Here is a 57,293-nt window from a genome sequence, read left to right as displayed (position 1 = left end):
TGGGCGGCAAGTGCCGCAGAGAGGGGAGCAATAAAGATAGGCATCCCGATTCCCATCCCCGGTATGGGCCGACTAAAAAGGTAACTCACCGTGCTGACCGCGGCAATTCCTAGAAGCGCCTGACTTAACTCTAGGCCACTGTTTTGAAATAAATAGAGAGAGAAGGTCAAGGGGATGAGGCAGCCTCCCGCATTAACCGCAATTATTGTTTTCCCATGGAAGGGTCTTTGTGGTGGACGCAGTAGACTCAACCGGGATTTGCCCTGGAATGATTCGGGAGGACGTTGCGCGGTGATGGAAAATAATGGCAGGTTAATAAGACTGCCAAACAAAGATCCAAACAAGAGTATTGCTGCAGACTCAGGGGAAAGGCCTAATTTTTCCACGGCCAGGGTCAAGGCCCCAACTTGGATGAAGACTATCAGAAAGCTGATGAGGAGAAAAACAAGCAAAAGGTGAAGAGGTGAGAAAGGCATAGCTATTGTGCCAAAGCAACTGAGTCTACAAAACTCATATCAAAAACAGGAATTGTAACACCCCCCTATTAATCCGCAAAGGCGTTAAGGGCATTGAAATAGGATATATTGTCCCCATATTGAGCAGGTGGCTTAACAGGGTGCTGAAAAACCTCCCTCTATTATAACCTTGTTAGCCTCAAAGATCACGATTAATGTGACATTAATTTTTTGATTTTTGGCGTATTTTTGGTCTCCCTACCGAGATGTTGAAATGGAGAGAGGAATTGCACTATGCCGATTTATGAATATCGTTGCCAGGCCTGTGGTCACGAAATGGAGTTGTTGCAAAAGATAGCCGATGAGCCATTACGGGACTGTCCCTCTTGTGGCGAAGGGCAATTACGTAAACTAGTGTCTGCCGTTGGCTTCCGACTCAAAGGTGGAGGGTGGTACGAAACCGATTTTAAAAGCGGTGACAAGCGAAACGTGGTCAGTTCTGGCGATGATTCTAATTCTAAGGGCAAGGAAAGTTCTGGAAAAGCCAAGGACAACCAGGAGGGAGCCCCTGCGGCTAAACCTAAACCGACTATAGGTAATTCCCCTGCTGCTACCACAGATTAGGGAATGGGCGCTCCTTGCAATTGCCTTTATCATATTCAATGCTGAGCGGGACTGGACCCACGCAGTGGATCCTAGCCGCGCAGGCGGGAATCTAAATCACTGCCCGAAAAAACGGGATATCCGCCTTCGCGGCTAGGATGAGGCCGGACCTTTTAGGTCAATCCCTGTAGGATTTAGGTGGCGGCAAAATTCTAGTCTTGTTGCATAGGCTGACCATGAAGCCGTAATATTCGTCACTTTATTTCAATGTTTCCTAATACGCTAAGGATTTCTCCATGCGCAGCCACTATTGCGGCGACCTTTCTGAAGCCCATATTGATCAAGAAGTTACTCTTTGCGGTTGGGTAAACCGACGCCGAGATCATGGAGGCGTGATTTTTATTGACCTCCGTGATCGGGAGGGTTTAATCCAATTGGTCTTTGACCCGGAGGATTCTCTCGATAACTTTAGACGTGCTGAGCAGGTACGGAGTGAATATGTCCTCCAGGTCAAAGGCCGGGTGCGGCCGCGACCGGAGGGAACCGAAAATCCGGATCTAGCGACGGGTCAAGTTGAGGTATTGGCCCAGGAACTTGTTTTACTGAACGCTGCGGAAACGCCACCGTTTCCCGTTGATGAGAAGTTAGAGGTGAGCGAGGAAATCCGGCTGCGTTATCGTTATATTGACCTCCGGCGGCCGGAAAGTCTGCAACGTCTGCGATTCCGCTCTGAAATTATCCGGCAACTGCGCAAATTCTTGGATGAGCGTGGGTTTCTCGATATCGATACCCCCGTTCTGACCAAGTCGACTCCCGAGGGTGCCCGTGATTTTCTGGTTCCGAGCCGAACTCATCCCGGGCAATTTTTTGCTTTACCTCAGTCCCCCCAACTATTCAAACAGCTCCTCATGATTGCCGGGGTAGACCGTTACTATCAGATGGTGCGTTGTTTTCGCGATGAGGATCTACGAGCTGACCGTCAACCCGAGTTTACCCAACTGGACATAGAGACCTCATTCCTTCATGAGGATGAGTTTATGGGATTGATGGAAGAGATGATCAAGGAGCTGTTTGCCACGGTATTGGGAGTTCCTCTCCACACGCCATTTATCCGGATGCCTTACGCCGAGGCTTTGGCTTGCTTTGGTTTGGACAAGCCCGATTTGCGCATTCCCCTAAGGTTGGTGGAAGTGGGGGACTTGATGAAGACGGTGGAGTTTAAGGTCTTTGCGGAACCGGCCCAAGATCGGGAGGGGCGAGTCGCCGCGCTGCGATTGCCTGGCGGTGGCAAGCTCAGCCGTAAAGAAATCGATGACTACACTAAATTTGTAGCTATCTACGGTGCCAAGGGTTTGGCCTATATTAAGGTGGTTGAACGTAGCCGGGGGCGGGAGGGGTTGCAGTCCCCTATCCTTAAGTTCTTGCCTGACGAGGTGGTTGGCGCCATTATGGACCGCACTGGTGCCGAGGATGGAGATGTCATCTTCTTTGGCGCTGACAAAGCCTCTATCGTCAATGAAGCTCTCGGCGCTTTACGAGTGAAGCTTGGCCATGACCACGGCCTAGTGGAACATGGCTGGCGCCCTCTCTGGGTGATAGATTTTCCCATGTTCGAGTGGGATGAGAGCAGCAACCGCTGGAACGCTTTGCACCATCCTTTTACTTCCCCTAAAGAAGAAGATCTTCCCCTGCTAGAGCAAAATCCGGGTGCCTGCCGGTCCCGTGCCTATGATTTGGTGCTCAATGGTACTGAGGTGGGTGGTGGCTCCATGCGTATCTTTCGGTCCCCGGTCCAGAGTCAAGTTTTTCGTCTGCTAGGGATTGGGGATGAGGAGGCCAAGGAAAAATTCGGGTTTCTGTTGGATGCGCTAAAATATGGCTGCCCGCCCCATGGGGGGATTGCATTTGGGTTGGATCGTCTGGTGATGTTGATGACTGGCAGCGCTTCGATCCGAGAAGTTATCGCTTTTCCCAAGACCCAGACGGCGGCTTGTCCCCTTACAGGGGCCCCTGGCCTGGTTGCAGAAGCGCAATTGCGTGAACTTGGGATTCGAGTGCGCAAATCAATTCCAGAGAATGGGTAAATTATTGAATATCAATGGGGTTTTTCTGAAAACAAGTCCCTTGTTTTCAGAAAAACCAGGTACCCAGCCGCTAACTCCCTACGCTCAAGATTCCCTATAGGATAGACCCAGTGGGGTCTGTACTTGCGCTATTGTTGAAATTCAACCGCTTCTTTTTTTACCCATTAAGGGCTACCCATTTGCTATAATTCTTTAGTAAAATAGTAAAGAATTTATTTTTTTACCGTTCCTAGTGAAGATAATTAAAGATGGCTGAAGCGGCAGTAATTCAAAGCTACATTGACCTTAGTGATAATGAGTGTGAGGCCCGGATTGCCAGAGCCAAGGCGGCTTTAGGCTCCCAGGTCGTTATCCTTGGGCACCACTATCAACGGGAAGAAGTTTTCCGGTTTGCTGATTATTCCGGGGACTCTCTCAAATTGTCGCGCCGGGCCGCTGCCTCAGATGCCCGCTATATTGTTTTTTGCGGGGTCCATTTTATGGCCGAAGTGGCGGATATTCTGTCTCGCCCTGAACAAAGGGCTATTCTCCCTGATATGGCCGCAGGCTGTGCCATGGCTGATATGGCGGATCTAGCCAAGGTGGAGCGGGCCTGGCGGGAATTAGGCGAGATTTTGGAGCCTGAACAAGAGGTAACCCCGGTCACTTATATCAACTCCGCCGCCAACCTCAAGGCCTTTTGTGGCCGCCACGGGGGTATCGTCTGTACCTCAAGCAATGCCCAGGCGGTCCTTAAATGGGCCTTTGACCGCCGTGAAAAGGTGTTGTTTTTCCCCGATCAGCACTTGGGACGGAATACTGGCTATGGTATGGGGATTCCACTAGAAGAGATGGTGGTTTGGGATTTTAATCAGCCCTACGGAGGATTGACTCGGGAACAGATTCAGGCGGCACGGATGATCCTATGGCAGGGCCACTGTTCGGTGCATCAAATGTTCCAGCCGGTCCATATCGATCGTTTTCTGGAGCGCTATCCTGATGCAAAAGTCATCTCTCACCCTGAAAACAGTTTCGAGGTCTGCCAGAAATCCCATTATGTCGGCTCAACCGAATATATCATCAAGGCTATCCGGGAGGCAGAGCCCGGTACCCGTTGGTTGGTGGGGACCGAGCTTAATTTGGTAAATCGCTTGCGTGAGCATTACAAAACGGAAGGTAAATCTATCCACTTTATGTCACCCACGGTATGTATGTGCTCAACCATGTTTCGGATTGATCCTCAGCATTTGGCCTGGAGCTTGGAAAACTTAATTTCTGGGCAGGTGGTGAATCAAATTAAGGTACCCGAAGAAGAGGCTGAGCTTGCCCGCTTGGCTTTAACTCGTATGCTGGAGGTCTCCCCCTAAAGCAGGTAATATTCTTTTTACCTGAAACCCCATGAGTAACTGCAAACCAATATAGGGTGAATATATGGCCGTGAGCGAAACAACAGCCCCGGATAATAATACTTCTCCATCCCATGGAACCCAGGCTAATGAAGCCCGCCGCTATGAGGTTACGCGCGCGGATCTACCCTTATCTTGTCCGATGCCCTCTATGGAATTATGGAACTCCCACCCCCGGGTTTATCTCCCAATCGAAGAGACGGGGCGGGAACGTTGCCCCTACTGTGGGGCGATATATGTGCTCAAGGACTAATAAGATCAGGCTAGCAAAGCTTGAAGTTTAGGATAACTGTTTAATTCTCCTTATTATGGAGTAGGTTCACTCCTCAGCGGCAGAACAGCCAAAAGAGTAAGGAGAGAATTAAACTAATCAAGATGGATGTGGTAATCGGGAAATAGAAGCGGAAATTTTCCCGCTCAATGACAATGTCGCCGGGCAGCCGGCCGAGACCCAACTTGGTCAGCCATGGCCAAAGGACCCCTATCGCAACTAAAATGAGTCCCAGGGTGATTAGCAGTCGCGGCATCGACATTACACCTGGCCTTCTTTAAGCCCAGTTCCACAAAATAATCCCTTCCATGATACTACAGGTAGCTGCAGGTGCAATCTTTAATGGGCAGGGCCAGGTATTGTTATCCAAACGCCCTCCCCATGTCCATCAGGGCAATTTGTGGGAATTTCCGGGAGGCAAGCTCAATCCAGGCGAGAGTGTAGCCCAGGCCCTTTCCAGGGAGTTATGGGAGGAACTCGGGATCCGGGTTCTCCAAGCCCGCCCCTTACTGCAGGTGCATCATGATTATCCGGATCGGTCCGTGCGACTCCATACTTGGCGGGTCGATCGCTTTTCTGGCGAGGCTAGGGGCCAAGAAGGCCAACCTGTGGAATGGGTTTGGCCTGCGGATTTAAGCAGCTATCCTTTTCCGGCGGCCAACCAACCCATCGTTGCGGCGGTGCGTCTGCCACCCACTTATCTTATTACGGGGGAGCCGATTGGGGACCCGGCGGTATTCTTAGACCGTTTACTCCAGTCATTGCGAGCCGGGGTGCGGTTGGTCCAGCTGCGGGCTAAGAATCTTAGTCCTTTGCATTACCAAACTTTGGCACGGGCAGCCCGGCGTTTGTGCCTGGAGCATGGGGCAATCTTATTGCTGAATACCTCGCCAGCTCAAGCTGTGGAGTTGGGGGCCGATGGGGTGCATCTGACCAGTGATCGTTTGATGTGCCTCTCCCGACGGCCCTTGGCGGCGGATCGATGGGTAGCGGCTTCCTGCCATAACCCTGACCAGTTGGCCCACGCTGCCAGAATTGGCGTTGATTTTGCCGTACTAGGACCCGTCCTTGAAACGCTGTCTCATCCACAGGCATCGCCCCTGGGTTGGGAGCGATTCCAAACCCTAGTGGCGCAAGTTCCTTTTCCCGTTTACGCCTTAGGAGGCATGGGACTGGAGCATTTGGAGGAAGCGTGGTATTGCGGAGCCCAAGGTATTGCCGCTATTCGAGGGTTGTGGAGCCCACCTCTTAGAGTTTCATCGTGACTGATTTCGATTTTCCCCATTGAAAAGCTCATCAGCCCGACAGGCGCTTTCGGCGAGCCGGTTTACTTCGCCACCTCAGTAAGGGGGCGTCGTGGCTCCTGTACTCCTTCAAAGGCGGTCACTCTTCTGAAGAAGGACCAAATTTTGTTTCCTCTCCTGGGATCCGATGGGTTTCTGTGGCCCAGGCACTGAGATCAATCAGTCGACAGCGTTCGCTACAGAAAGGACGCCAGGGGTTTTCCTGGGACCAGAGGGTTTCACGGCCGCAGGTGGGGCAATGGATATGCCGTTTCCTATTCTCACTCATATAGCACAGCAGCATAGCTCGAAGGAGATGTCCTCTTCAACGGGTTGGGTTTGTTTATCAAGAGAAAAAACCATGAAACGTATACTAAAACGATGTTTTCCCCCGCTGATTTCCGGAAAGCAATCGCTATCGGGAGGCAGCAGTACCCTGACCATTTGGTAAGGGGTGTGGGTGTCTAGGTTTTGTTGATAAAGCCCTCCTTTAGCTACGTGCGGCGTAGGGGGAGCGCTGCTTCGAATGAGTTGAAGAATGAGTTCCGTGGCGTTGCGGATAGGATCAAAGTCTTGAAACCAATTTTCGAGATCCGAAACACGTTGCTCAACCGGTAATCTTCGCCAGTAGTGATAGCTAGGCAGATCAAAGTCGCAGGTACCGCCGGGAATAGTAGATCGTTGCCGGATGCTATGGAGAAACTCACTATCTTTAAGCTGTTGGCCAAGTTGCATATTATTGGCCCGCAGGGTGTCCGCAAGACTTTCAATCTGTTGCAAGAGTTCGTCTAGGCGCTCTTGGTCCACATGGGGGGACTTTTGGAGACGCGATAGATTGGTTTGTAGGCGTTCTAACTCTTTGATAGCCTCGGTTTTTAGATCACTTCGACCAAAGATAGTCAGCAATTCGAATAGGCCAGTGAGTGCTACTTGGCTATCCCATTCTGACTCACCCGGCAGGTAGTGTTGGACCTGACGGAATAGGAACTCGAGCCTAAGCAGGGTCCGGATCCTTTCGTTAAGTGGTTGTTCGTAAAAATTTTTATTTAGCACAATAATTGCTTATCCAGCGGGACAAATTAGCCATACCTCGTCCTCTTTCTCTATAAACTAAACATTTTCGATCAGGTTGAGGTGAGTAGCAAATGCTAGGAAGCCAAGGAGAGATATTTTTGGTGGCAACGCTCAATTTGGCGATGCAGGGTGGCCAAATCGGTATCATTGACAATAACGTCATCAGCGGCGGCAAGTCGGACCGCACGGGGGCATTGGGTCCGAAGAATAGCATCAATTTCCTCATCTGAAAGCTGGTCCCGGGCTTTAACCCGATGGCGTTGGATGGTCTCAGGGACATCAATGACCAGGGTTCGGTCAATAGCGCCTTCTTGAGCAGTTTCCACCAGCAAGGGAATGACGAGAATGCAGTAAGGTGCTGCCAGTCGAGCAGCCCGGTGATGCATCTCCTGAAGTATTCGGGGATGTAGTATTGCTTCTAGGCGAGCTTTTAACGCTTCGTTGGCAAATACTAGGCGGCGTAAGCGAGCCCGATCGAGCATTCCTTGAGCATTTAATATTTCTTCGCCAAAAGCGGCAATAATCTCAGCAAGGGCCGGTTGGCCGGGTTCGACTAATTCCCGGGCGATGATATCGGTATCGATAACGGGGACGCCTAATTCGGCAAAAATACGGGCTGCTGTAGACTTGCCGCTACCAATACCGCCGGTGAGTCCAACCTTGTAAATAGTCATTTTTCAGCAGCTTATGGGTGTGTCTCCTTGGTGTGAGGAAAGCCCCAGTTTAACCGAGCCCTGTGAAGGAGAGATAAAACTGGTTGATATCCTGTCCCCACATCAAGGCTAACCAACCGGCAGCGGCAAGATAAGGGCCAAAGGGGAGGGGGGTTTCTCGGTGTTGGCTGGAAAGAGCGAGCCATACAGTGCCCAGTATGGCGCCGACCAATGAGGAAAGTAGAATGATGGCAGGAAGCATCGTCCAGCCTAACCAGGCACCCAGGAGTGCTAAAAGTTTGAAGTCGCCATATCCCATCCCCTCTTTTTTGGTAAGCAGCCGAAACAGGTGGTAAACCAACCATAGGGAAAGATAACCCGCCATGGCGCCAATTAGGCTGGTTCGGACGTCCGTGAATACCTCAAATAAACTTAGTCCTAGCCCAAACCAAAGAAAAGGAAGGGTAATGCTATCGGGCAGCAGCTGATGGTCAAAATCGATAAAGGTGAGCGCAATGAGGGCATAGCTTAAAAGCAAAGCGGCAATGGTTTCCCAACTGACGCCAAAGTGCCAAGCTACGGCAGCAGAAATCACGCCGGTTAAAAGTTCTACCAGGGGATAGCGGGGAGAGATAGGGGCGCCACAGTGATTGCAGCGCCCTAGGAGCAGAAGATAACTGAATAAGGGAACGTTCTCCCAAGCTCGGATTTTGTGGCGACACGCTGGACAGTGAGAGCGGGGGACGAACAGGTTGAATGGTTCCTGCTCCAGTAGGGGGTGGTCATGCAGTTCTGCGCATTGACCCTCCCATTGTCTTTCCATCATGAGAGGAAGACGGTAAATCACCACATTGAGGAAACTGCCTACGGCCAAGCCTAGGAGAAAGACTGAAGCCACAAAGGCAGCAAGATGGTTCTCAAAAAAGGCAATAACTTCCATGAATTCTAATCAAATCCAGTTAAACGACCGACCCCATCTTGAAGATGGGTAAGTACATGGCGATAACAAGGCCACCCACCAAAACCCCTAGTATCGCCATGATAAGCGGCTCTAGCAAGCTACTGAGGGCATCAACGGCATTATCGACTTCCTCCTCATAGAAATCTGCCACTTTGGCCAGCATCTGATCGATTGAGCCTGCTTCTTCACCAATGGCCACCATCTGCACCACCATATTAGGAAATAATTGGCTGTTGCGCATAGCTGCCTGTAACTGGGTCCCGGTGGAGACCTCATCGCGTATGCGGAGGATGCCCTGAGCATAAACGGAGTTGCCAGCAGCGCCAGCCACAGAGGCCATGGCTTCAACTAAGGGAACGCCGGCAGCAAACATGGTCGAGAGGGTACGGGCATAGCGGGCGATAGTGGCCTTATTTAGGATTTCGCCAATTACCGGCAGCTTGAGTAGTAATTTATCGAAGAGATGGTTGATTTTGCGTGAGCGCCGCCTGGCTTCGATAAGGCTATAAATGGCGACTCCCATGCCCCCAAAAATGGCCCACCACCACTCTTGAAAGAGGGCGGAAAGCTGGAGCACTAATAAGGTGAGGGCGGGGAGATCGGCACCGAAATTCTGGAACAAGGTTTGAAATTGGGGGATAACGAAGATAAGCAAAATTGCGGTAATGATAAAAGCCACCACCACCACGGCGGTAGGATAGAAGAGTGCTTTTTTAATCTTTCCCTTGATGGCCTCTGTCTTTTCTTTGTAAGTGGCGATTTTATCCAGCAAAGTCTCGAGGGTACCGGACTGCTCCCCGGCATTGACCAGGTTACAAAAAAGGTCGTCAAATTGCCTGGGGTGTTTTTTGAGGGCTTCAGCCAGCGTGCCGCCACCCTCCACTTCCCCCTTGATATTCAGGACCAGCGCTTGCATGGAGGCATTTTCATGGCCGCGGCCTATAATTTCAAAGGCCTGAACCAACGGTACGCCCGCGGACATCATCGTCGCCAGTTGGCGGCTAAAGATGGCAATCTCCTTAGGGGTGATTTTTTTCTTGCGCCGGCCAAACAAAGGCGTGGGTTTTTTGCGGACCTTTAAGGGTACAATGCCTTGTCGCCGGAGATCGGCTTTCACCATGCTGGTGTTTTTGCCGTTGACCTCGCCCTTAACCCGCTGCCCCTGCCGGTTGGCGCCTTCCCAGACAAAAATCTGTTGTTTTGTTGCCGCTTGCGCCATCAGATTACTCCTTCGTCACTCGGTTAATTTCCTCTAAACTGGTAATGCCATCAATAACCTTTTTGAGCCCAGACTGGCGTAGATCGGCCACGCCTTCTTTTTTGGCCTGTTCTGAAAGTTCCATGGAGTTGCCCCCTGCCATAATGATGCGTCCCATCTCCTCGGATACGGGCATCACTTGATAGATGCCCACTCGGCCCTTATAGCCTCCTGAGCAGCGTTCGCAGCCTACCGCCTTATAAATAGTGGGGGAGGTGTCGAGCTGGGCTTGGGTAAAGCCTTCTTCTAGTAAGGCTTCCTGGGGGATCTTCTCGGGCGCTTTACATTGGGAACAAAGGCGCCGTGCCAAGCGCTGGGCAATGATCAGGGAGACCGCCGAGGCAATGTTATAGGAAGCCACCCCCATATTTAATAGCCGGGTCAGGGTCTGGGGGGCGTCGTTGGTATGGAGGGTGGAGAGCACCATATGACCGGTTTGGGCTGCTTTAATCGCAATTTCAGCCGTTTCCAGATCCCGAATCTCACCGACCATGATGATATCGGGATCTTGGCGTAAAAAGGCTCTTAGGGCTCCAGCAAAAGTCAGGCCTACCTTCGGGTATACGTTGACCTGATTAATGCCGGGCAAGTTGATTTCGGCCGGGTCTTCGGCGGTGGAGATATTGCGGTCCGCAGTATTCAGAATATTCAGCGCGGTATAAAGGGAGACGGTCTTACCGCTGCCCGTGGGGCCGGTAACCAGCACCATCCCGTAAGGCCGGTGGATAGTTTCTAGAAAGAGCTGTTTTTGTTTTTCCTCATAACCGAGGGCGTCGATTCCCAACTGGGCGCTGGAGGGGTCCAGAATACGAAGGACGATTTTTTCACCAAATAAAGTGGGACAGGTATTGACACGAAAGTCAATTGCTCGGTTTTTGGAGATACTCATTTTCATGCGCCCATCTTGGGGCACGCGCCGTTCGGAAATATCCAAGCGGGCCATGACCTTAAGGCGAGCCGCTAGCCGGTTTGCTAGGCTTACGGGAGGGCAAACGACTTCCCGCAGCACCCCATCTTGTCGGTATCTAATCCGATAGATTTTCTCATAGGGCTCGAAGTGAATATCCGAGGCCCCCTGATGAATGGCATCCAACAGGGCCTTATTAATAAAGCGTACAACAGGTGTATCATCGACATCAGATTCGATAGAATTTTCCGGGGCCTCCTCTTCGCCCCCGGAAATATCGAGATCATCCAACGCGGTATCATTTAGATCGGCAAGGGACGTGTCCTGGGCCTCCATGGCCCGGTCAATGGTTCGGGTTAGTTTGTCTTCTTCAACGAGGATGGCTTCGGTGTTAATCCCCGCGTGGAATTTAATTTCGTCTAATGCCTGGAGGTTGGTAGGATCGGCCACGGCAACGAACAGACGATTCCCGCGCTTGAAGATGGGTAATGCTTGGTGCTGGCGGATCAGTTTCTCTTCCACTAGGCCTTTGGGAAGGCAGTCCAAATCCAACGCATCAAGATCGAATAGGGGGACGCCAAATTCTTGTGAGGCCGCTTGGCTGATATCCAGGCTTTTGAGTAGTTTTTGCTGGACTAAGTAAGTGACAAAGGGAATGCTGGCCTTGCGGGACTGCTCATGAGCCTGCAGGGCATCCGCTTCGTTAAGTAGCCCATCTTCCACTAAACGGCGGGCCAGACCGTTCATTATGATCTGTGCTCCAGGGGTTGCCATATACTCTAATGTACCTCCAGTAGGGGGGGATATTCCGTGGCGACAATCTCAATAATGGAAGGTCTCTGGGAGCGGACTCCCCATGCGACACTTAAAGATATCGCGAGTTTTGGCTAATTCTTGAGGCCATGGGTAGAGATCGAATAGTAAGAAGTGGCGAAAACCATGATTAAAAAACCGCTACAATGGGCACTTTAAACTTTTTAAGGAGGTAAGCATGGTGCTGCGACGCTGGAAGGGGGCGCTAGGTCTTACTGTGCTATTGTTTTTAGGAGTGTTAGTGACAGGCTGTGGCCAAAAGGGGCCGCTTTACCTACCAAAAGAGAAAGGGATGATGCAAAAGGCAATCTGAGCTATGGACCATTTTCACTACCACGATAATACTTTATGGGCGGAAGAGGTTCCTTTGCCGGAGATTGCAAGCCGCTTTGGTACGCCTTGTTACGTTTATTCTCGAGCCATGATTGAGCATCAGTGGCGGGCATTCGACCAAGCTTTCCAGGATTATCCCCACCGGCTATGCTACGCGGTGAAGGCTAACTCTAATCTAGCCGTTTTGAATATCCTAGCCCGTTTGGGATCGGGGTTTGATATTGTTTCGGTGGGGGAGCTCGAACGGGTGCTCGCCGCAGGTGGCGATCCTGGGCAAGTGGTCTTCTCCGGTGTGGGCAAACGGGCTGACGAGATGCACCGGGCACTTACCGCCGGTATTGCTTGTTTTAACGTGGAATCTGAAGCCGAATTAGCGCATTTAAACGACATTGCCGGAAAATTGGGGCGGCAAGCGCCGGTGTCCCTGCGGGTGAACCCCGATGTGGATGCGCGTACCCATCCTTACATTGCAACGGGGTTGCGTGAGAATAAATTTGGCATAGAGATTGATCAGGCTCTAGAAGTTTATGCCCATGCCGTTACCTTGCCTTATATCGATATCCTTGGTGTGGATTGTCATATTGGCTCTCAGCTCACTTCTTTATCACCCTTCCTGGCTGCCTCAGAACGAGTCTTAGCATTAGTTGACCAGTTAGCTGAGCGGGGGATTGAGGTCCGCCATATTGATCTTGGGGGCGGGTTGGGAATTACCTATCGAGATGAAGCACCGCCTAGTCCGCAGCAATATGCCACTGCTTTGCGAGAGAAATTGGTGGGGAGAAATTTGGAAGTTTGGATCGAGCCTGGTCGAGCCATTGTCGGCAATGGAGGGGTGCTGTTAACCCGAGTCGAGTATCTCAAACATACTCCCCATAAGGATTTTGCCATTGTGGACGCGGCAATGAATGATCTGCTCCGCCCGGCGCTCTACGATGCTTGGCAAGAGATTATCCCGGTGACGATTAGCACCGATGGCAAGTCGCACCTCTTTGACGTGGTGGGGCCGGTATGCGAGACCGGCGACTTTCTCGGCAAACAGCGTCATCTTGCCATTGGGGTTGGGGAATTGCTGGTGGCACGGGCCGCCGGGGCCTACGGCTTTACTATGAGTTCCAATTATAATTCTCGGCCACGGGCCGCTGAGGTGATGGTGGACGGTAGTAAGGCCTATTTGGTGCGGGAGCGGGAAACCGTGGAATCCCTCTATGCCGGCGAATCGATCTTACCTGAATAGTGTGTTATTTATCATTTCCCTATTAAAGATCATAAAACAAGTAGTCGCGACGCCCTAACCGTGAAACGTATTCCAGAGCCTGAATTAATGGAAGATGAGGCCCAAGCTCGGGCCTATGCCGAGGCCGATTTTTCCGAACCCCACAGCCATTTTATAGCACTGCTCCAGGCCGCTTTCCCCCCTGGCACCATCAAAGGCCATGTGCTCGATTTGGGATGCGGTCCAGGAGATATTACCTTGCGGGTCGCGCAGGCCTGGCCTTCCTGTACCGTCCATGGCGTAGACGGCGCTGCCGCCATGTTGCAGCATGGACAACAGGCGCTTAGCCAGGCCGGGTTGGGGGAGCGGGTCCAGTTCCTGCATGGTCGACTGCCGGAGGTCCGCTTGCCCCGGGAAAAATATGATGTACTCATCAGTAACAGTCTGCTCCATCACCTTCTTGAACCGGCCGTTTTATGGGATTGCCTCAAGCGCTACGGGGTCAGGGGCGCGCCGGTTTTTATTATGGATCTCCGCCGTCCGGCCACCCGCCATGAGGCCAAGGCTTTGGTGGAACACTACGGGGCCGGCGAGCCGGAAATCCTGCAGCGAGATTTTTTCAATTCATTGCTGGCGGCCTTTGAGCCGGAGGAAGTCCAAGGACAACTGGTTCGAGCGGGGCTTGATTCATTGCAAGTGGAAGTGGTGAGTGATAGGCACTTGACTATTTCAGGCTTTTTGGCTCCTTCTTCACGGGGCTCAAGTTAATTAGTTTTTAATAAATGTAAATAGGCATAGAATGCGAGTTGCCTTTACCAAGATGCAGGGTCTGGGCAATGATTTTGTGGTGATTGACACCATTTCCCAGTCATTATCCTTAACTGCTTCCCAAGTACGTCGGATTGCCGATCGCCGCCTAGGCATAGGCTGTGACCAAGTGCTGTTGGTCGCGCCGCCTCCCTCTCCGGAGGTTGATTTTGGTTATCGGATTTTTAACGCTGATGGGGGAGAAGTGGAACAGTGTGGTAACGGTGCCCGCTGTTTTGCCCGCTTTGTTCGGGAACAAGGCCTTACCGGTAAAGAAAGGTTGCAGGTCCAGACCGCTGGTGGTGTGATTCGTCTGCACCTAGAGACTGATAAGCAGGTCACCGTGGATATGGGGGTGCCCCGTTTTGCCCCCGATGAGATCCCGTTTAAAGCAGACCATGAGGCAGACTCTTATCTGTTGGAGTTCGATAAACAGCGCGTAGAAATTGGCGCCGTCTCCATGGGTAATCCCCATTGCGTGCTGCGGGTGGCAGCGATTGATGCTGCCCCCATTGCCTGCTGGGGGCCTATCCTGGAAAGGCATCCCCGCTTTCCTCAACGGGTTAATGTGGGTTTTGTAGAAGTGATTTCCCCTGGCCATATTCGTCTGCGGGTCTATGAACGAGGTGCAGGAGAAACCCCCGCTTGTGGAACTGGGGCCTGTGCGGCAATGGTGATAGGTCGACGGCGAGGCTGGCTGAGCGAACAAGTTAATGTGGATCTGCCCGGTGGACGCTTAGGGATTCATTGGGCGGGTGAGGGTCGATCTGTTTGGATGACAGGGCCGGCAGAGACCGTATTCGAGGGGGCCATCGAGCTATGAAAAAAAGAGCTAGAGCAAAAGAAGCGCCAAAAACCCAGCCAGAGGAAGAGCAAGGGCGGGAACAAGCGGTAGTGGAATACCTACGCACCCATAAGGATTTTTTTGTTTGCCATTCAGATCTTCTGAGTGAACTGACTATTCCCCATCCCAGCGGTGATGCCATTAGCCTGGTGGAGCGACAATTAGCGCTGTTGCGAGAGCAGAATCGGGAGTTAAAGTGGCAATTACGGGATTTGATTGAAAACGCCACGGCGAATGATAATTTAAGCAAGAAAGTTCACCGCTTTGCTCTGGCAGTGCTGTCGGCGGCGACTCCCCAGGCCATGCTGGAAGCCTTGTTTTCCTCTTTGCGGACTGATTTCGAAGTTGATGTCATCGCATTGCGGTTGTTTTTTGATGACCCATCCTTGCCGCCTCCCTTTGCGGATCATCCCGAAGTAGTGTTAGTTTCTCGAAACGCACCTGAACTCGAAGCATTTAGCAGTGTTTTGAAAAGTTCTCGACCCATTTGTGGCCGGCTCACGGCGGAACAGGGCGCGTACCTGTTTGGAGAAGCTGTGGAGCAGGCGGTCTCTTGTGTTTTGATTCCCCTTGGTGAGGAGCGGCGTAGAGGCATGCTCGCTATAGGCAGTCAGGAGCCGGACCGGTTCCGTGCCGATCTAGGAACGATGTTCCTGGATTATTTGGGGGCCATTGTGGAGCGGGCTTTGCATCGTCACTGGACATAGCAGATCATGGAAGAGGAACAGCAGGCTTGGATTCAGCGCTTTCTCACCCATCTCCAGTATGAGCGGGGTCTTTCAGGGCAAACTATCGTCAGTTATCGCCGTGATCTTGCAAAAGTGGCTACCTTTTGTGATCGCCATGGAATCCAGGGATGGGGAGAGTTGGATGCCCAAAAAGTTCGGGCACTGGTGGCTGCCCATCACCAAAAGGGGCTTTCTGGGCGTAGTATTCAGCGCCTATTGTCGGCTCTTCGCAGTTTTTCCACCTACCTGCAGCGTGAAGGCGTTGTGGAGAATCATCCGGCCCAGGGAGTTTCTGCACCGAAGGGGAAGCGCCAATTACCCCATGCCCTCGATGTGGATCAAGTCGCCCAATTATTGAAGGGGGAACCTAGCGACCAGTTGCTGCTTCGCGATCAGGCCATGCTGGAGTTGTTCTACTCTTCCGGGCTGCGATTGGCTGAATTGGTGGGTTTGAACTTGAGAGAATTGGATCTAGAAGCCGCCTTGGTGCGGGTTGTGGGTAAGGGCGCCAAAACCCGGGAAGTTCCCCTTGGCCGGCAGGCTAAAGCAGCCCTCTTGGCTTGGCTTCCAGTGCGGGAAGCATGGACCCCTCGAAACCAAGATGCCGTCTTTGTGTCTCGGCAAGGCCGCCGTCTGTCCCCCCGTGGGGTACAAAAACGGCTGCGTATTTGGGGGTTGCGGCAGGGACTCGATGTGGCTATCCATCCCCACCGTCTGCGCCATGCTTTTGCTTCCCATTTACTGGAATCCAGTGGTGATTTGCGGGCGGTACAGGAATTGTTGGGCCATGCCGATATCAGTACGACACAAATTTATACGCATTTGGATTTTCAGCATCTTGCTAAAGTTTATGATCAAACCCACCCTCGAGCTAGGAAAAAGCATTAACTGATCACAGTTTGGCCCCAGGATCTGAAAAAAAAGAAGTTGCAACCGATATAAGTTCCACAAAGATGATTTAAAGAGACGGGTGGGCTTTGGTAGGCAATCGAAGCAGATAGCTACCCGTTGCGCTTGCTCAGCTATTAGGATCCGCGGGATGACGGTTGCCACTCGATTTGATGAACTCAAAGCTATGGGGGATCTGCCCTCTCCTTCTGGGGTTGCCCTAGAGATTATGCGCCTTACCCAGCGCGAGGATACCTCCATACAAGATCTGGCGAAGGCTATTCAGACCGATCCGGCCCTTTCGGGAAGGTTGCTTAAGCTAGCCAACTCTGCCTATCTGGGGGTCCGCCGCCCTGTGGTGGCCATTGAAGATGCAATAAGACTGCTAGGGATGCAAGCTATTCGGCATTTTGCCCTCGGGATCTCCGTGCTTTCCAATTGCAGTCATGGTCGCTGTGAGGGGTTTGATTATCGAAGTTTTTGGTCCCACTCTTTGGCCACAGCGCTTGCTGCCCAGGCGCTTGCCCATTTGGACCGTGCTGTGGCCCCGGAAGAGTCCTTTACCTGCGGTTTACTGGCCCGTGTGGGCCAATTGGCTTTGGCAAGCATCTATCCCGATGCCTATGCGGCTGTCCTATTGTCCGTTCCTGGCGAGGATGAGTCGGCTCTGATAGCTTGTGAGCGAGGGAAGTTTGCCACCGACCATAGGGAATTGACCGGGGCACTCTTGGAAGATTGGGGCTTGCCTGTTATCCATGTGGACGGGGTCACCGCCAGTTATCAGCCGGGGCTAGAGGACTTGGAGGACACCTCGCGGGTACAGCGGCTCGCTAGGCAACTCCATCTTGCCGGCCGGATGGCTTGGCTTTGTGTTGCCCAAACCGCTGATCAGCCCCATTGCTTGGCCCATTTGGAGGAGCTTGCCCCCAGCTTAGAATTAGACGAGGCCCTTTTAGGCCAATTGCTCGAAAAGGTGATCCAAGACTGGACTGAGTGGGGGCGGTTATTGGATGTCCCCACCCAAGAAGTTCCCTCTTTAGCTGAGCTCAAAGAGGGACTTCAAGCAAAGATGAAGCTACAAACTTCCCTTCCGGAGGCTGAGTTCCTCCCTCTTAAGATCTTGTTGGTCAGCGATGATGAATTGAACCTTAAGCGGCTTACTGGCTGGCTGGAGGACATGGGGCATTCAGTGATGAGCGCCGGTGAGGGCAATGAAGGACTTTCCCTGGTTTTGAGCAAGCAACCCCAGGTGGTCATTTGTGAACGGCGGATACCGGGAATGGATTGCCTGGAGTTTTGCCAGAGCTTGCGGGAAACCAAATTCGGCCAACAGGTTTATATTATTGTTTTAACCTGTTCGGAGAACGGAGATGAAGTCGTCCAGGCCTTCGAGGCAGGGGCTGATGACCATCTTGCAAAGCCTTTCAGTGCCAGGCTCTTACAAGCCCGCCTTTGGGGGGCGCAGCGCCTTATCCGACTTCGGCAAGAAGTGGAGCGGGAGCGGGAAGCCACCCGTCGTTATTTGGCTGAATTAGCTGTCGCTAACCGGCGCCTGGAACAGATGGCGATGACCGATTCGTTGACTGCGCTTCCTAATCGCCGTTATGCAATGGAGCGGATGGAGCAGGCATGGGCTGAATATCAGCGTAACGGTACCCCTTTGTCCTGCTTGGTGGTAGATTTGGATCTTTTTAAACAGATCAATGACCATTATGGTCATGATATCGGCGATGGCGTATTGCGAGAGATTGCCAATGTGTTCCGCAGTTCAGCCCGCAGCAGTGATGTGGTTTGCCGCTTAGGTGGCGAAGAGTTTTTCGTCATCTGCACCAATACCACGGCTGCCGAAGCGTTGCAGGTGGCCGAGCGATTGCGCCATGCGGTAAAAAGCCATCACTGGACCGTGCCGGGTTTTGGTGGGAACTTAAGTATCAGTGTAGGTCTGGCGGCAAGTTTAGAAGGGATGAAAGAATGGGATGATCTTTACCGCTTGGCTGACCAAGCCCTTTATGATGCCAAACGCAAGGGCCGAGACCAGATTTGCATGGCGCGAGCATCAGATGGCGGAGGTTGATTTTTTCTAAAGCCCAGAAATTCATCGTTTCTATTCTATTATCCTATCCTATTTTTAATGAGTTAGCCTGTTTGCGCAGGTAATCAAACTCACCCCTCGCCGATTATTTTATCTCCTCATTTCTTCTTTTTAATCTTTTCTGTAATCCATAATTCACAATTTTTTAACACTCCTTAAATTTAGGCATTTTCCTAACCTTATTGTCATCCTAAAGCAGAAAATTTATTTTTGCTTACTTCCCCCTAGCAAAGTCTTTGTAAGCAAAATGCAAACAAAATGTCATCAATAGTTCACGGTTTCGTCATATTTGTTTTTTACCATGCCTTCCTCTTTCAATTCAGGTGTCAACAACGCTGGATATTTAATGATTCCTTTTGCTTATATTGCTGCGGCATTGCCTAGAGTCGGATTTTTAGTTGCGGGCCTGTTGATATGGAGTGGTGCTCAGGCGGATAGCCTAGACAATCTAGCGGAGGAGCTTATTCGCATGCGCAGCGAGGTTGAAGAGCTACAAAGTCAACTTGATCTAGAAAAGGAAAAATATAAAAACCGCATGGAAGTCTTGTCCTCCCAGTTGGCTGAGTTGAGCGTTGAAAACCGGCGTTTGTCTCTATCGGTGGAGCAATTGCATCAGACTTTTGAAGAGCACAAGCAGCAGCTAAGCCAGAGGCAAGCGGGGGAGACGGAGCTTTTACCGGTCATGCTCAAGGCGGTTGATTATCTGCAAGATTATGTGCGGACTGGCCTCCCGTTTAAAGTCGAGGGTCGTCTGACGGAACTAGAGCAATTGCATACCCAATTGGAGACTGGTGTTTTAGATCCTAAAAAATCCGCTAATCGTATCTGGGCATTTATTGAAGATGAGGTCCGGCTGAGTAAAGAAAATGGAATCTACCGCCAAACCATTCAACTGGACGGTGAAAACAAGCTGGCTGAAGTGGCTAAAATCGGCATGATGCTGCTCTTTTTCCAGACCGAAGATAGTCGGGTGGGGATGGCGCGACAGGAACAAGATCATTGGCGCTTCGTGGTCGTGGATACAGAACAGGACCGCAAGAATATTGTTCAGCTTTTCGATTCCCTCAAGAAACAAATCCGGCAAGGATATTTTGAATTGCCCAACCCCCTAGATTCATGATGAATATTCGGTCTTTTTTTACCTGCCTGATGATGCTATGGGTCGTCGCTAACAGTGCTATGGCCCAGCCTGAGGACAGTTCTGCTACTGTCGGACAGGCGGAGGAAAACTCCCCTGAGCAACCATCATCACCTGCTCAAAAACCTACTGAATTAGAAACCTTGGAAGCAGCCTATAAGCGGGAATTTGCTTTCCTCCAGTCTCAAAAGCGGGAGCTCGAACAGCGCATCGATAGTTTTCGCCAAAAGAGTCAATCTAGCGAGCGGCAATTGGAAGGGAAGATCCGCTCCCTGGAGCGGAAGAATGTTTCTTTAACGGCTGAATCCGACCGCCTGAATAGAAGTATCGAGCAGGTAGAACGGCGTAGCGAGGCCGCCCGGGAGCGCAACGAATTATTGCAAATGACCTTCAAGCAGGCGGACGCCACCTTGGAAAGTTATGGTCTCAAGCTTCAATCTCAGGCCCGGTTTGAACAGGCTACTCCAGAGGAAAAACTGGCGTTCTTGTTCGGGCAAGGGCTGAGATTATTGCGCCAGGTGGGGCAGGTACAGCGGACTCAGGATAAATTTTTTCTTGGCGATGGCACCGAAGCTGAAGGAACAGTGATTCGCTTCGGTAACATTGCGGCTTACGGAGTGAGCTCCCAAGATGCCGGTATTCTCGTGCCTGCGGGTGGCGAGCGGTTCAAGATGTGGTCGCAGCCAGCCCCGGAAGTGGCCAAGGCGTTGGCGGAAGGGCAACAGCCGTCGACTCTCAAAATTTTCTTGTTCGAATCCCAGGACCACGCCGTTGAGGAGAAGGCGGAAAAAACTCTCTTGGTGATTATTAACGAAGGGGGGCCGGTTGCCTGGGTGATCGTCGGACTGGGGGGAGTGGCGTTATTGTTGATACTCCTGCGGGTGCTGTTCTTAAGCCGGGCAAGCGCCAATACCCGCCGCTTGACTCAACAAGTCAATGATCTTATCCAACAGGGAAAGCGTCAGCAGGCCCAGGAACTTTGCCAACAGACTCGGGGGGCTATCGCCCGGGTGATGGCGGCCACTATCCGTAATTTGGAGCGGGATCGGCCTCATTTGGAGGACATCATCTCCGAGGCTATTTTGCATGAATCAGCTCACCTTAATCGCTTCGGATCGATGATTTTGATCATTGCCGCCATCTCGCCGCTCCTAGGGTTATTGGGAACGGTGACCGGCATGATTTCCACCTTCGATATCATCACCGAATTTGGTACCGGCGATCCTAAGCTTCTGTCTAGTGGCATTTCCATTGCCTTGATCACCACTGAAGTCGGCTTGGCGGTGGCTATTCCTACCCTATTCGTGGGTACGCTCCTGTCGAGCTGGGCGGAACGGATCAAGGATGACATGGAAAAGGCCGCTTTGCGCGTCACCAATATTTCCCAAATAGATAAAAAAGTGGAGCCGGCATCGGCGGCAAACGTCGAACCGGAAGGTCCCCTCGCCTACTCCGCCGTATGAACCATGGACCTGGCTAAGCAATGAATTTTTCCGAGATTTGGGAAGTCGGGAGTCATTTCTATCAAGCCGGTGGCTATGTGATGCCTCCCTTGATGGTGGCGACCCTACTGTTGTGGTTTGCCATCGGCTATCGCTTTTGGATCTTGCGCCGAGGGACCCTCTTGAGTGTGAGGGAATGTCTCTACCGATTACAGGAGGAGCCCCACCCTCAAGCCAAGGGAATGATTGAGCACATGATTGTCCAGGGGTTAGTTATTGTCAGAACCCGTCCACCTTATTTGCGGCGTCACTTAGACGAGGCATTTGCCACTCAGGAAAAAGAGTTGAAGAAATTTTCCACCCTCATCCGGAGTATCGTGGTGATTGCGCCTTTGCTCGGGCTTTTGGGGACCGTGGTGGGCATGATTGAAACTTTTGAATCCTTGGCGGATATGGCCTTGTTCACCCAGTCGGGGGGGATCGCGGGAGGAATTTCTCAAGCCCTGTTCACAACCCAGATGGGATTGGTGGTGGCGATTCCAGGATTACTGATCAAAGGGCTGCTGGACAGGAAGCAGAAACAGTTAGAAATGGAACTTGCCCAAATTAAAGACCTACTTTGCAGTGACACCTTTTCATCAGCCACTCAGGCCGCACCTAATTTCTAGTTAAATATGCGATACCGGGAACGCAAAGAAGATTCCAGCACCATCGATATCTCGCCGCTCATTGATATCGTGTTTATTTTGCTGATTTTTTTCATGGTCAGTACGACCTTCATCAAAGACATGCAGCTGGAGCTGAATCGACCCAACGCTTCCAGCGCCTCCTTGGCTTCCACCAAGGCGATTCGCCTTTACATCGATCAAAGTGGCGAAACCTACCTCGATGGCGAGCCCATCCGGTTATGGCTAATCCAAAGCAAGCTCAGGGATATGCTAAAAACCACGACCTCCAAGACCGTGCTCGTGGTGACGGACGATGGGGTGCCTGCCGGTAAGTTGGTGGAGGTTGTGGATCAAGCCCGCCTGGCTGGTGCCCAGGATGTAGGGGTGGCCACCGAGCGAGAAGCGGGTTGACGGGATGGACAACGATGAACAGTGGGGCAGGGAAATACCTGGCGGCGGTGGTTTCCATGGTGGTGGGGTCCACCCTGGTTTTTGGGTTAGTGATTTTGATGAATCACCTCGCCCCCCAAGTGGAAAAGCCGCCATCCCCGGAAGCGAGAAATTTAGCGGTAGTCAAGCAGCCTAAACCCAAGCCCAAGAAAGAGATCAAGCGGCAAAAGCCTAAACCCAAACCGAGGCGCGTCACTCCGCCTGCGCCTTTGGCAGGACTCGATTCCGTCCTGTCCGGTATTGACTTGGGGCTGCCTGGTTTAGCCACCGATGATTTGAGCGATCTCAACGATCAACTCCTGGGCAACACCCAAGTGGGGGCGATGACCGAGGATTCAGTGGATGTCCCGCCCCGTCCTCTATCTCGAGGATCGTTTAAATATCCTCGCGGCGCTAAAAAGCGAGGCGTCACCGGGTATGTGGTGCTTTCCCTGTTGATTGACGAGGATGGAGAAGTGGTCCAAGTGAAAGTGTTGGAGGCCTCTCCGAGCGGGATTTTTGAGGCTTCGGCGGTGACGGGGATTAAGCAATGGCAATTTGAGCCAGCGAAATACCAAGGCAAGAAGGTAAAAACCTGGGCCAAGCAGAAAATTAAATTTGATTTGGGCTAGTGCGAGTAGCGCTTTGACCATGTGCCGGAATGCAAATTGAGCATGAGCAGAAAGATTTCTCCCCCCATTACATTGATCCTGCTAGTGGCGGTGCTGTGGCTTGGGGTGGCTTTTAGCCTTGCCGCCAAGGAAAAGGAACAGCCCGATCCTGCGGAGACGGATTTGCTCCCCTTAGCGGCGATGCTGCTCAAGGATGGCCATTCCCTTCGAGCCCTAACCACCTTAAATCAAGTGGACCTGGAAGCGGAGGCGTTGGACCGGGGACGGTTTTATACCCTTAAGGGATTGGCCCAACTCAACCTTCAACAGGAAGTCGAGGCCAAGGAGAGCTTCCAACAGGCGTTGGCCCACGGTCAGAGCGATCCGATTATTCATGTTTACCTGGCTCAGGCCCACTATACCCTCAAAGAGTACCGTGAAACCGTTGCCGCCATTGAGCAGGCGGGGACCGTGGTCCACCAATATCCGGCCTTCTACGAAATGAAAGCCCAGAGTTATTGGCTGCTGGGAGAGCAGGATTCAGCCTGGCGTACCTTGAGCGCTGCCCACAAGGCCTTTCCTGAAGATCACCGTTTCCTGCGCCGGCAAGTATTTTACCTCTTGGATCTGAAACTCTACCGGCAAGCTGCGGAGTTGGGGCGGCGTTATCTGGTTCAATCCCAAGCCGAGGTGACCGATTACACGGCGATTGGCAATGCCCTTCGACTCAGCAGGCAATATCAGGAAGCCTTGACCATTTTGGAACGGGGGCGGTTGCTATACCCCCATCACGAAGGTCTAGCGAAGGTCCTCGCCCATACCTATTTGGATTTAGAACAGCCCTTTTCGGCGGCCTACCTGCTAGAACAAGCCGCTCGCAGTAATTCTGAATTGCTTGCCGAAGCCGCTGAACTCTATCGTCGTGCTGGCCGACTCTACCGAGCCTTGGGCCTCAATGCAGAGATTCGTGATCAAAAAGTTAAATTCAAACAGCGGCTTTCCATTCTGCTGGCCCTGAAACGCTATGCCCAGGCCAGTGGTATGGAAGCCGACCTTTATCGAGTTGGCCTGCTAAGCGATGAGAATATTCGTTATGCCATCGCCTATGCCAATTTTGCTATTGGGGATTATAAGCAAGCCGACCGGCATTTGAAGCATATTCGTACACCTGACTTATTCAAAAAATCAGTGGCCCTCAGGCGGGCGATGGATGAATGTCGAGCAGAGCCGGAGCGATGCCTATAAGAGAGCACTGAGCCATTCCCCCATTTTCCTGAAGGCAGCCGTGGGTCGTGGGGCGCGGGCAGGAAGGTACTTCTTTCCCTAGGTCTTTAACGATCCCAAATAACAACAATAAGCTGGCATAGCCCACTGGTGATCATGCGATATTCTTTTGTTTTCCTTGCCCTGCTGATAGGGATTCCCGGTGCTGGATTCGCTGCGGACCCTGCTGAATTATCCATCTATCTTTTTCAAGAAGGCCGACCCCAGTCGGGGGTGAAGCTGGTTGTGGATGGTCAGCAATCCTTGAGCAGCGACCGGGATGGCGCCATTCGCCTTGCGATTGAATCGGGTTCCCACCGCTTAAGTTTTAGCCGCTCTGGGAGGGGTCTGCTCATATATGATCTTACGGTGGTCGCGGGGGAAAATATCCGGCTGTTTATTACTTTATTTGCGGACTCTAGGGAGCCGGCGGTGGAAGTAGAAAGCTCCGCGGTAGGTGGCGAGAAGGCTGAGTCCAAACAGGAGGTAGTCAAAGGCGAACCGGGCCTGCTCCAGGGCCGGGTGCTTTCAGCCGAAGATGGCAAGCCTTTGGCGGGAGTGAAATTGTATGTGAGCGGTTTGAATCTGGAGATGACCAGTGATCAAGAGGGGACTTATCGAGCAGAATTGCCTGTGGGGGAGTACAGTGTTTCGGTGGTGACCGCCGGCTTTAATACCCAGATTCGCGATCAGGTGGAAATTCGCTCCGAGGAAGCCACGGAAGTGGTCTTTGAGCTGACTCCGGTGGGTCTGGAATTGCCTGAGTTCGTGGTGCTGGAGCCTTATGTGGCCGGTAGCATTGCCTCCATCATCGATGAACAGCGCAATGCCGCCACGGTCAGTAGCGTTCTGGGGGCTGAGCAGATCAGCCGGGCAGGGGATACGGATGTGGCGTCGGCATTGAAGCGGGCCAGCGGATTAACCTTGGTGGGGGGGAAATTTATTTTTATCCGGGGATTGGGGGAGCGATTCTCTTCTACCTTGCTGAACGGGGCCAGTATTCCCAGTCCGGATCCTACGCGACGGGTAGTCCCCCTCGATTTGTTTCCTACCAGCGTCCTAGACAACGTTCTCATTCAAAAAGGCTATTCTGTCGATCGTCCGGGGGAATTCGCCGGTGGCACCGTCTCCCTCAGAACCCGTAGCGTGCCGGAGGAATTCTTTATTCGAGCTAACGTTTCCATAGGCTATAACGAAGGTACTACTTTTTCCGAAGGTCTGACCTACGAGGGGGGGGATACCGATATTTTAGGATTTGATGACGGTACCCGTGATTTGCCGGATTCCCTGGCTCAAGCTACCGCTGGCGGGACCGTGGTGCGGCCCGAGACCCCTTTCAATCCGGACGGCTTTACCGCCGGGGAAATTGAGCAGTTTGGCGAAAATCTTTCCGGGGTTTGGGATATCGATGAGGAAACCATTGGTCCGGATGCCACCTTCGGATTATCCCTGGGGGATTATGTTGAATGGGGAGATTTCGGCTTGGGCTATGTGGGCGCGGGCCGTTGGGACCAGAGCTGGAATACCAACGATGAGGTCCGCCGGGCATTCAGTGTCTCCAGCGGAGAGGAGCTGGAGTTGATCAAGGATTTTGATCTGGTCACCACCAACCGGGAGATTCGGACCAGCGGCTATGCCCGAGTAGAAGCGAACTACCAGGAGAGCCAAAAACTTTATGGCAATCTGCTGTTGGTACGGCTAAGCGAGGATGAGGCCCGGATCCAAGAGGGTTTTACCGACGCCGAGCCCAATGATATCCGCCGCTCCAGACTGCAATGGATTGAAAATTCCCTATTTACCCAGCAGGTGGGGGGCGAGCATCGCTTTGAGCGGTTAGGGGGCTTGGGCTTTGACTGGCAGTACACCACCTCCGAGGCACGACGTCAGGCCCCCTATGAACGGCGCTATCGGTATGATTCCGATAACAGTGGGCAATTTTCCTTTTCCCGCCGGGCAGACAGCAATCAGACCATTTTCGCTGATTTAACCGACAATGACGATACCATTCGCTTTTCCGTCAATCTGCCCCTGAATCTATTCAACCACCTCGATCTCAATTTATCCAGTGGTTACCTTTCCCGGCAGCGCGAACGGGAGTCGGAAATCCGCCGTTTTGACTTTGCCCAGTTCGGTCCCAAATCCCGGGACCCGGAGATTCTTGCGCTTTCTTCATTGGAAGATATTTTGGCCCCGGAAAATATCGGGGTTGATGGATTTCAACTCCGTGAAGCGACCCGCCCAACGGACAACTATGAAGCCACCCAGGAGCTTACGGCCTACTTCGGCCAGATGGACGCCACTTTTTTTGAGCGGCTGCGTTTAGCGGGGGGCATGCGGGTGGAAGACAACCGCCAGATCGTCAAAACCTTCGCCTTGTTCAATCCCGATCAGGAACCTATTGAATCAGTGCTCAGTAGCGTTGATTTACTGCCCGCCATGGCGGCCACTTATTTCCTGAGTGAGCAACAGCAGATCCGGGCAAGCTATAGTGAAACCCTCTCCCGTCCCGACTTTAGAGAACTCTCCCCGGCACCGTTTACCGATCCGGAGTCCGATACGGAAACCGTGGGTAACCCAGATCTCGAGCAGATTTTCATCAAGAGCTACGATTTGCGCTGGGAGTATTACTTCTCCCCCAGTGAACACCTGTCGGCTGCCTTTTTCTGGAAGGATATTCAAAACCCTATTGAAAAGATTCTTCTGCCGGGTCCTGCTGGACTGCTGACTTTGGAGAATGCCGAGTCGGCCACCGACTGGGGGATTGAACTGGAACTTATGAAACATTTGGATTTTATTCATCCTCGCCTGGCGAATTTTTACTTCGGCGGCAATGTTACCTATACCCAGTCGGAGATCAAACTCAAGCCGGAAGATTTGGATGTGCAAACCACCGGCCAACGGCCGCTTCAGGGTCACTCCCCTTATATCGTCAATGCCCAGATCGGTTATGACAATCCCGATCGGGGCATTGTGGCCACCCTGCTCTACAATACTTCCGGCGAGCGCATTACGGAAGTGGGGACCTTAGGGGCGCCGGATAAATACGAACAGCCCTTCCATCAACTGGATTTTGTCTATTGCCACCAGTTTGGTGATCATTGGCGGTTGAATTTTAAAATGAGGAACCTCCTGGATGATGAGGTGGAGGTATTACAGGGAGACAAGGTGACTCGCGCCTTCCGTCCGGGGCGGGAGTTTAGCATTGGTTTTACTTGGGATTTTTAAGGCCAGTGACCGCGCCCTGTGTTGGCAAAATTTGCCCTTCTCAATCAGTAGTTGTCACTTTTCTGTAACCTAAATTAAAAAATCCTGTCATTCCTGCCCTTTAGACTGTGATGAGGTACTCAATAATCATAAAGGGCTCCACTCCATGATGCGAAAAAATATCCTCCGCAAAGTAATCATAGTGACCGCCTTAATAGGCGGACTGAATATGGGCTTAGCCCATGCCTTCAACATTAACGGCACCTTCACGGGCAACTGGTGGGAAGGGCCGGACAAATCCGGACGGGGCTTTCTCTTGGAAGTGACCGAGACGGATGCGGGTAACGTGTTGATTGTCAACTGGTTCACTTTCAATGACAGTGGCCAACAAATTTGGCTGAACGGTAACGCCGTTGTGGATAGCGGCTCTAACTCCGTTACCGTGCCCCTCCTCCGCAAGGAAGGCGGTCAATTTGGTCCCGGCTTCCAAGCTGGCCAGGCCAGTGACATCAATTGGGGGGAAGCCACCTTCACTTTCCAATCCTGCGACCAGGGTCAAGTTTCCTATAACGGCCAAGATGGAAGCGGTACCTTGGAAATCCAAAACTTAACTCGTCCTCAAGGCACCCAATGTGTTGTTGAGGAACCCTTTACCGCTTGCCCCGCCTTTGCTAGCGCAGGCCCGGTGGAAGGCTCCTGTGTTCTGTCTGGCACGATTACTTCTGATGTCACCCTGACCAATAACATTACCTGGGTTTTAGGTGGGGGCGTTTTTATTGGTGGTGATAATACCAATAGCGCCACCCTCCACGTCGAGCCCGGCACTACTATTCTCGGTCAAGGGGTTTCCGACTTCCTGTATATTCGTCGTGGTTCCAAGATTATTGCCCAAGGCACCCCCCAAAACCCCATTATCTTTACCGGTCCCTTGGAACAAAGCCCCGGGGAATGGGGCGGCTTGGTTATAGCAGGCAATGCCCCTGTCAATGGTTGTAACGAAGGGGTAGAATTCTGTGAACAGGTGGATGAAGCCCTCACTACGCCCTATGGGGGCAATAATCCGGGGGAAAGCAGCGGCGCATTGAAATATGTTCAGATTCGTTATGCTGGCTTTGAGGTGCGTCCCGATCAGGAACTCAACGGCTTAACCCTACTAGGGGTAGGGTCCGGTACCAGCATTGACTATGTTCAGGTCCACGCCGGGCTGGATGATGGTGTGGAAATGTTTGGTGGCACCGTTAATCTCAAGCATATTGTACTGACGGACATCGGCGATGACAGCATGGACTGGGGCCAGGGTTGGCAAGGAAAGGCCCAATTCGTGCTGATTCGCCAAGCGGCAGACGACGGCGACCGTGGTATCGAAGCGGACAACAACGAAGACGACTTCAACAGCACGCCGCGCTCCAAACCCATGATCTCCAATATTACCGCCCTGGGATCTGCTGTCAGCAGTAATGGTGCCCTGCTCCGTCGTGGTACCGGCGCCAATATCTTCAACTCGGTGTTCACGGGTTTTGGTGAAGAATGCCTTAACATCGACAGTGACGCCACATTTACCAATGCGGGTACCCCGGCTAGCCTGACTGGTGAGCTCACTATTCAGAACTCTTACGTGAATTGTGGAGTCAATTTCGCCGATAGTGGGGAAGACCCCTTCCTGGTCAGTGACTGGTTCAACGCCCAAGCGGGCAACGTGGCGGGTAATCCCCAGCTAGATGGCTATTTGCCGGCTGAAGGTTCGCCCCTCAGCACCGGGGGAGCACCAGTGGCCGATGGCTTCTTTGATTATACCGATTTCGTCGGTGCCTTCCGCAACCGCTACGATGATTGGACCCAGGGCTGGACGATTGCCCTCGACTAATTATCCTTGCCTCCAAGGTAAAAAAAACCCCTGCGGGCCATGGTCATGGTGCTCGCGGGGGTTTTTATTTCCTTCTCTAATGGGGTCATCTAATGGGGTCGTCATCTAATGGGGTCAGGTCTTGTCTAATGCTTTTCGGCAAATCCGATACAGCCTTTCCCGTTTAAATTAGGTCTGAGAAGTTTGCCGCCGAGGGTCTAGTTATGCTGCTTCAAGCCCAATGGAATTCCCTTTAAATGGGAACTGCTATATTTGGCCTGTGGTGTTGCTCAGGTGCCGCTTTTCTGATAGGAATTCCTATCAGAAGACACCGGTATCAATGGGGGTGTATAAATAACTGTGTAACGGGTGATCTGTAATTAACAAAAAGGAGAAAGCACTGATGACCCGTATTGAAAAAAAGACCGATGAGTTGCGCGTGCGAGCGTTAGCCTTGTTGTGGAACTTCTGTCCTTCATCGCCACGGACGGTGAAAAAACATCAGGGACAACGTTGTCCCGCCGAGCGGATTAACCATAAGCGCTACGCTGAAAACTGGCTGGAGAATTTGCTCATCTCAGGCTCTATGAATGGCCTGAGGCACCATCAACAGAATCCGTTATAAACAGTATTTTCTAATAGCTTCTAAGTTAAAATTGGTTTAACTCTTCTAAAGTGCACTATGAAAGACCTGACCCTAATTTTCCATTTTGTCCTTCGAATCGCGGCCTATCGGGGGAACTACAGGGTCCGAGTTGAGCGACTTGTTAGCCGTGATATTGTATAAGCTCCCCGATACATACTTGTGAAGAATGCTTGATACAAGTGTTTGATAAGGGATGCCTTCCTCCAGCGCCCGCCTTTGTATAGCCTCTAGATCACGTGATGATATGCGAATATTTATGCGTTTATCTTTTTTAAATGTCTCTTCAGCAGCTTTCGCAAGTTGCTTCCTTCGCTGCGGAGTTAAGACAGACTTAAACTCTCCTGCTTCGAAATCACGCAGAATTTCTTTCTCTTCCTCATCAAGTTTAACTTTGCTCATGACTTGCCTCCAAGGTATTGCTTCGTAGCCTTTCTGCTTGGAATGACAGTTTTTAAGAAGATTTCCTCAGAAGCTGTTGGAAAACCCTGACTGTATAGTGCTAGGGGGATAAAGAAGAGGAGTGCTCACCAGTATCATTCACCCCAAGAGTAAACCAAAGAAGGTGAAGAAAGCTGATGAGCACAGATCGATATTATCCAACGGATTTAACCGAGGAACAATGGCAAGTGATCGCCCCTTTGTTACCCCAGCCCAAGAAACGGGAGGGAGGCCCTGGGCGTCCCCCTTGCCATCCGCGGTGGATAGTCAATGGGATTTTGTACGTGAACAAAACGGGTTGCCAATGGCGCATGGTGCCCAAGGAATACGGGTGCTGGAATACGATCTTTGACTATTTTAATCGTTGGCAGAAACAAGGGGTGTGGTCAGAGGTAATGGAGCAACTGCGCCAACAAGAGCGGCAACGCCAAGGGCGGTTGGCCGAACCTTCAGCCGGGTGTGCCGATAGCCAGAGTGTGAAAGCCGCCACTCAAGGAAACTCAATCGGGTACGATGGGGGTAAGCAAGTTAAAGGGCGAAAACGCCATGTGCTCGTCGATACCCTCGGTCTTATTCTGGCGGTGGTGGTCACCGCCGCCAATGGGGATGACCGCCAAGGACTCAAAGCACTGCTGTCTTGTTATTTTGCTAAGGGAGTAAAGCGGTTGCGCAAAATCTGGGTCGATGGCAATTATTCGGGCAGTCCCCTTCAAAACTGGGTCGCTCGGTTAAAGAAAACCCACAAACTTAAGCTCGAGCGGGTAGAGAAAACCGGCCCGGGTTTTAACCTCGTCAAACGCCGATGGGTGGTGGAACGTACTTTTTCTTGGCTGTTTAACTACCGACGCCATTCGAAAGATTACGAACGGCTCACCCAAAATAGTGAGGCCATGATCCAGATCTCTATGATCCATCTCTTGCTCAAACGTTTGGCTTAATTTTAGGGTTTTCCAACAGCTTCTCAGGTAGGGTCGAGGGTGCCAGCAGGATCGACGCGCAGCGGTCTTATTATAAAATCTAATTTTTCGCCTAAAATGCAATATAAGAGACCTGATTCAGATCTACCTACTATTGACAGCGTGGAATCTCATATTTATTAGCTGATATCATACTGCTCCCGCATTTCCCAGGCGAGTGCATCCAAATCGTGAAACAAAGATGTTCGCGTAATACCAAGGTGAGCAAGCGCTTCTAAGAGCCCACGCTTGAGTGTCGACGGGATCACAATCGAGCGCAATACATTACTTGCCACGATGTTGCAAAGATCGTCAGTGATGCCATGCACAGTAAAGGTACCACGCTGGCGCGCCAATCTATCATTTGAGGCGTATGTGGAAATTGCAACTATTTTGGGAGGCATCTTGCTACCTTTGAATGAAGCCCACATTATCTCGCTGCATGGGCTGCTCGTGGGTGCAAGCAATACCCGTTGCTTTACTTTCTGTTCATTGAGGGCCATCGGTACAAGGATGTAAAGGCATCCGTCCGTGTCTGGTTTATCAGCAACGGCGAAAAACACCGCTGCGAGTGCCGATTCGCTCCAATCCAGGAGCCGGGTGGGTAACCCGTGGTGCTGCATGAGAAACAGCCAGCGAGCAGGGTCATTGTCTGCTGGAGGGTATTCAAGCATACCCATTGCGCGATAGCGAAACCGCGTAAGCATGTTTTTTTCCTGTTCGCGTGATATTCCTGATCGCAACAAACGAGGTACTAGAGCCCACGAAGCGTCGGCTTGTCCGCGAAACCAAACTTCGCCGGAAGGTTGCCGCGTAGCAGCAATCTCATTCACAAGATCGTCAAAAAAGGCCACAGTTTATAGGATCAGGTCTTGTCACGTGTCTTTGAAGTATATAAAAAAATAGCAATATGCTCTGCCATGTTCTTTAAAAGCTTTTTTAGATAGAAATAAGCTTTCCTTTTAAACCGAAGTTTTGAATTTTGTTGGCAAAGTCGCGATTGGAGGTAGGAGGAGGTAAGGGTTTACCCTCGCGCCGATAGAGTTCGATAGCCTCCTCCACAATCTCACAAAGTTCATGGAAAACTTCTTTCTCATCTCGCCGCCGGTGATTTTCCTTACCTCTGTGATTCCCGAATCCAGATTTCTCAAGTTTCCCTATGGAATGCTTGACTTCGATCAAAATTATTTATGGTAGCCGTCAGAACGGTATGTCATCCTCAAAATCATCATCGCTTGAGGACGGGGGAGGTGAAGGCCGGGAGGGAGGACTTGAGGGGCCTGGGGCCGAGCCTTGGTTCATGTCGTTGTTATAAGGGGCGCTGCCGCCTGTGGCCCGGTCCAGCATTTGCATCTCGTTGGCGACAATCTCGGTGGTATAGCGGTCCTGGCCGTCCTGGCCTTGCCACTTGCGGGTTTGGAGGCGGCCTTCCACGTAGATCTTGGAGCCTTTTTTCAGGTATTCGCCGGCAATTTCCCCCAGGCGGCCGAAGAACACTACCCGGTGCCATTCGGTGCGTTCCTGTTGCTCGCCGGTGGTTTTGTCTTTCCAGGTCTCCGAGGTGGCCAGGGTGATATTGGCGATGGCCCCGCCACTGGCGGTATAGCGGACTTCCGGATCCCGTCCCAGGTTACCTATCAGAATGACTTTGTTAACGCCTCTTGATGCCACGATGAATTCTCCTGCCGTAATGGCTGTTGAATGCGGGTTTATTTTACCGCGATGGGTTGATCTCGGTTAGTGGGGTTAATCTCGGTCAGGGCGGCTTTATCTAGCCGCTCATCATCGACCTTGAGATAAGCGACCCCCTCCTCGGCTACCACCACCGCATCGGCGACCCCTGGGATTTCGGTAAGGCGTTTAGCCAGGAGCTTAGCCTCGTCGGGTTCCACTTTCCCGATGGAAAGAATTTGGCTGCGCAAGTATTGGGGCGGTCGCATGGTGGCGGCAAAGAATAGCCACAGGGCGGCGGCGCCGGCGCAGAAGGTAAAGGTCCCTTCGAGGCCAAAGTGCTCATAGACGGCCCCGCCGGCCCAGCCTCCCACAAAGGCGCCCAGGAATTGGCAAGTGGAGTACACGCCCATGGCGGTGCCTTTGCTGCCGGCTGGACTTTGCTTGGAGACCAGGGAAGGTAAGGTGGCTTCCAGCAGGTTGAATGCGGTGAAAAATAGCCACAGGGCGGCGATGGTGCCGGCCAGGGAAGGGTGGAAATAGCGCCAGGCAAGTTCCGCCAGGCCCAGAATGGCCACCGCGCCGATGAATACCTCTTTCATGCGGCGCTTTTTTTCCGCCAAAATGATAAAAGGCACCATGGCGAGGATGGAGGTGATCAGCACCGGCAGATACACATAGCCATGAAAGTTGGGGGCAAGACCGCTTTCGTCCCGCAAACTAATGGGCAGAACCACAAAGCTGGCGGTGAGCAGGAGGTGTAAAATAAAAATCCCCAACGCCAGCCGCATCAGTTGAGAATCTCCCAGGACTCGGAGAAATTGTTGCGGGGCGGGCTCTACATCCAGGTGGTGGCGAGGGGCGGTTACGTGGGGAACGCCCAAGTGGAGTACCCCAATTCCCAGAATCGCCAACACTGCCGTGGTCCAAAACAGGCCCGGAACCCCAATCCATTGGTTAAGCACGGGTCCCACCGCCAGGGCAATGGCAAAGGACATCCCAATAGAGAGCCCGATCAACGCCATGGCCTTGGTGCGTTGCTCTTCCCGGGTCAAATCAGCCACCAGGGCCATCACCGCTGCGGCGATAGCGCCGGTGCCTTGCAGCGCCCGACCGATGATGACCCCGGTGATGGTGTCTGCCATGGCCGCTATCATGCTCCCCAAGGCGAATAGAATCAGTCCGGCGGTGATGACCGGTTTGCGCCCAATGCGGTCGGAGAGCAAACCGAAGGGGATCTGGAGCAGGGCTTGGGTAATCCCATAGGCTCCCAGGGCCAGACCAATCAGGGTGGGGGTAGCGCCCTGGAGATCGTGGGCATAAAGGGAAAAGACCGGCAGGATCAGAAATAGACCGAGCATACGCAGGGAATAGATGCCGGCCAGGGAAAAGAGGCCGCGACGCTCCAGGGAGGTCATCCCCAAGGTGAATTGGCGTTTTGATTTACTGTGCTTCATTTTGCTTCATTACGATTTGGCCGCGTATATTAACAAGATTTATCGATGATGGGCTAAAGGCTATGGATCGGATTTGCATCCGCGGTGCGCGTACCCACAATTTAAAGAATATTGATCTGGATTTTCCCCGGGAGCGGTTAATCGTCATTACCGGGCTATCGGGTTCGGGAAAGTCGTCCCTGGCTTTTGATACCCTTTATGCTGAAGGGCAGCGCCGTTATGTGGAGTCCCTCTCGGTTTATGCCCGCCAATTTCTCTCCATCATGGAAAAGCCTGATGTGGATCATATTGAAGGACTCTCCCCGGCCATTGCTATTGAGCAAAAATCCACCTCCCATAATCCCCGCTCCACCGTCGGCACCATCACCGAAATCTATGATTATTTACGCTTGCTCTATGCCCGCGCCGGTGAACCCCGTTGTCCTGAACATGGGATTATCCTGGAAGCCCAGACTATAAGCCAAATGGTGGATCAGGTTTTGAGCCTTCCCGAAGGCGGGCGATACATGCTGCTGGCGCCGGTGGTGGAAGGGCGCAAGGGAGAACATCTGCAAGTTTTGGAAAATTTGCTGCAACGGGGTTTTATCCGGGCCCGGATTGATGGTGAGGTGGTGGAACTGGAGCAGGCCCCCAAGCTCGCGGCTAGTAAAAAGCATACCATCGAAGTGGTGGTGGATCGTTTCAAGATCAAGCTTCGCCCCGATCTCCAACTACGTCTAGCGGAGTCCTTTGAAACCGCCTTGCAGTTGGCCGATGGTTTGGCCCGGGTGGTGTCCCTGGATGATTCGGCCCTGCCAGAACAGGTGTTTTCGGCCCGCTTTGCCTGTCCTGTGTGCCGCTATTCCTTAAGCGAGCTGGAACCCCGGTTGTTTTCCTTTAATAACCCCAAGGGGGCTTGTCCTCGCTGCGATGGCTTGGGGGTGAAGCAGTTTTTTGATTCCTTCCGGGTGGTGGCCCACCCTGAGCTGAGTTTGGCCGCGGGCGCGGTGCGGGGCTGGGATCGGCGCAATGCCTATTACTACCAGATGATCCTTTCCTTGGCCCGGCATTATGGTTTTGAGGTGGAAACCCCCTTCCAAGATTTGCCCGAAGCGGTGCGTCAGGTAGTGCTTTATGGCAGCGGCCGGGAAAAAATCACCTTTCGCTATCTCAGCAGCCAAGATAAGCAGACCACCCATCGCCATGCCTTCGAGGGGGTGATTCCCAATATGGAGCGCCGCTACCGGGAGACCGAGTCTCCAGCGGTGCGGGAAGAATTGGCCCGTTACTTGGCGGTGCAGGCTTGCCCGTCGTGCCAGGGTACCCGGCTGTGCCAAGAGGCGCGCCATGTGTTTGTGGCGGATTATAGCCTGCCTGAGATTACGGCCTTGCCCGTGGGGCGGGCGCTGGACTTGTTTTCCCAGCTATGTTTGCCGGGCCGTCGAGGTGCCATTGCCAGCCCCATACTCAAGGAGATCCAAGACCGATTAGCATTCCTGGTCAATGTGGGGTTGGATTATTTGACTTTGAACCGCAGCGCCGAGACTCTCTCCGGTGGCGAGGCTCAGCGAATCCGGTTGGCCAGCCAGATTGGGGCTGGTTTGGTGGGAGTTATGTATATCCTGGATGAACCTTCCATTGGTTTGCACCAGCGGGATCATCAGCGGTTGTTGGATACCTTGACCCGTCTCCGCGATCTGGGCAATACGGTCATTGTGGTGGAACATGATGAAGACGCCATCCGGGCGGCTGACCATGTGGTGGATATGGGCCCTGGTGCCGGGGCCCATGGGGGAGAGATCATCGCCCAAGGTACGCCGGCGGAGATCATGGCCAATCCGGCCTCCCTGACCGGGCAGTATCTGGGGGGGCAGAAAGAAATTCCTGTGCCTTGCCAGCGTAGGCCTTTTAATGCCTCCCGGCTGCTTTCTTTGCGGGGAGCCAGCGGCAATAATTTACGCCGGGTGGACTTGGAGATTCCCCTGGGAGTCATGACCTGCGTCACGGGGGTTTCCGGTTCCGGTAAATCCACCTTAATCAACGATACCTTATTGCGGGTTGCCGCCCGGACCCTCAATCGGGCCTCGGTTGATCCCGCCCCCTATGAAGGAATCGAGGGCTTGGAGCACCTGGATAAGGTGGTTGCCATTGACCAAAGTCCTATCGGCCGCACTCCCCGTTCTAACCCGGCCACCTATACTGGCTTATTCGCCCCTGTGCGCAATCTATTCGCGGAAACCCCCGAGGCCCGCTCCCGGGGTTATGGGCCGGGGCGTTTCAGCTTTAATGTCAAAGGGGGGCGCTGCGAATCTTGCCAGGGGGACGGCCTGATTAAAGTAGAGATGCACTTTCTTCCCGATATCTATGTGGCTTGCGATGTCTGCCAGGGTAAGCGCTATAACCGGGAAACCCTGGAGATCCGCTATAAGGGCAAAAATATTTACGAAGTCTTGGAGATGACGGTGGAGGAAGCGCGGGATTTTTTTGCCAATGTTCCGGCGGTGGCCCGAAAGCTGCAGACCTTGTTGGAGGTGGGACTGTCCTATATCAAGCTAGGGCAGAATGCAGTGACTCTCTCCGGTGGCGAGGCCCAGCGGGTCAAATTGGCGAAAGAACTCTCCAAACGGGACACGGGGCGGACCCTGTATGTTCTGGATGAGCCTACCACCGGGCTGCATTTCCATGATGTGGCCCAGCTTCTCCAAGTGTTACTGCGGCTGCGAGAAGGGGGGAATACCATTGTGGTCATCGAGCATAATCTGGAGGTAATCAAGACTGCTGATTGGATTGTGGACCTGGGTCCTGAGGGGGGCGAGGGCGGCGGGAGGATTATGGCTACGGGGACCCCTGAGGCGGTGGCCGCCTGCCAAGATTCCTATACCGGACATTACTTAGCCCAGGTTTTACCCCAGGCCAATGGCCCTCAGACCTTGTCAGCAGCGAAATCATGATCTGGATCACAGGAAAGTAAAACCGACCTGGAACAGGCGCTCCACCTCGGGGATACGGCGCTTGTCCACCAAGAACAAAATGACGTGATCGCCGGATTTAATGACCGTATCGTGGTGGGCCATCAGGACCTCGTCACCCCGTACAATAGCGCCGATGGTGGTGCCCGGCGGGAGCTTGATCTCCTCGATGGCCCGGCCGACCACTTTGGAAGAAGAAGAATCCCCATGGGCGACTGCTTCTAGGGCTTCGGCCGCCCCCCGACGCAGGGAATGGGCGGCCACCACATCGCCACGGCGGATGTGGGCAAGCAGGCTGCCAATGGTGGCCTGTTGAGGGGAGACAGCAATATCCACGGCCCCACTCTCCACCAGATCCACATAAGCCGCCCGGTTGATTAAGGACATGACTTTACCGGCACCCAGCCGTTTGGCCAGCATGGCGGAAAGGATGTTGATCTCATCATCATTGGTCAGGGCGCAGAAAATATCCGTATCTTCGATATTTTCCTCTAGGAGAAGCTCCTCGTTGGCCGCATCGCCTTGGAGAACAATACTTTTGTGGAGTTCTTCAGAGAGGTCTTTGGCCCGTTTGGGATCGGCTTCAATGATCTTGACCTGGTAGCGGTCTTCCAGGGCTTTGGCGAGGCGCTGACCAATACTGCCGCCGCCACCGAGCATGATCCGCTTATAGGGATTGTCCAGGCGGCGCAATTCCGCCATGACTTTGGGAATATCCTTTTGCGAGGCGATGAAAAAGACTTCGTCATCGGCCTCGATGACAGTACCCCCTTGGGGGAAAATAGGCTTGTCTTGGCGGAAAATGGCCGCCACCCGGGTCTCTACGCCGGGGAGGTGCTCCGGCAATTCCCGTAGCTGATGACCCACCAGCAGCCCCCCATAATAGGCCCTCACTGCCACTAGCTGGACCCTGCCATCGGCAAAATCCAGGACCTGGAGAGTGCCTGGATTATCAATCAGGCGTTTAATGTAGTCGGTGACCAGTTGCTCCGGGCTGATCAACACGTCAATGGGCAAAGTCTTGGTAGAGAACAACTCCGGGTAGGCTAAATAACCTGCGGCGCGCACCCGGGCCACCTTGGTGGGGGTATGAAAAAGGCTATAGGCGACTTGACAGGCGATCATGTTGGTTTCATCACTGCTGGTGACCGCCACAATCATATCTGCGTCTTCCGCTCCTGCTTGGGCGAGGACATCTGGATGGGAGGCCAAGCCCTGCACGGTGCGGATATCCAAATGATCCTGAAGGCTTTGCAGTAACTTGCCATCGGTGTCTACCAGGGTGATATCGTTGAATTCGCTGGCCAGGTTAGTGGCTACCGAGGCGCCCACCTGGCCAGCGCCTAGGATGATGATTTTCATAGGAATAGCCGCCTGTATTTATTGTTTTTCAAGAAGCGGGGAGGTTAATTATTCTTGATTTCCCAACCGCTTGGTATCAATTCCCAATGATCGCAGTTTACGATAAAGATGGGTCCGTTCCATTTCAACCAATTTAGCTGCCTTACCTACATTGCCTCCCGTTTCTCGCAGTTTGTGCTCCAAGTAAAGCCGCTCGAATTGTTCCCGGGCTTCCCGTAAGGGGAGGCCCAGATCAATGGGAAGCGGGGTGCCGGTGACTGAAATCGGTTCGAGACTGGCTTCCACTTCGGCTAAATCAATCTCTACCCCCTTGCCGATGATCAGCAGGCGCCGCACTAAGTTGCGTAATTCCCGGACGTTACCCGGCCAGTTATGATTGCGTAGGCGGTTTTGGGCCGCGACGCTAAAGTGACGGTAAGGGAGCCCTTCTTGTTCCACCAGAAGATCGACGAAATAATTGAGTAGCTCAGGGATATCCTCGCAACGCTCTCGCAACGGCGGAATAAATAAGGGTAATACGCTAAGTTGATAGTAGAGATTTTCTCGAAAGCGACCGCTCTCAACCAGTTGGCTCAAGTCCACGCTGGTCGCGGTTACCAAGCGTGGAAAGCACTGCTTTGCCGCCTCAGTGCCCGTGGAGGTGGCGGCGTCAATAAGCGCATATAATCGGCGCTGACTATTCGGGCTTAGAGCCTCAATCCCGTCGAGAAATACAGTGCCTGTTCGGGCCCGTGCTAATATCCCAGGTTGATCTTGGTTGCCTGAATATTTTCCAAACAATTCGAGTTGTTGAGCTTCTGGGGCCAAGCCCGCAATATTGACCGCGATGAATGGACCCTCGTGTCGGGAGGCGCAGAGGGCATGGAGATATCGGGCAAACAGGCTCTTGCCGCTTCCCGGCTCCCCAATGAGCAGTATGGGGGCGTCATTATCTGCCATGCGACGTGCTTGCTCCCGCAGCCGGGTCATCGGGGTGCTCTTACCCATGGGCTCGATGGGTGATAGGGAAAGTTCCCCTGCCCCGGGAGGAGAGGATTGATGGGCGTTAGCCAGGGCCTTTTCTACCGTGAGCAAGAGTTTGGCCATGGAAAGGGGTTTTTCAATATAGTCGAAGGCTCCCAAGCGGGTTGCTTGGACGGCGGTTTCTACCGTACCGTGCCCCGACATCATAATGACCGGCACTTCCTTGGTGGGACCCTGGGTCCATTCCCGTAGTAGGCTAATGCCATCGATGTCCGGCATCCAGATATCGAGCAAGAGAAGGTCCGGGGGATCGGTTTGCCATACTTTGCGGGCGATGGCGCCATTTTCGGCCACGGTTACCCGGTAGTTTTCATCTTCTAGAATTTCATGAATTAAGATCCGGATGTCGGGTTCATCGTCCACCACCAGGATATGGGGTGCGGTCATGAGCGTACCTCCAATAGGGGTTGTGGAGCTGCTTGGTATGGCAATTGGACAATGAGACAGGCCCCTCCTTCCGGAAGGTTCTTGGCCCAGACGTGACCCCCTTGTTCTTCCACAATGCGCTTGACGATGGCCAATCCCAGGCCGGTTCCTTTAGGTCGCGTAGACACGTAGGGCTCAAATAGGCTCTGGGATAATTCCGGGGGGATGCCGGGGCCTTGATCGACGATTTGCAGTTCCGCCAATTCCCGTTGTTTGTCCTGTAAGCGGCGGGTTCGGATAGTCACCCGAGGGGTTTGCGGAGAATCGGCCATGGCTTCCAGGGCGTTTTTGATTAGGTTATGGAGCAGCTGGCGCAAGCGGCTGGGATCAGCCAGGAGCCAGAGGGGGTGAGGGGCCAACCGAGTCTCGATCCAGAGTTTATTTTCGTCACCTCGGTAGAGTTCCAGCACTTCGTTAACCAATTGGTTGAGATCCAAAAATTGTTGTTGCAGGGCCGGGTTGCGGGCATATTCGGAGAAAGCGTTCACCATTTCTTTCATGGCCTCTACCTGGGCAATAATAGTATGGGTTAACCGATCCAACAGCTGAGTCTGATCGGCGGGCAACAGATTGAGATACTTGCGCCGTAGCCGCTCCGCGGAGAGCTGGATAGGGGTGAGTGGATTTTTGATCTCATGGGCGAGGCGCCGAGCTACCTCCCCCCAGGCAGCGTTGCGTTGTGCTTGGACAAAGGGGGTGACGTCGTCAAATACAATGACTTGACCGGCATTGCCCGGCAAGGGGGTGCCCCGGCACATGAGAAACTGGCGGCCATCTTCCTGTTGTCGGATGATTTCTTTGTGCCACTCCCGATGACGGCTTTCTAGATGGGGGTGGAGCAGTTCAATAAATTCCTGTACCGCTGGATAACGGCGCGCCACCTGTTCCAAAGCTTGACCGGTATAGCGGCGCAGGTCCACCCCCAGAATTTCCCCCGCGGTAATGTTGGCAGTGCGAATCCGGTAAGCATTGTCTAGAGTGACGACTCCCGAAGATAAACTCCCTAGCACGGCTTTTAAGTAACGCCGCTGCCTCTCCAGTTGTTGGCGGCTGGCGTGGGCGGTATCCCGGGCGTGCCTCAAGCGTCGAGTCATTTGGTTGAAGGAATCCACGAGGAAACCCAGCTCATCATGACCATGGGGGGGCAATTGAGTATCGTAGTCGCCGTTGGCGACGGCTCGAGTGCCTTGGGCTAGATCCGTTACCGGAGAAACTAGGCGTCGCGCTAGGAAAAATGCTGCCCATACGGCTGCCAATAGGGTCAGAAGGACAATGAGGGAGAGCGCCAGGGTAAAGCTATAGATTAACGGTTTACGTAGGTAAGCCAATTGTTGATATTGAGTGTAGGCGTCTTGAACGCTATCGGCTAGGGTGCTTAATCGGTCGGCAATGGGAAATAGGGCTTGTAAAATCAACGCCTCCGTATCAGGCCGGGTAGCGGGGAGGTTGACCACAGCCCGCAGATGCAGACCTGATTCGCCGACGGGATCGAGTCCTACATAATCTTGGCCTTGGCGGAGCTGGAACAAAATCACATCATTGGGGTGATCCGGGACAATAGTCTCCGGATCGAGGGTGGCCGAGGTGATGATATGCCCGCGGGTATTCAGCAGAGTTAACTCATGAGCGCCACTGATATGCCGTAGTTCCTGGAGGCTGTGCGCGGCTTTTTCTAGGGGTAATTCAGCCAGGGTGGCGGCCATTAATTGAGTTTGTTTGAGTAAGGTCCGCATCCGAATTCCGAAGGCCGTGCGGCCAAGTTCGAGGGAATCTTCCAGGGCCTTTTCCACCTCTACGTCAAACCAGCTTTCGATCCCTCGGTGTAAAAACTGTAAGGAGAAGGAAAACACAATGGCCAGGGGAATGAAAGCCAGAGAAATAAACATGGCCACCACCCGTAGGGTGAGCCGCGATCCAGGCTGGCGTTCCCGATATCTTCGAAGCAGGCGAATCAGGTTGGCACCAATAAAAAAGAGCAGTAGCAACAGCGCCAGCAAATTGACCCCCAGCACCACGAAATAGAGGCGATCAAAATGAGCCGAGTCTTCAAGGGCGGTGGCCAGCAGATAGAAAGAGAGCAGGAGCAGCCCTCCCAGGGCGAGATAGCGGATGTAGCCCCGGCTTAAAGTCCGGGCGATCCGAGTAACCAGCTGAACCATGGGCTGTCCAGGTGCCATTGGGGAGATAAATAGGCTATCGGCCGCATAGGAGCCGGTAGATCTTCAATATTCAAGCGGGTCCGCAGGCGAACCCGATAACGTTGATGGGGTTCCAATTCCTCTTGGGTGATAAGGGGGTAGTCTTTAATGGTGCTAAGACTTTTAATGGCTGCGCTAAGGTTGGGGTAAGCCCGCTGTCTATCTTGGCTAAGGTAGAGCAGGACAAACTGTTCTGATAAAGCATGGTACCTCAACTGGTAGCGAAGTGTGATTTCCTTAATCGTCTTAGGCCAGAGCCAGCGTCGAAGCCGTAGGATTTCGATTTCCTGATTGACGATCAGGGGAATACCGCTTTTGACAGCTTTTCGTACCTCTTCGTTGAGGGGGTAATCAATCTGGGCATGGAGACGATAAATCCCGCCCACTAATTGGGTGCTGGCCGTGCGAACATTAAATGTTTCGCTGGCGACACCACTCATGCTGATCAGCAAGCCGAGCAACAGGAGCCCGCCGGAACACCAGGGAAGGCCGCTTTCAGCACTTCTCCAGGCAAGCATAATAAAAGCCGTCTAGTCCTTCTGCACCAGTGAGGAGTTGCCGTCCAGGGATCTGGGGTAATCCCCATGGAACCTCTAGTGGTCGTTCTTTTCCCTCGGGGTGGGCAAGAAGAAACTCGCGAATTTGCTGTTCATTTTCCTGGGGCAATATAGAGCAGGTGCAATAAAGTAGCAAACCTCCGGGTGCAAGCAAGGGCCATAGGGCCGATAGCAAGCGTTTTTGTAAAACCACTAAGGGGGGAATATCACGCTCCCGTCGTAGGACTTTGATGTCAGGGTGGCGGCGGATGACGCCACTGCCTGAGCAGGGAGCATCTAGCAAGATCCGATCAAAGGGGATTCCATCCCACCAGGTTTGGGGCTGGGCCGCGTCACCTTGGACGACCTGAGCTTTCGCTTTCAACTGCAGGCGTTTCAGATTACTGTCGAGGCGTTCTAGGCGAACAGCCTCCAGATCCAGGGCAATGAGGGTTTCAAGCTGGGGCTCAAGCTCTAGAATGTGGCAGGTTTTACCGCCAGGGGCGGCGCAGGCATCCAGGACCCGCTGTCCGGGAGCCAGGGCCAATAAAGGAGCGACCCGCTGGCCGGCACCATCTTGGACCGAGACCCGCCCTTCAAGAAAACCCGGCAAAGTCGTGACTGGGCGGGGTTGGTCCAGCACCACTCCCCACTCCGTATGGGGTATGGCACGGGCTTCAATGCCATTGCGCTCTAGTTCTTGCAAGTAGCTTGCACGGCTACCTTGGAGACGGTTAACGCGCAGACTGAGAGGAGGGTGACAGTTATTGGCCGCGATGATTTGGGACCAATCATCCGGCCAGGAGCGACGGATAGCTTCCAATAGCCACCGAGGGTGGGCGCTATGGGCGACTTCATGGGTGGCCACTTGAGCTTGCAAAGCGACTTGGTTGCGCAAATAGGCACGGAGGATAGCATTGATCAGTTTTTTGGCCCACGGCTTACCCAGGCTTTCGGCAGCAGCAACCGTTTCGGACAAGGCCGCGTGGGAGGGGATACCGAGTTCTGTCAGTTGGTACAGGCCTAAAAGCAATAAGCTATAAAGGTCCACATCGCGGGCTCGTAATGGTTTGCGCAGAAGCTTTTGGGCCAGATATTCAAGTCGGGGCAGCCACCGCAGAACGCCATAACATAAGGTTTGAGTAAAGGCTTGATCCCGGTCTGGCAAATGGGCCACCGCCGGCGGTAAAGCCGCAGTGAGGGAGCGTCCTTGGCCAAGGACCTGCGCTAATACGGTGGCCGCTATGACTCGAGTACTCGCTGAGTGAGGTGCAGTCGGCATTCCAAAATACTAAGGCCGGGGGGGCTTGCCTGGGTTTTTTGCCAGCACGGAACCCGGCGTTAGGGGGTGAGCATTGAGATAAGCTTGGACCGCCATGGCTCGCTTACCTGCCGGTTGCACCTTTAGCAGGCGCAAGACCCCCTTGCCGGTGGCCACATCGATTCCTGTTTTATTCGCTGCTAAAAGGGTTCCCGGCGAAGCTGCGGTCTCTGTGGCAAGGGCCGTCGCCGACCACACGCGCAATATTTGATCCTTGATCTGGGTTTGTGCCACCGGCCAGGGATTAAAGGCCCGCACTTGGCGTTCTAAAAACGTTGCGGGTTGAGACCAATCGAGCCAGGCTTCTTCCTTGTGAATCTTGGGCGCGTAACAGGCCTGATTTTCATCTTGAAGGGTGGGGGTGGCCGTCCCTTCGGCAATGGCGGGTAAACACTGCAACAGGGCTTCGGCTCCTAATTCAGCAAGGCGGTCATGAACGGTGGCGGCGGTATCGTCTGGCTGGAGCGGATAACGTACGGTATGGAGCACCGGTCCCGTATCTAAACCGGCTTCCATCTGCATGATGCTGACTCCTGTCTCCTGGTCCCCTGCCATGAGAGCCCGTTGAATAGGGGCGGCACCCCGCCAGCGAGGTAATAGGGAGGCGTGGATGTTAATGCAACCGAGAGGGGGGATTTGGAGCACTGCGGTGGGTAGAAGAAGCCCATAGGCGACCACTACCATCAGATCGGGAGCCAGTGCCGCAAGCTGGGCCTGTGAGGTTTTATCTTTCAGGGAACTCGGCTGGTAGACGGGAAGTTGATGGGCGGTGGCGATGGCCTTGACCGGGCTTGGGGTGAGCTGTCGGCCTCGGCCGCTGGGACGGTCAGGCTGAGTATAGACCGCCTTGATAGAATATTCCGTTTCAACAAGTCGGCGCAGGACAACTGCAGCAAACTCGGGCGTTCCAGCGAAAACAATTTGCAGCGGTGCAGCCATGCCTGATATGGGGTTGTATAAATTTTAGAGAATGACGAACAGGATAAAATTAGCTTAGCTTTCTTTCTTTTCTGGAGTGTGTTTGCGCCATTGGCGGTATTCCGCCTGGGTACGCTTAATCTTGAGCTAGGGACTGGATTCTGGGACGCAAAACTACCTTCATCCTTCATTTTACCCAATAAAGGGGTATTGACTGCAAGCTTTAGCTTCAGCCCTTTGAAGGATGACCCTGGGGCAAGGTAGGCAATTCTTCCCTTAGGCGGAGAGGCGTTGCCGTTTTTCCACTTTTTTCCGGATACGTTGACGCTTGAGGGTCGAGAGATAATCGATAAAAAGCTTCCCCTCTAGATGGTCTAGCTCATGCTGAATGCAAGTGGCCAGCAGTTCTTGGGCCTCAAGCTCTTGCTCCTGCCCCTCCCGGTCTAGGTAGCGGACGGTAATTTCTGCGGCTCGAGTGACCGGCTCAAAGATCTCAGGCACCGATAGGCAGCCTTCATCGCTTTCGGCTTTTCCTCGTCGCGCCACAATCTCAGGATTGATAAGCACCAGCGGGGAGGATTTATCCTCGGAGATATCAATCACTACTATTCGTTTAGGGACGTTCACCTGGATTGCCGCAAGCCCAATACCCGGAGCCTGATACATGGTCTCCAGCATGTCATCGGCAAGTTTTTTTATGGACTCATCCACCGTAGCGACGGGCTGGGCCTTCCGACGCAGTCGGGGATCGGGGTAATGCAATATATTGAGTATCGCCATGGGACTTCAACCAAAGATTATGCCAGTAATTTCGTTAATAGGGTAATCAATCACAACTTTCCGCTCCTTATTTTGTATATAAATAAAGCGAAAAACCCATACTTTCAACCTTTGCGTTACTACTGTTTTCTGGCAGCGCTAAAGTACAAAGGTTCCATGTCGCCATAATACTTGATATTTCGGTAACGGTGCTACAGGGTTGGGGAAGGTGGAAACTCTCCCTTGGTCCGGCAGCCGTGGTTAGGTTTGGCTGAGGTTTATTCAGGGAAGCCGATGAAGCTTAAAAAATCATTAACTCTCATTTTCTTATATATCATTGCCCATGGGGCTTGGGGAGCGCCCGTGACCCTTAATCCGGATGCTCCCCAACGCTATGTGGTAGTCCGTGGCGATACCCTTTGGGATATTGCGGGCCGCTTTTTACGGGATCCTTGGCGGTGGCCGGATATTTGGCAGGTCAATCAGCAAATTAAGAACCCTCACTTGATTTATCCAGGCGATATTATTGCCCTCAGTTACGGTGAAAATGGGCGTCCTGTATTGGAACTTCAGCGAGGGCTTCCTACCTATAAGCTCTCACCAACGGTTCGAGTTATTGAGCTGGAAAAAGCCATTCCGACTATTCCCATTGATGTCATCCAGCAATTTCTGTTGAATCCCCAAATGGTGAGTAAAGAAACTTTGGAGAATGCCCCCTATGTAGTTGCAGGAACAGAGGAGCGCTTGATTTTAGGAGCGGGAGATGATGCTTACGTTCGTGGTCTAGGCAATTCGGCTACCACGAGATATGGTATCTACCGGGGGGGCGAGGTCTACCGGGATCCGGATCACCCTTATAAAGTTCTAGGTTATGAGGCTCTTTTTATTGCGGATGGGAAAGTGCGCCAGTTTGGCGATCCTGCTATTCTGAGTATTCAGAACTCCAAGCGGGAGATACTTGTGGGAGATCGGCTCTTGCCAATAAACGACCAGGCCTTTGAACGGCACTTTTTTCCCCATGTGTCACCGACCCCCGTAGAGGGTAAAATTATTGCGGTGATAGAAGGGGTTTCCCAGATTGGCCAGCATCAGGCCGTGGTGCTGAATTTGGGTACAGAGGATGGCATGGACAAAGGGACGGTACTGGCGATATACCAAGCGGGTAGAGTCGTGCGTGATCCCATAAGCCGTTTACCTGATGATAAAGTCCAGTTACCTGACGAACGGGCAGGGGTGATCATGGTCTTTCGCGCTTTTAACCATATCAGCTATGGGTTAGTGATGGGAGCGGAACGGGCTATTCATGTGTATGATGTCGTTCGTAATCCATAAATTGGAGCTGCCCTTGGTTTGCCAATGAATGAACGAGCCTGCTGGCTCGCCTTACACCGTGCCCCGGGCATTGGCAGTATTGGTTTTGGTCGGCTCCTGAAAGAATATGGCTCGCCAGCTGCGGTATTGGCTGCTCCAGAGAAAGCGACTAACCTTAGCAATGAAACCCGGCATTATTTGCGGCAGCCCGATTGGGGGGCCGTAGAACAGGATCTTAAGTGGCTGGAACAGCCAGAACGTTATTTACTGACTTTAGCCGATCCAGGTTACCCGCCACTTTTGCGGGAGATCCCGGATCCGCCGCCGGTCTTATTCATTCATGGCGATCCTTCCCTGCTCTCCTTACCCCAGCTGGCCATTGTGGGCAGTCGTAATCCCTCCCCAACAGGGGCAGAGACGGCCGCCCAATTTGCCACCTATTTGGCCAGTTCCGGTCTTGTGATCACGAGCGGGCTGGCATTGGGTATTGATGCCGCTGCCCATGAGGGAGCGCTGGCAGCGAAGGCGCCGACTATCGCTGTGGCGGGAACCGGGTTAGATAGGGTCTACCCGGCCCGCCATCGGGCTTTGGCCCATGCCATCGCCAAGGGAGGGGCCCTGGTGTCGGAATTTCCCATTGGCACTCCCCCTTTACCCCAGAATTTTCCGCGTCGTAACCGGCTCATCAGTGGCCTTAGTTTGGGCATTCTAGTGGTCGAAGCGGCTTTGCAAAGTGGTTCTCTAATTACCGCCCGTCTAGGCGCAGAACAGGGACGTGAGGTCTTTGCGATTCCTGGCTCCATCCATAATCCGCTCGCCCGGGGTTGCCACCGCCTTATCCGTGAAGGCGCCAAGTTGGTGGAAACTGCCCAGGACATTTGGGAGGAATTAGGTCCTTTGGTAGGCTCAATGGCTGACCTGCAACCTCAGGAAAAGCATAAAAAAATAGAGGAATCAAGCAGGGATCCAGAGTACCAGATCCTGCTGGATTGTCTAGGCTATGATCCCCTCCCCATAGATACCCTAGTTGAGCGCTGCGGATTGACGGCAGAAGCGGTTTCCTCCATGCTTTTGATGTTAGAGTTACAAGGCCGCATCACAGCATTGCCTGGAGGGCGCTATCTCCGTTGCGGTAAAGAGGGCCAATCATGAAAGAAAATGTGCTCGATGTACTGATGTATCTGTTCCAGAGTTATATGGATAGTGAGGCTGAGGCTCAGCCTACGAAGGAATCATTGGAAGTAGAACTGACAGAGGCGGGTTTTCACCATGCCGAAATAGGTAAGGCGTTTGATTGGTTGGAAGGACTAGCGGCGTTACAGCAGAGTGAGCCGCGCCCGTTCCCAGTGACCAACTCCTCGATTCGGGTCTTTACTCTCCATGAAAAAGAGAAGCTAGATACTGAGTGCCGAGGATTTTTGCTGTTTCTGGAGCAGGTCGGCGTGCTGGATTCCATGACACGGGAATTAGTGATTGATCGGGTGATGGCGTTAGAGGCTGAAGATTTTGACTTGGAGCAGCTTAAGTGGGTTATTCTGATGGTGTTATCTCACCAGCCAGGTCAAGAAGCGGCCTATGCCTGGATGGAAGATTTGGTCTTTGACGAGGTAACTGACCTTTTACATTGATGCGTGGGGTTGCTTGGCCCCATGCCGAGCGTGGGTAGGATCTCGCCTACTGACCTTATGATTTTACTCGATGCCCGCGTTTCGCGGGCTTCGAGTTTTCAGGGGATAGTCAATGAGTAAAAACCTGGTTGTTGTGGAGTCGCCAGCCAAGGCCAAGACTATTAAGAAGTACTTAGGGAAAGACTTTGAAGTGATGGCGTCCTATGGGCACGTGCGAGACTTGATGCCCAAGGAGGGTGCGGTGGACCCTGAGCATGGGTTCGCAATGAAGTACCAGGTCATTGAAAAGAATAGCCGCCATGTGGATGCCATCGCAAAAGCATTGAAGAAGGCCGATGCCCTCCTTCTCGCAACTGATCCCGATCGGGAAGGGGAGGCGATTTCCTGGCATCTTCTTGAGCTTCTTAAAGAGCGGGGAGCTTTGGAGGGTAAGTCCATCAAGCGGGTGGTGTTCTATGAAATTACCCAGCAGGCAGTCAATGAGGCCATCGCCCACCCTCGCGATATTTCCTCGGATTTAGTCAATGCCCAGCAAGCACGGCGTGCCTTGGACTATTTAGTGGGATTTAATCTTTCTCCACTGCTGTGGAAAAAGATCCGCCGCGGCTTGTCTGCGGGACGGGTCCAAAGTCCGGCACTGCGCTTGATCTGCGAGCGGGAAAAAGAGATCGAAGCCTTTAAGATCCAGGAATATTGGACCCTAGAGGCCGATGCGGCGGCGTCTAAGCACCCCTTTGTTGCCAAACTAACCCATTTGGACGGTCACAAATTGGGGCAATTCGATATTGATAACGGTGACCGGGCCCAGGCGCTTGTGGAGCAGCTGACTAAAGCGGCGAGCGGTGAATTGCTGGTAATTAAGGTGGAGCGCAAGCAGCGCCGCCGTAATCCAGCGGCTCCATTTATTACTTCCACGTTACAACAGGAGGCTTCCCGCAAGCTCGGTTTTTCCACTAAACGGACCATGAGCGTGGCCCAGCAACTCTATGAAGGGGTGGATATTGGAGATGGCGCCGTGGGTCTCATTACCTATATGCGGACCGATTCGGTCAATTTGGCCAATGAAGCCGTGAAGGAACTTCGTGATTTTATTGCCGGCCATTTTGGTGAAAAGAGTTTGCCGGCCAAGCCGAAGACATTCAAAACCCGGGCTAAAAACGCCCAAGAGGCCCATGAAGCCATTCGCCCGACCTCGGTATACCGAACTCCAGAGGAGTTAAAACCTCACCTCAAGCCTGAACAGTTCAAGCTCTATCAGCTTATTTGGCGTCGCACCATCGCCTGCCAGATGAACCATGCCACCATTGAGACTGTGGCGGTGGATCTAGATACTCGGAAGTCGGTTCCAGAGAAGGGAGTGAGCAATACTGGCAGCAATATTTTCCGGGCCACAGGGTCAACGGTGGTTGACCCCGGTTTTATGGCTGTGTATCAGGAGGGACGGGATGATACCAAAGCGGAGGAGGAACAACGGATACTGCCGCCCATGAAGGAGGGGGATCGAGTGGAGTTGGTGCGGATACGGCCGGAGCAACACTTCACGGAGCCGCCGCCACGCTATACCGAAGCCAGCTTGGTGCGGGCTTTAGAGGAATTTGGTATCGGGCGGCCTTCTACTTACGCGACGATTATCTCCACCCTCCAGCAGCGCAGTTATGCGTTGTTGGAAAACAAGCGCTTCCACCCCACGGATGTGGGGCGGGTAGTCAACCGCTTTCTGACAGAGCATTTTAACCCTTATGTGGATTACGATTTCACCGCTCGTCTGGAGGATCAGCTTGATGCCATTTCCCGCGGAGAGAAGGTCTGGATTCCGGTGTTGGAGGAATTTTGGGAACCCTTTTTGGGGCGCATACAAGAAAAGGAACAAAGCGTCAGCCGAGAAGAGGCGGTCCAAGCCCGGGAATTGGGTATTGATCCCAAAAGCGGTCGCCCAGTATCAGTGCGCATCGGACGTTATGGGCCCTATGTCCAGATTGGCTCTAAGGAGGATGAAGAAAAGCCCCGTTTTGCGGGGCTGCGGCCAGGCCAAAAAATGGATACCATTACCCTGGAAGAAGGGCTGGCTTTGTTTGAATTACCCCGAGAGTTGGGGTTTAGTCCTGAGGGGGAGAAGGTCAGTGTCAACATTGGGCGTTTTGGACCTTATGTGAAATATGATAATAAATATGTCTCTCTACGGGGGGAGGACCCCTATACCATTGCTCTGGAGCGGGCCTTAGAGCTTATCCAGGAGAAGAAGCAGGCTGATGCTAATCGGGTAATCAAGGTCTTTCCTGATAGCGGAATCCAGATTCTCAATGGGCGTTACGGGCCCTATGTGACGGATGGTGAACGCAATGCCCGGGTTCCCAAGGACCAAGCCCCCGAGAAGCTTAGCTTGGAGCAGGCGCAAACCCTTATTAACGAAGCCCCCGCAAAGCGGGCGCGCCGTAAAACCGGAACCCGAAAAAAGGCTAAGGGGTAAGCTCTTTGGAAGCCACGAATTAACTTAGATCTAGTAGGACTTTCTTTGTAGTAGGAGAATCTTGGTGAATACTCCCTTTGTCGCCGTATTAATGGGATCGGACTCGGATCTGCCCGTCATGCAAGCCACCTTGGATCTGTTAAAGACATTGGAGGTGCCCTTTGAAGTTCGGATTAGTTCAGCCCATCGAACTCCAGAAGCCACTGCCCGTTATGTCAAGGAAGCAGATGCTCGGGGTTGTGGGGTGTTTATTGCTGCGGCTGGGTTGGCGGCGCATCTTGCCGGTGCAGTAGCTGCCAATACTTTAAAACCGGTCATTGGCGTTCCCATGGAGGGCGGCCCGTTAAACGGAATGGATGCTTTATTGTCCACGGTACAGATGCCCGGCGGTATTCCCGTGGCTTGTGTTGCCATTGGTAAGGCAGGGGCGAAAAATGCCGCCTATCTGGCAGCTCAAATCCTGGGGCTTGGAGATGCTGCTCTGGCGCAACGCCTGAGTTCGGATCGTCAGGCTAAGGCTGAAGCGATCCTGGCAAAGGCTAACGTTTTGCAGCACCAGCCTTGAGCATTTTCATGCCTGAATTTTACCCGAGGTGGGCCTAAGTTGGAGAGGGCGCCAAGAGGGATGACCTTGGGGTATAATTGGAAGACTAAAATTTTAGGAATAGCTGCCTAGCCTTATTCTATTCAAAGCTAGAACCTTTGATGATACCTCCCAAGGAGTCCCATTGTGTTGTTTGTATATGGTGATGTTTTCCCATGGCTGCGCTAAAAAATGATCGTTTACTGCGGGCGTTGTTGCGGCAGCCGGTGGACCAAACCCCCATTTGGATCATGCGCCAAGCGGGACGTTATCTTCCGGAGTATCGGGAAGTACGCGCTGAAGCCAGGGACTTTTTGACTTTGTGTTCAACGCCAGAGCTGGCTTGTAAAGTGACTCTGCAGCCTTTGCGGCGCTTTGATCTAGATGCTGCCATTATTTTTTCCGATATCCTCACCATTCCCGATGCCATGGGGCTGGGTTTGTATTTTTCCAAGGGTGAAGGACCTCGTTTTGAGCGCCCCGTTAGAACTGAAAGCCAGGTGGCGGCTCTTGGGGTCCCGGATCCGGAAACCGAGTTGCGTTATGTGATGGATGCCCTCCGGTTAACCCGTAGGGAGCTAGATGGCCAGGTGCCTCTGATTGGTTTTTCTGGAAGTCCCTGGACCCTGGCCTGCTATATGGTGGAAGGGGGGGCAAGTAAGGATTTTGCCCTGATCAAGGGACTAATGTTTGATCAGCCTCAGGTCATGCACCGCTTGCTGGAGATTCTTGCCCGCGCTGTCACTGCCTATCTCAATGCCCAAATAGCTGCAGGGGCCCAGGCGGTGATGGTCTTCGATACCTGGGGCGGAGCGTTAAGTCACCGAGACTATCGGGACTTTTCCCTTTCTTATATGGCCCGGATCGTGGAAGGCTTAGCACGAGAAAACGAAGGCCGTCGGGTCCCAGTGACTTTATTTACCAAAGGGGGAGGGCTTTGGTTGGAAGCAATGGCCGAGACGGGCTGTGATGCTTTAGGGGTTGATTGGACCGTGGATCTTGCCAAAGCTCGAATGCAGGTGGGAAAACAAGTGGCTTTGCAAGGAAATATGGACCCTTGCGTGCTTTATGCTTCAACTGCCCGGGTACGTCAGGAGGTTGATGAGATTCTTAAAGCCTACGGACGCGGCAGTGGTCATGTTTTCAATCTGGGTCATGGTATCCATCCCACTGTGGATCCTGAAAAAGTGGCTGTTTTGGTGGATACGGTCCATGAGCTCAGTAGGCCCTATCATACGGAAGAGGAATAAGCTGACGGCATTCCCCCCACCCTTGTGCTTGTCCCTATAAATAAAGGGTGGGGGGTGCTTTCCTGTCTTTAGAGGTCAAGCGCTTAGCTGGCCTATTCCCTGAATTCAGGAAGTTTTTGGCTTGCGCCCACTCACAAGGGCATTGATCCCCTGGCGGTAATGCTCTTCTACTGGGTAAAAGCCAATTGCCTCCATTGTCTGCAGGGTCGGTTGAGTCCGCATGACATGATGGGGCGACTCATCACTAAATAAATGGAGGATCCACTGTTCAAGCACGTCCGTGCGATTCCTTTCCATGAGCACTTCAAAGTATCGTTTTACCTCGGTTTGCACTTGTTGGGTATGCGCCTCAAAGTCATCTAGCCCATACCGATCGCCGTTGACGAAAATCCCACCGGGTTTCAGTGCGCGAAGGATCTCGGCTAATGCTTTCTCACGGTAGCTATTGAGAAAATTATGGAGCGTGTAAGCGGAAGCCACCATATCAAGGCTATCGTCGGGCAAGTCACACAAAGCAGAGAGGGCATCATTTTCTACTAAGATGACTTGTCCTTTCTCGATCCACCGGGATAAATTCTGTCGAGCCTGGTTGAGCATTGTCGGCTCGTTGTCTACGGAGGTGAGATGAATATCCTCCCGCGAATTGAGAAGGGCGAGGGTAGTGATTCCTGTGCCACAGCCGATTTCCAATACTTTGAGAGGCAGGCCTGCACCTGAGGTTCCGTTGTTGCTGACAAATTCGCCTACCCGCTTGCTCATTTCCGCTGCTTCGGGATGCATTACCCGAAGAAGTTCGTATTCCTCACCAATGAGGCCGGAAAATAAACGCTCGATCTCCGTATTTCTCATGCCTACCTCTAATTATTCCAGCAATTTTAATAAGGTCGAATTTGGGGATATTTCAGTTGCATCAAGCGGAGGGTTCCACATAATCGGTGTTATGGGTAAAAAACCATTCGTGACCTTTGAGCATATAGTGCCAATACATGAGGGGCAGCCCCGTGGTTTTGATCCACCAATTCATCCAGCGCTCTTTGCGAGGGTCAAGGGGGAAAGTAGGGGTGACTTTTCCTCCATAAACAAACTCGGCCATTATCACCTTCCCGTACGCGGTGGTCAGAGGGCAGGAACCATAGCCATCATAACCTTCTTCCAGTTCGCCACCGCCAATGAGATGGAGTAGATTCTTCACTACCACCGGGGCTTGCTTACGAATAGCGGCGGCAGTTTTTGAGTTGGGGGTAGAGCCTGCATCTCCCAGGGCAAAGACATTTTTGTATTGAGTATGCTGCATGGAGTGTTTATGGACATCCACGTAGCCCGTTTCGTTTGCAAGGGGGCTGGACTTTACTACTTCCGGTGGGCTTTGGGGTGGCGTTACGTGCAATAGGTCAAAGTCCAGGGTGATTTTTTGTCCTGTTTTTTCGCCGCCCACTACCTCAAAGGTTGCCTGTTTTTTCTCCCCATCAACGGCAATCAAGTTATGTTGAAAATTGGCATGGATGCCATAGCGCGCCACCACCTTGTCCAATTCCCGGGCGAAAAGCGGTACCCCAAACATGGCTGGCCCATGATTGCAGAAATAGAGATCGCAATCGTCTAAAATTCCTTTTTTACGTAAGTGGTCGGCAGCAAGGTAGGCAATCTTCTGGGGGGCGCCGGGGCATTTGAAGGGCATGGGCGGTTGGGTAAAAACAGCTTTAGCGCCCTTTTCAAGCTTCTGCACGCACTCCCATGTGTAGGGAGCATAATCAGGGGAATAGTTACTGCAAACTCCATTCTTTCCGATCGTTTCCGCCAGTCCCTGGATATTCTCCCAGTTTAGCACTAATCCTGGGCATACCACCAGGTAATCATAGCCCACTAGGCCACCGGAGGACAGCGTGACTTGATTATTATTGGGCTCGAAGCTTGTCACCGTATCGCGAATCCACTCCACCTTGGAGGGAATGAGGCTGCTCTCTGAGCGGCGGGTCTTGTCCAATGGATAGGCGCCGGCACCGACCAGGGTAAATGCCGGTTGATAATAGTGGCTCTCTGACGGCTCGATGATGGCGATATCTAGATCTTTGCCGCCGGCTTTACGGCGTAGGGACGCCGCGACTGTAATCCCAGCGGTGCCGCCGCCAACGATCAGAATTCGGTGGTGTTGAGTGTTTGCCATATAACTTTCCTCTTCTTGCCTCTAGCTGCTCGTTATGAACAGCACCTTAAATAATGTAACAAAACTCCATTAATTGAAATTTTACTCTAGTTGAGCCCCCTTTCAGCGTAGCACTCGGACTTTTAGGTTTAAACTCGGTGGAGGGTATTCGGCACCACAGTTAAGGGGATGCTAAATTTATAAATATGCCACAACTTATTTCCTGTGGCACATAGGTAAAAATACGGCGTTTTGGGCATGAAAAAAGCTATTTAATTGGAGAGGGGGAGTCTCTTGTCTTCTAAGGATTAAGGTTTCCATGGGGGACGAGGTTCCCCTAAAGATGTAGGAATCAGGTAAGCCCGACATTAAATATTTAGGCGTATTAGCCGTTTGATACCAATAATGGAGGGAGATCGGGAATATTTTAGGGGAATTGTGTGTAATCTGATATGCTTTTTGCTCTCCAGAACCTGGGTTCCTGGAGGGTAGGGGGGATAAATCAAGCTTGGGAAAACAATTTATTGTTTTGGAAAAGTTTGCCCAATTTTTAATGACAGTGGATCATTTCTAGGGGGATTAGCGATGAAGTTGCTCCGGGCTGTCGCCCTAAGCTTATGCTTATTGATGGGGCTAGGGTTGAGCGCTGCCCATGCGTTGACTGCCAACGTTCAGGGTGTGGCATTAGAGGTTGATGAGACAGGGGGGTTTGCCGGAGTCTGTGTGGTTATTGCTGGCGATTATCCTGGGTTTCGAGTGATTGCCAGTGAAGCCGGGAAAACCCCTAAGATTTGTATTGATAAAACGCGGGAAAATGTGAATGCGATTGAGTTTCGGAATGTGACTTTCGTGGCGACAGAGGCTTCAGACGAGGTCCGGACCGTAGACTTTGAGCATGATTTTATTAGGGGGCCGCGAGGGCTTGTCTATACCAGCGTCAGGCTAAAGGGATTTTTTGCGACTGCAACGGGGGTTGGCGTTCCAACAGGTAGCCAGGTCTGGTTTACGGGAATGTTCAATCAAGCAGGGCATAATGAGACCATCGGCGAGGAGTTGGCCCAAAGTGTCGGTCAAGTGTTGGATTCCGCATTACTGAGCGGCGAAACTCGGAGTCAGTTTGTTCTGTCTGGTCCTCGAACCTTGAAGGGGGAACTACAATTTACCCTATTGAATGAAGGCGATAAGCTCGTTCTCGAGTCTGACAGCGCTGTTATTATCGATAATATTGAACGGCAATATTAATTAACACTTTGATCGAAATAGGTTTGCAAAAAGGCCTCGATGCCGCTGAGGTATTTTTCATCGTCGATTAAAAAAGCATCGTTATGACCGCCATTTAACACCAGAAACTGCTTAGGGAAAGGGGCAGCTTTAAAGAGGGCTTGCCCGTGGGTAAAAGGAATGATTTCATCGTCACGGCTGTGAATGATGAGCACCGGGCAAGTGGCCTTTTGCAGGAAATTCTGGGTCGGGTATCGAAAGCGGGTTAGCCACCGGGCCGGCAGAAAAGGATAGAGCTCCGCTGCTAAATCTGGAATGGAGGTGAAAGCCGATTCCACAATTAAGGCACCTGGTTGGGTATCATCGGTGAGTTGGGCTGCGATGGCCCCCCCTAAGGAACGGCCAAAGAGAACAATTTCTTCCTCAGGAATCTGACGCTGTTGGGTAAGATAGTGCCAGGCGGCTTGAGCATCTAGATAAGTGCCGGTTTCGGTGGGGCGACCTTGGCTACGGCCGTAACCTCGATAATCAATAATGAAGCTGGAGAGCCCGAGGTGATGGAACAGGCTTAAAGAGTCCAGGCGGTGGCTGATGTTGCCCGCATTGCCATGAAAAAATAGCACTGTTCCCCTCTCCTTAGAAGAGGGTAAGTACCAACCTTCAAGGGTAACCCCGTCTTCCGTGGTGAGAGTCACCGTTTCAAAATTAAGACCAACCTGCGTCGGGGTTGTCTCCACGGCTCGGCTAGGAATATGGGGAAAGTACAGCAGGCGAGGTTGTA

General features: G+C 52.6%; 52 protein-coding genes (2 of these 52 only partly in view). 30 read left to right on the top strand and 22 right to left on the bottom strand.

The window, feature by feature from the left end; all coding sequences use genetic code 11:
- Nucleotides 1-476: the 5' portion of a DUF1614 domain-containing protein gene (locus tag NHAL_RS18715; protein ID WP_013034720.1), read on the bottom strand. It extends 187 nt beyond the left edge of the window; 476 of the gene's 663 nt are visible here — the first part of the coding sequence; its start codon is at nt 474-476; its stop codon lies off the left edge, out of view.
- Between the two features lie 273 nt (nt 477-749).
- On the opposite strand from NHAL_RS18715, the gene NHAL_RS18710 reads away from it, so the two are divergent.
- The 4 genes from NHAL_RS18710 to NHAL_RS18695 all read left to right on the top strand — a co-directional run bounded on the left by NHAL_RS18710 (nt 750) and on the right by NHAL_RS18695 (nt 4,780).
- Nucleotides 750-1,079: an FmdB family zinc ribbon protein gene (locus NHAL_RS18710; RefSeq protein WP_013034719.1), complete on the top strand. Its 330-nt coding sequence runs from the start codon at nt 750-752 to the stop codon at nt 1,077-1,079.
- Nucleotides 1,080-1,354: 275 nt separating this feature from the next.
- Nucleotides 1,355-3,142: an aspartate--tRNA ligase gene (aspS, locus tag NHAL_RS18705; RefSeq protein WP_013034718.1), complete on the top strand. Its 1,788-nt coding sequence runs from the start codon at nt 1,355-1,357 to the stop codon at nt 3,140-3,142.
- Between the two features lie 248 nt (nt 3,143-3,390).
- Nucleotides 3,391-4,488: a quinolinate synthase NadA gene (nadA, locus tag NHAL_RS18700; RefSeq protein ID WP_013034717.1), complete on the top strand. Its 1,098-nt coding sequence runs from the start codon at nt 3,391-3,393 to the stop codon at nt 4,486-4,488.
- Nucleotides 4,489-4,552: 64 nt separating this feature from the next.
- A complete protein-coding gene (locus NHAL_RS18695; RefSeq protein ID WP_013034716.1) occupies nt 4,553-4,780 on the top strand; it encodes a zinc-finger domain-containing protein in 228 nt (75 codons plus the stop codon).
- A 73-nt stretch (nt 4,781-4,853) separates the two neighbouring features.
- Here the strand turns inward: NHAL_RS18695 and NHAL_RS18690 are convergent, their stop codons facing one another.
- The gene (locus NHAL_RS18690) at nt 4,854-5,054 is read right to left on the bottom strand and encodes a DUF2905 domain-containing protein (protein WP_041355205.1); all 201 of its coding nucleotides are present in this window, start codon (nt 5,052-5,054) and stop codon (nt 4,854-4,856) included.
- Nucleotides 5,055-5,106: 52 nt separating this feature from the next.
- On the opposite strand from NHAL_RS18690, the gene NHAL_RS18685 reads away from it, so the two are divergent.
- Nucleotides 5,107-6,063, top strand: coding sequence for a Nudix family hydrolase (locus tag NHAL_RS18685; RefSeq protein WP_013034714.1), 957 nt, complete (start codon nt 5,107-5,109; stop codon nt 6,061-6,063).
- A 118-nt stretch (nt 6,064-6,181) separates the two neighbouring features.
- Here NHAL_RS18685 and NHAL_RS18680 read toward each other — a convergent pair whose 3' ends face one another.
- The 6 genes from NHAL_RS18680 to pilB all read right to left on the bottom strand — a co-directional run bounded on the left by NHAL_RS18680 (nt 6,182) and on the right by pilB (nt 11,708).
- Nucleotides 6,182-6,370 (bottom strand): DNA gyrase inhibitor YacG, encoded by a 189-nt coding sequence (locus NHAL_RS18680; RefSeq protein ID WP_013034713.1) that lies wholly within the window; start codon nt 6,368-6,370, stop codon nt 6,182-6,184.
- Nucleotides 6,367-7,134 carry a cell division protein ZapD gene (gene zapD / locus NHAL_RS18675; RefSeq protein ID WP_013034712.1) on the bottom strand — a complete coding sequence of 256 codons (768 nt, stop codon included), beginning with the start codon at nt 7,132-7,134 and terminating at the stop codon, nt 6,367-6,369. The genes NHAL_RS18680 and zapD overlap by 4 nt, the downstream gene beginning before the upstream one ends.
- Nucleotides 7,135-7,229: 95 nt before the next feature.
- Nucleotides 7,230-7,829, bottom strand: a complete 600-nt coding sequence (coaE, locus tag NHAL_RS18670; RefSeq protein WP_013034711.1) for a dephospho-CoA kinase — start codon at nt 7,827-7,829, stop codon at nt 7,230-7,232.
- A gap of 49 nt (nt 7,830-7,878) precedes the next feature.
- Nucleotides 7,879-8,748, bottom strand: a complete 870-nt coding sequence (locus NHAL_RS18665; RefSeq protein WP_013034710.1) for a prepilin peptidase — start codon at nt 8,746-8,748, stop codon at nt 7,879-7,881.
- 19 nt (nt 8,749-8,767) lie between these two features.
- Nucleotides 8,768-9,988: a type II secretion system F family protein gene (locus tag NHAL_RS18660; protein ID WP_013034709.1), complete on the bottom strand. Its 1,221-nt coding sequence runs from the start codon at nt 9,986-9,988 to the stop codon at nt 8,768-8,770.
- 4 nt (nt 9,989-9,992) lie between these two features.
- Nucleotides 9,993-11,708, bottom strand: coding sequence for a type IV-A pilus assembly ATPase PilB (gene pilB, locus NHAL_RS18655; RefSeq protein WP_041355203.1), 1,716 nt, complete (start codon nt 11,706-11,708; stop codon nt 9,993-9,995).
- A gap of 217 nt (nt 11,709-11,925) precedes the next feature.
- Between pilB and lptM the strand changes: the two genes are divergently transcribed.
- The 16 genes from lptM to NHAL_RS18580 all read left to right on the top strand — a co-directional run bounded on the left by lptM (nt 11,926) and on the right by NHAL_RS18580 (nt 29,875).
- A complete protein-coding gene (gene lptM / locus NHAL_RS20750) occupies nt 11,926-12,060 on the top strand; it encodes an LPS translocon maturation chaperone LptM (RefSeq protein ID WP_013034707.1) in 135 nt (44 codons plus the stop codon).
- A 3-nt stretch (nt 12,061-12,063) separates the two neighbouring features.
- The gene (gene lysA, locus NHAL_RS18650) at nt 12,064-13,314 is read left to right on the top strand and encodes a diaminopimelate decarboxylase (RefSeq protein ID WP_013034706.1); all 1,251 of its coding nucleotides are present in this window, start codon (nt 12,064-12,066) and stop codon (nt 13,312-13,314) included.
- Between the two features lie 60 nt (nt 13,315-13,374).
- A complete protein-coding gene (locus NHAL_RS18645) occupies nt 13,375-14,061 on the top strand; it encodes a class I SAM-dependent methyltransferase (protein ID WP_013034705.1) in 687 nt (228 codons plus the stop codon).
- 31 nt (nt 14,062-14,092) lie between these two features.
- Nucleotides 14,093-14,923, top strand: coding sequence for a diaminopimelate epimerase (gene dapF / locus NHAL_RS18640; protein ID WP_013034704.1), 831 nt, complete (start codon nt 14,093-14,095; stop codon nt 14,921-14,923).
- Nucleotides 14,920-15,651: a DUF484 family protein gene (locus tag NHAL_RS18635; RefSeq protein WP_013034703.1), complete on the top strand. Its 732-nt coding sequence runs from the start codon at nt 14,920-14,922 to the stop codon at nt 15,649-15,651. Before dapF ends, NHAL_RS18635 begins: the two co-directional genes overlap by 4 nt.
- Before the next feature lie 6 nt (nt 15,652-15,657).
- Nucleotides 15,658-16,560, top strand: coding sequence for a tyrosine recombinase XerC (xerC, locus tag NHAL_RS18630; protein ID WP_013034702.1), 903 nt, complete (start codon nt 15,658-15,660; stop codon nt 16,558-16,560).
- Nucleotides 16,561-16,711: 151 nt separating this feature from the next.
- Complete coding sequence (locus tag NHAL_RS18625; protein ID WP_013034701.1) at nt 16,712-18,634, top strand: HDOD domain-containing protein; 1,923 nt, start codon at nt 16,712-16,714, stop codon at nt 18,632-18,634.
- 364 nt (nt 18,635-18,998) lie between these two features.
- Nucleotides 18,999-19,772 (top strand): DUF3450 domain-containing protein, encoded by a 774-nt coding sequence (locus tag NHAL_RS18620; protein ID WP_013034700.1) that lies wholly within the window; start codon nt 18,999-19,001, stop codon nt 19,770-19,772.
- Nucleotides 19,769-21,253 carry a MotA/TolQ/ExbB proton channel family protein gene (locus tag NHAL_RS18615; protein WP_013034699.1) on the top strand — a complete coding sequence of 495 codons (1,485 nt, stop codon included), beginning with the start codon at nt 19,769-19,771 and terminating at the stop codon, nt 21,251-21,253. The genes NHAL_RS18620 and NHAL_RS18615 overlap by 4 nt, the downstream gene beginning before the upstream one ends.
- Before the next feature lie 20 nt (nt 21,254-21,273).
- Nucleotides 21,274-21,900, top strand: a complete 627-nt coding sequence (locus tag NHAL_RS18610; protein ID WP_013034698.1) for a MotA/TolQ/ExbB proton channel family protein — start codon at nt 21,274-21,276, stop codon at nt 21,898-21,900.
- Between the two features lie 6 nt (nt 21,901-21,906).
- On the top strand, nt 21,907-22,311 hold the full coding sequence (locus NHAL_RS18605; RefSeq protein ID WP_013034697.1) for an ExbD/TolR family protein: 405 nt from the start codon (nt 21,907-21,909) through the stop codon (nt 22,309-22,311).
- A gap of 14 nt (nt 22,312-22,325) precedes the next feature.
- On the top strand, nt 22,326-22,961 hold the full coding sequence (locus NHAL_RS18600) for an energy transducer TonB (RefSeq protein WP_013034696.1): 636 nt from the start codon (nt 22,326-22,328) through the stop codon (nt 22,959-22,961).
- A 42-nt stretch (nt 22,962-23,003) separates the two neighbouring features.
- Entirely contained in the window at nt 23,004-24,185 is a 1,182-nt protein-coding gene (locus tag NHAL_RS18595; RefSeq protein ID WP_013034695.1) for a tetratricopeptide repeat protein, read from the top strand.
- Nucleotides 24,186-24,320: 135 nt separating this feature from the next.
- Nucleotides 24,321-27,428, top strand: coding sequence for a TonB-dependent receptor domain-containing protein (locus tag NHAL_RS18590; protein ID WP_013034694.1), 3,108 nt, complete (start codon nt 24,321-24,323; stop codon nt 27,426-27,428).
- A 145-nt stretch (nt 27,429-27,573) separates the two neighbouring features.
- The gene (locus NHAL_RS18585) at nt 27,574-29,271 is read left to right on the top strand and encodes a hypothetical protein (RefSeq protein WP_013034693.1); all 1,698 of its coding nucleotides are present in this window, start codon (nt 27,574-27,576) and stop codon (nt 29,269-29,271) included.
- Nucleotides 29,272-29,653: 382 nt separating this feature from the next.
- Nucleotides 29,654-29,875 (top strand): hypothetical protein, encoded by a 222-nt coding sequence (locus NHAL_RS18580; protein ID WP_041355199.1) that lies wholly within the window; start codon nt 29,654-29,656, stop codon nt 29,873-29,875.
- A gap of 72 nt (nt 29,876-29,947) precedes the next feature.
- On the opposite strand, the gene NHAL_RS18575 is transcribed toward NHAL_RS18580, so the two are convergent.
- Nucleotides 29,948-30,295 carry a CopG family antitoxin gene (locus NHAL_RS18575; RefSeq protein ID WP_013034692.1) on the bottom strand — a complete coding sequence of 116 codons (348 nt, stop codon included), beginning with the start codon at nt 30,293-30,295 and terminating at the stop codon, nt 29,948-29,950.
- Nucleotides 30,296-30,471: 176 nt separating this feature from the next.
- Between NHAL_RS18575 and NHAL_RS18570 the strand changes: the two genes are divergently transcribed.
- Nucleotides 30,472-31,272, top strand: coding sequence for an IS5 family transposase (locus tag NHAL_RS18570; protein ID WP_013034691.1), 801 nt, complete (start codon nt 30,472-30,474; stop codon nt 31,270-31,272).
- Nucleotides 31,273-31,430: 158 nt separating this feature from the next.
- Here NHAL_RS18570 and NHAL_RS19985 read toward each other — a convergent pair whose 3' ends face one another.
- The 3 genes from NHAL_RS19985 to NHAL_RS18550 form a co-directional block, all read right to left on the bottom strand.
- Nucleotides 31,431-32,123, bottom strand: a complete 693-nt coding sequence (locus NHAL_RS19985) for an FRG domain-containing protein (protein ID WP_238985528.1) — start codon at nt 32,121-32,123, stop codon at nt 31,431-31,433.
- Nucleotides 32,124-32,490: 367 nt separating this feature from the next.
- Nucleotides 32,491-32,961 (bottom strand): single-stranded DNA-binding protein, encoded by a 471-nt coding sequence (gene ssb, locus NHAL_RS18555; protein WP_013034689.1) that lies wholly within the window; start codon nt 32,959-32,961, stop codon nt 32,491-32,493.
- A gap of 38 nt (nt 32,962-32,999) precedes the next feature.
- Nucleotides 33,000-34,418 (bottom strand): MFS transporter, encoded by a 1,419-nt coding sequence (locus NHAL_RS18550; protein WP_013034688.1) that lies wholly within the window; start codon nt 34,416-34,418, stop codon nt 33,000-33,002.
- A gap of 62 nt (nt 34,419-34,480) precedes the next feature.
- Here NHAL_RS18550 and uvrA point away from each other — a divergent pair, with 62 nt between their 5' ends.
- Nucleotides 34,481-37,348, top strand: a complete 2,868-nt coding sequence (uvrA, locus tag NHAL_RS18545) for an excinuclease ABC subunit UvrA (protein WP_013034687.1) — start codon at nt 34,481-34,483, stop codon at nt 37,346-37,348.
- 6 nt (nt 37,349-37,354) lie between these two features.
- On the opposite strand, the gene trkA is transcribed toward uvrA, so the two are convergent.
- The 7 genes from trkA to def all read right to left on the bottom strand — a co-directional run bounded on the left by trkA (nt 37,355) and on the right by def (nt 45,930).
- Nucleotides 37,355-38,728, bottom strand: a complete 1,374-nt coding sequence (gene trkA, locus NHAL_RS18540; protein ID WP_013034686.1) for a Trk system potassium transporter TrkA — start codon at nt 38,726-38,728, stop codon at nt 37,355-37,357.
- Nucleotides 38,729-38,776: 48 nt separating this feature from the next.
- Nucleotides 38,777-40,138 (bottom strand): sigma-54-dependent transcriptional regulator, encoded by a 1,362-nt coding sequence (locus NHAL_RS18535; protein WP_013034685.1) that lies wholly within the window; start codon nt 40,136-40,138, stop codon nt 38,777-38,779.
- Complete coding sequence (locus NHAL_RS18530; protein ID WP_013034684.1) at nt 40,135-42,336, bottom strand: sensor histidine kinase; 2,202 nt, start codon at nt 42,334-42,336, stop codon at nt 40,135-40,137. The genes NHAL_RS18535 and NHAL_RS18530 overlap by 4 nt, the downstream gene beginning before the upstream one ends.
- The gene (locus NHAL_RS18525; protein ID WP_013034683.1) at nt 42,300-42,893 is read right to left on the bottom strand and encodes a DUF4390 domain-containing protein; all 594 of its coding nucleotides are present in this window, start codon (nt 42,891-42,893) and stop codon (nt 42,300-42,302) included. Before NHAL_RS18525 ends, NHAL_RS18530 begins: the two co-directional genes overlap by 37 nt.
- Nucleotides 42,871-44,193: a 16S rRNA (cytosine(967)-C(5))-methyltransferase RsmB gene (gene rsmB, locus NHAL_RS18520; protein WP_013034682.1), complete on the bottom strand. Its 1,323-nt coding sequence runs from the start codon at nt 44,191-44,193 to the stop codon at nt 42,871-42,873. The genes NHAL_RS18525 and rsmB overlap by 23 nt, the downstream gene beginning before the upstream one ends.
- A gap of 9 nt (nt 44,194-44,202) precedes the next feature.
- Complete coding sequence (gene fmt, locus NHAL_RS18515) at nt 44,203-45,171, bottom strand: methionyl-tRNA formyltransferase (RefSeq protein WP_013034681.1); 969 nt, start codon at nt 45,169-45,171, stop codon at nt 44,203-44,205.
- 255 nt (nt 45,172-45,426) lie between these two features.
- Nucleotides 45,427-45,930: a peptide deformylase gene (def, locus tag NHAL_RS18510; protein ID WP_013034680.1), complete on the bottom strand. Its 504-nt coding sequence runs from the start codon at nt 45,928-45,930 to the stop codon at nt 45,427-45,429.
- Nucleotides 45,931-46,203: 273 nt separating this feature from the next.
- Here def and NHAL_RS18505 point away from each other — a divergent pair, with 273 nt between their 5' ends.
- The 6 genes from NHAL_RS18505 (at nt 46,204) to hemE (ending at nt 53,148) form a co-directional block, all read left to right on the top strand.
- On the top strand, nt 46,204-47,241 hold the full coding sequence (locus tag NHAL_RS18505; RefSeq protein WP_013034679.1) for a LysM peptidoglycan-binding domain-containing protein: 1,038 nt from the start codon (nt 46,204-46,206) through the stop codon (nt 47,239-47,241).
- A gap of 24 nt (nt 47,242-47,265) precedes the next feature.
- Entirely contained in the window at nt 47,266-48,372 is a 1,107-nt protein-coding gene (gene dprA, locus NHAL_RS18500) for a DNA-processing protein DprA (RefSeq protein ID WP_013034678.1), read from the top strand.
- Nucleotides 48,369-48,848, top strand: a complete 480-nt coding sequence (locus NHAL_RS18495; RefSeq protein ID WP_013034677.1) for a DUF494 family protein — start codon at nt 48,369-48,371, stop codon at nt 48,846-48,848. Before dprA ends, NHAL_RS18495 begins: the two co-directional genes overlap by 4 nt.
- A 112-nt stretch (nt 48,849-48,960) precedes the next feature.
- Nucleotides 48,961-51,315: a DNA topoisomerase I gene (locus NHAL_RS18490; protein WP_013034676.1), complete on the top strand. Its 2,355-nt coding sequence runs from the start codon at nt 48,961-48,963 to the stop codon at nt 51,313-51,315.
- Nucleotides 51,316-51,379: 64 nt separating this feature from the next.
- The gene (gene purE, locus NHAL_RS18485; RefSeq protein ID WP_013034675.1) at nt 51,380-51,880 is read left to right on the top strand and encodes a 5-(carboxyamino)imidazole ribonucleotide mutase; all 501 of its coding nucleotides are present in this window, start codon (nt 51,380-51,382) and stop codon (nt 51,878-51,880) included.
- Between the two features lie 194 nt (nt 51,881-52,074).
- Entirely contained in the window at nt 52,075-53,148 is a 1,074-nt protein-coding gene (gene hemE / locus NHAL_RS18480) for a uroporphyrinogen decarboxylase (protein WP_013034674.1), read from the top strand.
- A 105-nt stretch (nt 53,149-53,253) separates the two neighbouring features.
- Here the strand turns inward: hemE and NHAL_RS18475 are convergent, their stop codons facing one another.
- Together NHAL_RS18475 and NHAL_RS18470 are read right to left on the bottom strand one after the other, a co-directional pair.
- Nucleotides 53,254-53,997, bottom strand: a complete 744-nt coding sequence (locus tag NHAL_RS18475; RefSeq protein ID WP_013034673.1) for a class I SAM-dependent methyltransferase — start codon at nt 53,995-53,997, stop codon at nt 53,254-53,256.
- Between the two features lie 61 nt (nt 53,998-54,058).
- Entirely contained in the window at nt 54,059-55,312 is a 1,254-nt protein-coding gene (locus tag NHAL_RS18470; RefSeq protein ID WP_013034672.1) for an NAD(P)/FAD-dependent oxidoreductase, read from the bottom strand.
- Nucleotides 55,313-55,876: 564 nt separating this feature from the next.
- Here NHAL_RS18470 and NHAL_RS18465 point away from each other — a divergent pair.
- Nucleotides 55,877-56,533: a hypothetical protein gene (locus NHAL_RS18465; RefSeq protein WP_013034671.1), complete on the top strand. Its 657-nt coding sequence runs from the start codon at nt 55,877-55,879 to the stop codon at nt 56,531-56,533.
- Here NHAL_RS18465 and NHAL_RS18460 read toward each other — a convergent pair.
- On the bottom strand, nt 56,530-57,293 hold the 3' portion of the coding sequence (locus tag NHAL_RS18460) for an alpha/beta hydrolase (RefSeq protein ID WP_013034670.1). 79 nt of this gene lie beyond the right edge of the window; only the last 764 of its 843 coding nucleotides appear in the window; its start codon lies off the right edge, out of view; the stop codon is at nt 56,530-56,532. The two genes, NHAL_RS18465 and NHAL_RS18460, sit on opposite strands and share 4 nt — an antisense overlap.

The sequence above is a fragment of the Nitrosococcus halophilus Nc 4 genome, assembly GCF_000024725.1.
GTDB classification, from domain to species: Bacteria; Pseudomonadota; Gammaproteobacteria; order Nitrosococcales; family Nitrosococcaceae; genus Nitrosococcus; species Nitrosococcus halophilus.
This window is presented reverse-complemented; position numbering and strand designations above follow the sequence as displayed.

Excerpts from the sequence above, each read along its gene's own strand:
- NHAL_RS18575 (WP_013034692.1), bottom strand. The coding sequence starts at position 30,295 with ATGAGCAAAGTTAAACTTGATGAGGAAGAGAAAGAAATTCTGCGTGAT.
- hemE (WP_013034674.1), top strand. The coding sequence starts at position 52,075 with ATGGCTGCGCTAAAAAATGATCGTTTACTGCGGGCGTTGTTGCGGCAG.
- nadA (WP_013034717.1), top strand. The coding sequence starts at position 3,391 with ATGGCTGAAGCGGCAGTAATTCAAAGCTACATTGACCTTAGTGATAAT.
- trkA (WP_013034686.1), bottom strand. The coding sequence starts at position 38,728 with ATGAAAATCATCATCCTAGGCGCTGGCCAGGTGGGCGCCTCGGTAGCC.
- fmt (WP_013034681.1), bottom strand. The coding sequence starts at position 45,171 with ATGGCTGCACCGCTGCAAATTGTTTTCGCTGGAACGCCCGAGTTTGCT.
- NHAL_RS18680 (WP_013034713.1), bottom strand. The coding sequence starts at position 6,370 with ATGAGTGAGAATAGGAAACGGCATATCCATTGCCCCACCTGCGGCCGT.
- NHAL_RS18710 (WP_013034719.1), top strand. The coding sequence starts at position 750 with ATGCCGATTTATGAATATCGTTGCCAGGCCTGTGGTCACGAAATGGAG.
- NHAL_RS18610 (WP_013034698.1), top strand. The coding sequence starts at position 21,274 with ATGAATTTTTCCGAGATTTGGGAAGTCGGGAGTCATTTCTATCAAGCC.
- NHAL_RS18695 (WP_013034716.1), top strand. The coding sequence starts at position 4,553 with ATGGCCGTGAGCGAAACAACAGCCCCGGATAATAATACTTCTCCATCC.
- NHAL_RS18660 (WP_013034709.1), bottom strand. The coding sequence starts at position 9,988 with ATGGCGCAAGCGGCAACAAAACAACAGATTTTTGTCTGGGAAGGCGCC.
- NHAL_RS18550 (WP_013034688.1), bottom strand. The coding sequence starts at position 34,418 with ATGAAGCACAGTAAATCAAAACGCCAATTCACCTTGGGGATGACCTCC.
- NHAL_RS18595 (WP_013034695.1), top strand. The coding sequence starts at position 23,004 with ATGAGCAGAAAGATTTCTCCCCCCATTACATTGATCCTGCTAGTGGCG.
- NHAL_RS18590 (WP_013034694.1), top strand. The coding sequence starts at position 24,321 with ATGCGATATTCTTTTGTTTTCCTTGCCCTGCTGATAGGGATTCCCGGT.
- NHAL_RS18625 (WP_013034701.1), top strand. The coding sequence starts at position 16,712 with ATGACGGTTGCCACTCGATTTGATGAACTCAAAGCTATGGGGGATCTG.
- lysA (WP_013034706.1), top strand. The coding sequence starts at position 12,064 with ATGGACCATTTTCACTACCACGATAATACTTTATGGGCGGAAGAGGTT.
- coaE (WP_013034711.1), bottom strand. The coding sequence starts at position 7,829 with ATGACTATTTACAAGGTTGGACTCACCGGCGGTATTGGTAGCGGCAAG.
- lptM (WP_013034707.1), top strand. The coding sequence starts at position 11,926 with ATGGTGCTGCGACGCTGGAAGGGGGCGCTAGGTCTTACTGTGCTATTG.
- NHAL_RS18470 (WP_013034672.1), bottom strand. The coding sequence starts at position 55,312 with ATGGCAAACACTCAACACCACCGAATTCTGATCGTTGGCGGCGGCACC.
- dprA (WP_013034678.1), top strand. The coding sequence starts at position 47,266 with ATGAATGAACGAGCCTGCTGGCTCGCCTTACACCGTGCCCCGGGCATT.
- NHAL_RS18585 (WP_013034693.1), top strand. The coding sequence starts at position 27,574 with ATGATGCGAAAAAATATCCTCCGCAAAGTAATCATAGTGACCGCCTTA.
- aspS (WP_013034718.1), top strand. The coding sequence starts at position 1,355 with ATGCGCAGCCACTATTGCGGCGACCTTTCTGAAGCCCATATTGATCAA.
- NHAL_RS18570 (WP_013034691.1), top strand. The coding sequence starts at position 30,472 with ATGAGCACAGATCGATATTATCCAACGGATTTAACCGAGGAACAATGG.
- NHAL_RS18665 (WP_013034710.1), bottom strand. The coding sequence starts at position 8,748 with ATGGAAGTTATTGCCTTTTTTGAGAACCATCTTGCTGCCTTTGTGGCT.
- rsmB (WP_013034682.1), bottom strand. The coding sequence starts at position 44,193 with ATGCCGACTGCACCTCACTCAGCGAGTACTCGAGTCATAGCGGCCACC.
- NHAL_RS18600 (WP_013034696.1), top strand. The coding sequence starts at position 22,326 with ATGAACAGTGGGGCAGGGAAATACCTGGCGGCGGTGGTTTCCATGGTG.
- pilB (WP_041355203.1), bottom strand. The coding sequence starts at position 11,708 with ATGGCAACCCCTGGAGCACAGATCATAATGAACGGTCTGGCCCGCCGT.
- NHAL_RS18605 (WP_013034697.1), top strand. The coding sequence starts at position 21,907 with ATGCGATACCGGGAACGCAAAGAAGATTCCAGCACCATCGATATCTCG.
- def (WP_013034680.1), bottom strand. The coding sequence starts at position 45,930 with ATGGCGATACTCAATATATTGCATTACCCCGATCCCCGACTGCGTCGG.
- NHAL_RS18685 (WP_013034714.1), top strand. The coding sequence starts at position 5,107 with ATGATACTACAGGTAGCTGCAGGTGCAATCTTTAATGGGCAGGGCCAG.
- NHAL_RS18690 (WP_041355205.1), bottom strand. The coding sequence starts at position 5,054 with ATGCCGCGACTGCTAATCACCCTGGGACTCATTTTAGTTGCGATAGGG.
- NHAL_RS18615 (WP_013034699.1), top strand. The coding sequence starts at position 19,769 with ATGATGAATATTCGGTCTTTTTTTACCTGCCTGATGATGCTATGGGTC.
- NHAL_RS18495 (WP_013034677.1), top strand. The coding sequence starts at position 48,369 with ATGAAAGAAAATGTGCTCGATGTACTGATGTATCTGTTCCAGAGTTAT.
- NHAL_RS18525 (WP_013034683.1), bottom strand. The coding sequence starts at position 42,893 with ATGCTTGCCTGGAGAAGTGCTGAAAGCGGCCTTCCCTGGTGTTCCGGC.
- NHAL_RS18490 (WP_013034676.1), top strand. The coding sequence starts at position 48,961 with ATGAGTAAAAACCTGGTTGTTGTGGAGTCGCCAGCCAAGGCCAAGACT.
- NHAL_RS18635 (WP_013034703.1), top strand. The coding sequence starts at position 14,920 with ATGAAAAAAAGAGCTAGAGCAAAAGAAGCGCCAAAAACCCAGCCAGAG.
- uvrA (WP_013034687.1), top strand. The coding sequence starts at position 34,481 with ATGGATCGGATTTGCATCCGCGGTGCGCGTACCCACAATTTAAAGAAT.
- NHAL_RS18505 (WP_013034679.1), top strand. The coding sequence starts at position 46,204 with ATGAAGCTTAAAAAATCATTAACTCTCATTTTCTTATATATCATTGCC.
- NHAL_RS18620 (WP_013034700.1), top strand. The coding sequence starts at position 18,999 with ATGATTCCTTTTGCTTATATTGCTGCGGCATTGCCTAGAGTCGGATTT.
- NHAL_RS18530 (WP_013034684.1), bottom strand. The coding sequence starts at position 42,336 with ATGGTTCAGCTGGTTACTCGGATCGCCCGGACTTTAAGCCGGGGCTAC.
- NHAL_RS18465 (WP_013034671.1), top strand. The coding sequence starts at position 55,877 with ATGAAGTTGCTCCGGGCTGTCGCCCTAAGCTTATGCTTATTGATGGGG.
- NHAL_RS18580 (WP_041355199.1), top strand. The coding sequence starts at position 29,654 with ATGACCCGTATTGAAAAAAAGACCGATGAGTTGCGCGTGCGAGCGTTA.
- xerC (WP_013034702.1), top strand. The coding sequence starts at position 15,658 with ATGGAAGAGGAACAGCAGGCTTGGATTCAGCGCTTTCTCACCCATCTC.
- dapF (WP_013034704.1), top strand. The coding sequence starts at position 14,093 with ATGCGAGTTGCCTTTACCAAGATGCAGGGTCTGGGCAATGATTTTGTG.
- NHAL_RS18535 (WP_013034685.1), bottom strand. The coding sequence starts at position 40,138 with ATGACCGCACCCCATATCCTGGTGGTGGACGATGAACCCGACATCCGG.
- NHAL_RS18475 (WP_013034673.1), bottom strand. The coding sequence starts at position 53,997 with ATGAGAAATACGGAGATCGAGCGTTTATTTTCCGGCCTCATTGGTGAG.